46 protein-coding genes, 1 tRNA gene and 1 pseudogene (1 of these 48 running past the window's edge) are annotated in these 57671 nt (G+C 29.3%); 41 read left to right on the top strand and 7 right to left on the bottom strand.

Annotation, left to right across the window (positions count from 1 at the left end; translation table 11 throughout):
- The 6 genes from BD821_RS10685 to BD821_RS10660 all read left to right on the top strand — a co-directional run.
- A protein-coding gene (locus BD821_RS10685; protein WP_104410463.1) for an O-antigen ligase family protein crosses the window boundary here: on the top strand, positions 1–1210 show its 3' portion. It extends 140 nt beyond the left edge of the window; only the last 1210 of its 1350 coding nucleotides appear in the window; its start codon lies beyond the left edge, outside the window; it ends in the stop codon at positions 1208–1210.
- A gap of 5 nt (positions 1211–1215) precedes the next feature.
- Positions 1216–2304 carry a glycosyltransferase family 4 protein gene (locus BD821_RS10680; protein WP_104410462.1) on the top strand — a complete coding sequence of 363 codons (1089 nt, stop codon included), beginning with the start codon at positions 1216–1218 and terminating at the stop codon, positions 2302–2304.
- A gap of 56 nt (positions 2305–2360) precedes the next feature.
- Positions 2361–3353 (top strand): LicD family protein, encoded by a 993-nt coding sequence (locus tag BD821_RS10675; RefSeq protein WP_104410461.1) that lies wholly within the window; start codon positions 2361–2363, stop codon positions 3351–3353.
- 82 nt (positions 3354–3435) lie between these two features.
- The gene (locus BD821_RS10670; RefSeq protein WP_104410460.1) at positions 3436–4287 is read left to right on the top strand and encodes a LicD family protein; all 852 of its coding nucleotides are present in this window, start codon (positions 3436–3438) and stop codon (positions 4285–4287) included.
- Positions 4288–4353: 66 nt separating this feature from the next.
- Positions 4354–5463, top strand: coding sequence for a glycosyltransferase (locus BD821_RS10665; RefSeq protein WP_104410459.1), 1110 nt, complete (start codon positions 4354–4356; stop codon positions 5461–5463).
- 138 nt (positions 5464–5601) lie between these two features.
- Complete coding sequence (locus tag BD821_RS10660) at positions 5602–6489, top strand: LicD family protein (protein WP_104410458.1); 888 nt, start codon at positions 5602–5604, stop codon at positions 6487–6489.
- A gap of 114 nt (positions 6490–6603) precedes the next feature.
- Here BD821_RS10660 and BD821_RS10655 read toward each other — a convergent pair whose 3' ends face one another.
- A complete protein-coding gene (locus tag BD821_RS10655) occupies positions 6604–7950 on the bottom strand; it encodes a [Fe-Fe] hydrogenase large subunit C-terminal domain-containing protein (protein WP_104410457.1) in 1347 nt (448 codons plus the stop codon).
- Between the two features lie 258 nt (positions 7951–8208).
- Positions 8209–8284 (bottom strand) — tRNA-Pro (locus BD821_RS10650).
- Between the two features lie 162 nt (positions 8285–8446).
- Here BD821_RS10650 and BD821_RS10645 point away from each other — a divergent pair.
- On the top strand, positions 8447–8746 hold the full coding sequence (locus BD821_RS10645; RefSeq protein WP_029452115.1) for a hypothetical protein: 300 nt from the start codon (positions 8447–8449) through the stop codon (positions 8744–8746).
- A 64-nt stretch (positions 8747–8810) separates the two neighbouring features.
- Here BD821_RS10645 and BD821_RS10640 read toward each other — a convergent pair whose 3' ends face one another.
- Positions 8811–10145, bottom strand: a complete 1335-nt coding sequence (locus BD821_RS10640; protein ID WP_104410456.1) for a peptidoglycan bridge formation glycyltransferase FemA/FemB family protein — start codon at positions 10143–10145, stop codon at positions 8811–8813.
- Positions 10146–10297: 152 nt separating this feature from the next.
- Here BD821_RS10640 and BD821_RS10635 point away from each other — a divergent pair, with 152 nt between their 5' ends.
- From BD821_RS10635 to rsmI, 5 genes are all read left to right on the top strand, one after another.
- The gene (locus BD821_RS10635) at positions 10298–10510 is read left to right on the top strand and encodes a hypothetical protein (protein ID WP_104410455.1); all 213 of its coding nucleotides are present in this window, start codon (positions 10298–10300) and stop codon (positions 10508–10510) included.
- Between the two features lie 50 nt (positions 10511–10560).
- The gene (locus BD821_RS10630) at positions 10561–10749 is read left to right on the top strand and encodes a hypothetical protein (RefSeq protein ID WP_029452119.1); all 189 of its coding nucleotides are present in this window, start codon (positions 10561–10563) and stop codon (positions 10747–10749) included.
- A 184-nt stretch (positions 10750–10933) separates the two neighbouring features.
- Positions 10934–12157 carry a C40 family peptidase gene (locus BD821_RS10625; RefSeq protein ID WP_104410454.1) on the top strand — a complete coding sequence of 408 codons (1224 nt, stop codon included), beginning with the start codon at positions 10934–10936 and terminating at the stop codon, positions 12155–12157.
- 195 nt (positions 12158–12352) lie between these two features.
- Positions 12353–13123, top strand: coding sequence for a tRNA1(Val) (adenine(37)-N6)-methyltransferase (locus tag BD821_RS10620; protein WP_104410453.1), 771 nt, complete (start codon positions 12353–12355; stop codon positions 13121–13123).
- Positions 13124–13176: 53 nt separating this feature from the next.
- Positions 13177–14013, top strand: a complete 837-nt coding sequence (gene rsmI / locus BD821_RS10615) for a 16S rRNA (cytidine(1402)-2'-O)-methyltransferase (protein ID WP_104410452.1) — start codon at positions 13177–13179, stop codon at positions 14011–14013.
- 319 nt (positions 14014–14332) lie between these two features.
- Here the strand turns inward: rsmI and BD821_RS10610 are convergent, their stop codons facing one another.
- Positions 14333–14572: an AbrB/MazE/SpoVT family DNA-binding domain-containing protein gene (locus tag BD821_RS10610; protein WP_029452123.1), complete on the bottom strand. Its 240-nt coding sequence runs from the start codon at positions 14570–14572 to the stop codon at positions 14333–14335.
- Between the two features lie 638 nt (positions 14573–15210).
- On the opposite strand from BD821_RS10610, the gene fsa reads away from it, so the two are divergent.
- The 3 genes from fsa to BD821_RS10595 all read left to right on the top strand — a co-directional run bounded on the left by fsa (position 15211) and on the right by BD821_RS10595 (position 16997).
- Entirely contained in the window at positions 15211–15852 is a 642-nt protein-coding gene (gene fsa, locus BD821_RS10605; RefSeq protein ID WP_104410451.1) for a fructose-6-phosphate aldolase, read from the top strand.
- Between the two features lie 364 nt (positions 15853–16216).
- A complete protein-coding gene (locus BD821_RS10600) occupies positions 16217–16759 on the top strand; it encodes a DUF1836 domain-containing protein (protein WP_051652540.1) in 543 nt (180 codons plus the stop codon).
- A gap of 85 nt (positions 16760–16844) precedes the next feature.
- Positions 16845–16997 (top strand): YvrJ family protein, encoded by a 153-nt coding sequence (locus BD821_RS10595; RefSeq protein ID WP_084170506.1) that lies wholly within the window; start codon positions 16845–16847, stop codon positions 16995–16997.
- Positions 16998–17766: 769 nt separating this feature from the next.
- Here BD821_RS10595 and BD821_RS10590 read toward each other — a convergent pair.
- Entirely contained in the window at positions 17767–18522 is a 756-nt protein-coding gene (locus tag BD821_RS10590; protein ID WP_104410450.1) for a M15 family metallopeptidase, read from the bottom strand.
- A gap of 224 nt (positions 18523–18746) precedes the next feature.
- On the opposite strand from BD821_RS10590, the gene BD821_RS10585 reads away from it, so the two are divergent.
- The gene (locus tag BD821_RS10585; protein ID WP_242971492.1) at positions 18747–21347 is read left to right on the top strand and encodes an ATP-dependent DNA helicase; all 2601 of its coding nucleotides are present in this window, start codon (positions 18747–18749) and stop codon (positions 21345–21347) included.
- 44 nt (positions 21348–21391) lie between these two features.
- Here BD821_RS10585 and BD821_RS10580 read toward each other — a convergent pair whose 3' ends face one another.
- Entirely contained in the window at positions 21392–22264 is an 873-nt protein-coding gene (locus tag BD821_RS10580) for an aldose 1-epimerase family protein (protein ID WP_104410449.1), read from the bottom strand.
- 454 nt (positions 22265–22718) lie between these two features.
- On the opposite strand from BD821_RS10580, the gene BD821_RS10575 reads away from it, so the two are divergent.
- Positions 22719–25043 (top strand): sensor domain-containing protein, encoded by a 2325-nt coding sequence (locus tag BD821_RS10575; RefSeq protein WP_104410448.1) that lies wholly within the window; start codon positions 22719–22721, stop codon positions 25041–25043.
- A gap of 179 nt (positions 25044–25222) precedes the next feature.
- Here BD821_RS10575 and BD821_RS10570 read toward each other — a convergent pair whose 3' ends face one another.
- The gene (locus BD821_RS10570) at positions 25223–26290 is read right to left on the bottom strand and encodes an LCP family protein (RefSeq protein ID WP_104410447.1); all 1068 of its coding nucleotides are present in this window, start codon (positions 26288–26290) and stop codon (positions 25223–25225) included.
- Positions 26291–26624: 334 nt separating this feature from the next.
- Here BD821_RS10570 and rfbA point away from each other — a divergent pair, with 334 nt between their 5' ends.
- The 24 genes and pseudogenes from rfbA to BD821_RS10450 all read left to right on the top strand — a co-directional run bounded on the left by rfbA (position 26625) and on the right by BD821_RS10450 (position 57425).
- Positions 26625–27503, top strand: coding sequence for a glucose-1-phosphate thymidylyltransferase RfbA (gene rfbA / locus BD821_RS10565; protein ID WP_104410446.1), 879 nt, complete (start codon positions 26625–26627; stop codon positions 27501–27503).
- Between the two features lie 62 nt (positions 27504–27565).
- Entirely contained in the window at positions 27566–28621 is a 1056-nt protein-coding gene (gene rfbB, locus BD821_RS10560; RefSeq protein ID WP_104410445.1) for a dTDP-glucose 4,6-dehydratase, read from the top strand.
- A gap of 9 nt (positions 28622–28630) precedes the next feature.
- Positions 28631–29188, top strand: coding sequence for a dTDP-4-dehydrorhamnose 3,5-epimerase (rfbC, locus tag BD821_RS10555; protein ID WP_104410444.1), 558 nt, complete (start codon positions 28631–28633; stop codon positions 29186–29188).
- A gap of 155 nt (positions 29189–29343) precedes the next feature.
- A complete protein-coding gene (locus BD821_RS10550) occupies positions 29344–33180 on the top strand; it encodes an Ig-like domain-containing protein (RefSeq protein ID WP_242971491.1) in 3837 nt (1278 codons plus the stop codon).
- 187 nt (positions 33181–33367) lie between these two features.
- Positions 33368–34831 carry an oligosaccharide flippase family protein gene (locus BD821_RS10545; protein WP_104410442.1) on the top strand — a complete coding sequence of 488 codons (1464 nt, stop codon included), beginning with the start codon at positions 33368–33370 and terminating at the stop codon, positions 34829–34831.
- 48 nt (positions 34832–34879) lie between these two features.
- Positions 34880–35755, top strand: a complete 876-nt coding sequence (rfbD, locus tag BD821_RS10540; RefSeq protein ID WP_104410441.1) for a dTDP-4-dehydrorhamnose reductase — start codon at positions 34880–34882, stop codon at positions 35753–35755.
- Between the two features lie 297 nt (positions 35756–36052).
- On the top strand, positions 36053–36631 hold the full coding sequence (locus BD821_RS10535) for a sigma-70 family RNA polymerase sigma factor (protein WP_051652438.1): 579 nt from the start codon (positions 36053–36055) through the stop codon (positions 36629–36631).
- A 309-nt stretch (positions 36632–36940) separates the two neighbouring features.
- The gene (locus BD821_RS10530) at positions 36941–37771 is read left to right on the top strand and encodes a YihY/virulence factor BrkB family protein (protein ID WP_104410440.1); all 831 of its coding nucleotides are present in this window, start codon (positions 36941–36943) and stop codon (positions 37769–37771) included.
- A gap of 501 nt (positions 37772–38272) precedes the next feature.
- Positions 38273–40204 carry a polysaccharide biosynthesis protein gene (locus tag BD821_RS10525; protein ID WP_104410439.1) on the top strand — a complete coding sequence of 644 codons (1932 nt, stop codon included), beginning with the start codon at positions 38273–38275 and terminating at the stop codon, positions 40202–40204.
- 32 nt (positions 40205–40236) lie between these two features.
- On the top strand, positions 40237–40878 hold the full coding sequence (locus tag BD821_RS10520; protein WP_104410466.1) for a sugar transferase: 642 nt from the start codon (positions 40237–40239) through the stop codon (positions 40876–40878).
- 73 nt (positions 40879–40951) lie between these two features.
- Positions 40952–41731 (top strand): methionyl-tRNA formyltransferase, encoded by a 780-nt coding sequence (locus BD821_RS10515; RefSeq protein WP_104410438.1) that lies wholly within the window; start codon positions 40952–40954, stop codon positions 41729–41731.
- The gene (locus BD821_RS10510) at positions 41728–42594 is read left to right on the top strand and encodes a polysaccharide deacetylase family protein (RefSeq protein ID WP_104410437.1); all 867 of its coding nucleotides are present in this window, start codon (positions 41728–41730) and stop codon (positions 42592–42594) included. The genes BD821_RS10515 and BD821_RS10510 overlap by 4 nt, the downstream gene beginning before the upstream one ends.
- On the top strand, positions 42591–43526 hold the full coding sequence (locus BD821_RS10505) for an NAD-dependent epimerase/dehydratase family protein (protein WP_104410436.1): 936 nt from the start codon (positions 42591–42593) through the stop codon (positions 43524–43526). Before BD821_RS10510 ends, BD821_RS10505 begins: the two co-directional genes overlap by 4 nt.
- A 14-nt stretch (positions 43527–43540) precedes the next feature.
- Positions 43541–44377, top strand: coding sequence for a glycosyltransferase (locus BD821_RS10500; protein WP_104410435.1), 837 nt, complete (start codon positions 43541–43543; stop codon positions 44375–44377).
- Between the two features lie 389 nt (positions 44378–44766).
- The gene (locus BD821_RS10495) at positions 44767–45933 is read left to right on the top strand and encodes a hypothetical protein (protein ID WP_104410434.1); all 1167 of its coding nucleotides are present in this window, start codon (positions 44767–44769) and stop codon (positions 45931–45933) included.
- 17 nt (positions 45934–45950) lie between these two features.
- On the top strand, positions 45951–47156 hold the full coding sequence (locus tag BD821_RS10490) for a hypothetical protein (RefSeq protein ID WP_104410433.1): 1206 nt from the start codon (positions 45951–45953) through the stop codon (positions 47154–47156).
- A gap of 256 nt (positions 47157–47412) precedes the next feature.
- Positions 47413–49056, top strand: a complete 1644-nt coding sequence (locus BD821_RS10485) for a cytidylyltransferase domain-containing protein (protein WP_104410432.1) — start codon at positions 47413–47415, stop codon at positions 49054–49056.
- 3 nt (positions 49057–49059) lie between these two features.
- A complete protein-coding gene (locus BD821_RS10480) occupies positions 49060–50130 on the top strand; it encodes an N-acetylneuraminate synthase family protein (protein ID WP_104410431.1) in 1071 nt (356 codons plus the stop codon).
- Positions 50131–50275: 145 nt separating this feature from the next.
- Entirely contained in the window at positions 50276–51706 is a 1431-nt protein-coding gene (locus BD821_RS10475) for a lipopolysaccharide biosynthesis protein (RefSeq protein ID WP_104410430.1), read from the top strand.
- A gap of 14 nt (positions 51707–51720) precedes the next feature.
- A pseudogene (locus BD821_RS10470) lies at positions 51721–51990 on the top strand (NAD-dependent epimerase); the annotation flags it as partial.
- A 49-nt stretch (positions 51991–52039) separates the two neighbouring features.
- Positions 52040–53653: a VPA1262 family N-terminal domain-containing protein gene (locus BD821_RS10465; protein ID WP_104410429.1), complete on the top strand. Its 1614-nt coding sequence runs from the start codon at positions 52040–52042 to the stop codon at positions 53651–53653.
- The gene (locus BD821_RS10460) at positions 53638–54762 is read left to right on the top strand and encodes a hypothetical protein (RefSeq protein WP_104410428.1); all 1125 of its coding nucleotides are present in this window, start codon (positions 53638–53640) and stop codon (positions 54760–54762) included. The genes BD821_RS10465 and BD821_RS10460 overlap by 16 nt, the downstream gene beginning before the upstream one ends.
- A 37-nt stretch (positions 54763–54799) precedes the next feature.
- Positions 54800–55795 (top strand): UDP-glucose 4-epimerase GalE, encoded by a 996-nt coding sequence (galE, locus tag BD821_RS10455; RefSeq protein WP_104410427.1) that lies wholly within the window; start codon positions 54800–54802, stop codon positions 55793–55795.
- Between the two features lie 190 nt (positions 55796–55985).
- Positions 55986–57425, top strand: coding sequence for a hypothetical protein (locus BD821_RS10450; protein WP_104410426.1), 1440 nt, complete (start codon positions 55986–55988; stop codon positions 57423–57425).
- Positions 57426–57671: the final 246 nt, after the last annotated feature.

Here is a 57671-nt window from a genome sequence, read left to right as displayed (position 1 = left end):
CTATGCATTTTTAATCCTAAAAGATTTTAGAGGGAATATAGATATAAAAAAGCTAGTAACTAATAAATATAATATACTTCTCATTTTATATTCTGTATGGGTTAGCATAAGTTACTTATATAATTATCAGGGAAGAGGCTCTTTATTATATACATTCAAAATTTGGTTTATGATTATATTTTATATAATTTTAACTGAAATTTACATTGATAATATAACAAAAGAAAATAAAAAGATTTTAATACATAATATATCAAAATTTATATTCATACTAGGTGTATTCCATTCATTGGTAGGACTATATCAATTCATAACTTTATCTAACAAGATTTTTGGAGTAGTTATAAGTGATTGGCCTTCTTATAATCCAGCGGCTATGTATGGAAACGTAAATGGATTTGGAACCTATCTTTTTATATCAATTATATGTGGCTTTAATTTATTCATAGAAGGATTAAATAAAAAGAGCAATAAATATACAGCTTTTTTATTAATATTTCAAATGTACATGATTTATTTAACAGTAGCTAGAACAAGTATTGTAGCTTTAATTGCATATTTTGTATTCATTTTTATTCTCCTTTTGGTTAAAAAGAAAGAATTATTAGTTAAAATATTTTCTAAAAATAATGTTATACTACTTATAGTATGTAACTTAATAATGTTTTCTATTATAAAGCTTCCAGAATATAGAGGATACATAAATAGGTTGCTTAATAAAGATTATGTTTCAGAAGAAAGAACAGCAGATGATATGCTAAAAGAAAAAAACAGCAAGGGATTCAATAATAGAAATATTATATGGAAGGCTGTAGGTGATAATTACACAGAATACATTTATTTTGGAGATGGATTAAAATATAATATTTTGGATAGAATAGATGTAGTTAATGTTATAAGTGAAAGAAGTGAAGGGGTAGATAGAATAAGTTACCATAACACTTTAGTTAGATATTTTGCATCTAATGGGATGCTTGGACTTGTACTATTTTTAGCAATGTATTTTGCTATACCGCTAAAACTTACTATTAATATGATAAAACGTAGAGAAATAGACATGGAATCTTCCATTATAATTATTTTATTAGCTGTAATATTTATGTATATGCAAATGGAAGAGGTATATATTGGGGAAATAGGATTTATGTCTATAATAACTAACTTTGTATTGGGCTATGGAAGCACCCTTTTAACAAAAAGACAGAGGTGAAGTTAATGAATGTATTATTTATAGGGGTAAGATGGGATAATGAAGAAGATATAACCTCAGCGCCTCAAAAAATAGGAAATATTCTTTATAATAGACTTTCTAAAGATAAAGAAAACTTTTATTTTTATGGATTACAGACAAATGAATCACCAGGTGAAAAGGTAGAATTTGAAAATGTAAATGAAAAAGAAGCAAGAGGAGATTTAAAGCACATCTCTTCTTATATAAATGATAAAGATATAAAGATCATCTATATTGCAAGGTATCATTCATCCATTGCACTATACGCTACCTACCTTAAGTTCAAGCACAAGGTTAAGATAGTTTATACAATGCATGGACTGGTTAAAAAAGAAAAAGTTATAAATGGATCCTTTAAGGAAAGGCATGTTTTTATTGAAAGAGTTTTCTTAAAAAGATGTGATAAAATAATAGCTGTTTCCAAAGACTTAAAATTAGAAGTGTTAAAGTATTATCCTTCGCTTTTAGAAGAAAATATTGAAGTTATAAATAATGGGGTAAGCATAATACCCATAAAAGAAAAGATAGATATAAGAAGTCTTTATAATATTGAAGCAGATAAAAACATATTATTTACTGTAGGAGTAAGGAAGATAAAAAACATAGATACAATTTTAGAAAGCTTTATAAATAATAAAGAGCTTTATGAAAACTCTTGTTTGTTAGTAACAGGAGAAAAGGATAGTGAGTATTCTATAAGCATAATGGAAAAATATAAAAATTATGCCCACATAGTGTTTACAGGATATGTAGATACTAATATGATCAATAATATTTATGAGGAAATGGATGTATTTATTCAAATAAGTGAGTTTGAAACTTTTGGTATGTCTATAGTAGAGTCACTACTTCATAAAAAACATGTTATAATATCATCAAGTCTTCCTATTGCAAAATATTTTAACCAGGATGAAGTTGGATTTTATAATAAGAATAAAGATGATTTGTCTTTATTAATATTAGATAGCTTAAGATATGATGATATAAATCAAAAGGGCTACGAAAAGGCCAGAGAGTTATTTCATTGGGATAAGATTAAAGAAGATTATTATAATTTGTTTATGAAATTGTAGTTTATAGGTTATATTATATATAATATTAAACTAATAAATATAAAGAGGGTATATATATGGAATTAGTATATAAGGAAAAACTTAAAGAAAATATTGAAGAAGGTATAAAAACCCAGCATAAGGTTGATTTCGATGAATTGTTTCCAGATAAAAGATTAGAAAATTTAGAGGAGACTGAGCTTAGACAATGTCAGCTAATCCTTCTTAGAATATTAAAAATAGTAGCCTATATTTGTGATGAAAATTCACTGACTTATTGGCTAGATTCAGGCACATTACTTGGAGCATTTAGACATAAGGGTTTTATACCCTGGGATGATGATATAGATATAGCTATGCCAAGGGAAGACTACGAGAAGTTCTTAAAAATTGCAAAAGAGGAACTTCCAGATGATCTATATGTACAAAACCTAGATACTACAGAATTTGCAGGAAATACATGGACTCAAATAAAGGATAGAAAAAGTAAGATAGTTTTATCAGAAGATGCTAAATATCATCAAGGCTTTTATATCGATATTTTCCCAATGGATTCTTATTCAGATAACTTTTTTAAGAGAGTTTTTTATGAGAAGATACACAGGCTTTTATATATAAAAGTACAAGCTATAAATGCCCCCTTAAAAAAGCCATTTTTTAAGGGAATGAATTTTCCTAAAAATATAATTAAGATTCTTTTAAAAATAGTGTTTTTTGTATTTGCTATATTTGATTATAATAAAATATATGAGATGAATTTAAAATCTAAAGATAAAAGAATAGAAAGTATGAAAACTAATCCTAAGACTAATTATGGTTATGGTACCGAGGTTTTAAATTGGGATCCAATGGTTAAAGCAGAAGATATTATGCCGGTTACTAAAAAGTTAAAGTTTGAAGATGGCGAGTTTAGCGTACCTAATAATACAGAAGCTGTGCTTATTGAATCTTATGGAAATACTTATATGCAAATACCAAAGGTAGACAAGCAGGTCTACCACAACCTTAGTTTAAAATCTGTATTAACAAAAGAAGAAGAGGAAGAACTTAATAGAGGATTTCATTATTAAAAGTTCTAAGAAATATAAAACTCTTAAAATAAATATTGGATAGAAGTTTAAATCTATATTTTTAAGATTATGAGGTGTAAAAATGGATAATAAGGCTGATAATACTAAGGACAGTAATTTGCAAAAGGCTCAAAGAAGGATGCTAGAAATATTAAAAGATGTAGATAAAATGTGTAGGGAAAATCATATAAGCTATTGGTTAGATTCGGGAACTCTTTTAGGGGCGGCAAGGCATAAAGGTTTCATACCCTGGGATGATGATATAGATATTGTAATGCCAAGAGCTGACTATGAAAGATTTAAGCTTATAGCTAAGGAAAAGCTACCTAAACACTTATTTTTACAAACTAATTATTCAGATTTAGAATATGACATGCTATGGACTAAGGTTAGGGATAATAATAGTGAAATTGTAGAATATAAGATAGGAAATTATCATAATGGCTTGTTTATTGATATATTCCCAATGGATGATTACACTGACACAGATAAGTATCTAAAGTATAAGAAAAAGTTTAATTCTACTTATAGAACATTAATTTTAGTAAAAGAGCCCTTCGAAAAGGTTAAAAGTAAAAAGATATTTATAAAAAATATTATAAAGTTTTTTGCAAAGGTTGTATTATTCCCATTTACATTCATGGAAAAGAAAAAAGTTTTTGACTATATATATAATAAAAGAGATAAGTATATAGAAAAATCTAAGGGCACAGACAATGATATTATAGGGTATTCAATGGAAGTTGCCTATTGGAATTTTTATACTGAAAAGAAAAATATATTTCCATTAACAGAAATTCAATTTGAAGATGGCATATTTTATGCACCAGGTAATTATGATGCCTATCTTACTAAACTTTTTGGAAATTACATGGAGTTACCTCCTGAAAATGAAAGAATACCGCATAACTTAGAGCTAATAATTAAAGAGTAAGATAAATTAAGGTGCTTATATTATGTAGGCATCTTAAAGTTTATTTAAATAGAAGGTGAGGGTGCTATGGAAAAGTTAAAAGTCATGCATGTAGTTACTACAGATAAATTAAGTGGTGCTGAAAAGGTAGTTTTAGATATTGAAAGTAATTTAGATAAAGAAAGATTTTTGCCCTTTGCTCTTTGCAAAGGCGGAGACCTTAAAGATTTATACGAAAATGCAGGAATTAAAACTTACGTGGCAGATCTTAGTTCGTTAAATCCTAGAGAAATAAAAAAACTTAAAGCTTATTTAAAAGAAAGTTCAATAGATATCTTGCATGCTCATGACGTTAAAGCATCAATAGCAGCTAGGATAGCATCTAAAGGCCTTAATATACCAGTTATATCACATATGCATAGTTCTTATCCTTGGCTTGAAGGCATGTCCCCATTAAAGTATATAGACGCATTTTATAGGGGTAGCTACAAATTGTCCATTGCCTGTTCGGATATGGTAAAAGAACACTACCTAAAATATAATAAAAAGATTTCAAAAGATAAGATTAAGGTATTAAATAATTCTTTTAATTTTAATGAACTTAAGGGCAAATCCATAATTCCAAAGGAAGAAATGAGGCATAAGCTTAATATTAAAAATGATACCTATGTATTTGGTTTTCTTGGAAGACTTTTAGATATAAAAGGGGTAGACCTTTTGATAAATAGTTTTAATGAGATATCTAAAAAGATACCAGAAAGTATGCTTGTAATAGTAGGAGATGGGTCTGAGAGAGAAAGATTAGAGGCAATGGTCAAAGATTATGGACTAGAGAAAAAGGTATTATTTGAAGGATACCAAAAGGATGTATACAGCTATCTTAATATGTTTGATACATTTATATTACCCTCAAAGCTAGAGGGACTACCTATGGCTGTATTAGAAGCTATGGCAATGAAAATACCAGTGATTTCAACCCCGGTTGCAGGTGTGAAAAATCTTATTAAGGATAATTATAATGGCATAATACTAAAAACAAGAGATGAAAAAAGTCTTTATGAAGCAATGACGAAAATGTATTACTTAAAAGATGAAAGAAATATAATGGTGGAAAATGCATATAAATATTTGTTTGAAAACTATAATATAGATATATATATGAACAATCTTCAAAATATTTATAAAAATATAGTATAATAGAATTTAGAGAATATAGTATAATAGAGTTTATAAAAAACAATGTTCAAGAAAAAATAATATTTAAATAATCTAGATTTATATAATATAAATGTTAAACCTAGATTAATTATAATTGTAATGGAGAGAAGATAAATAATGTCGATAAAAGATGAATTAAGTGCCCTAGATGATGTAGATGATCATTTATGCAGTAGAGTTAAAGAAAATAATATTAACACTATAGCTACAGCTTGCTCCTTAAAGGAAGCTCAAGGTATAATGCTAAATATACTAAAAGAAGTACACAAACTATCTGAAAAGTATGGTCTAACATATTTTATTACAGATGGAACACTTTTAGGTGCAGTAAGGCATAAGGGATTCATACCTTGGGATGACGATTTGGATATAGCAATGCCTAGAAATGATTATGAAATATTTAAAGAAGTAGCAAAAGATGAGCTACCAAAGGAGCTTTTTTTACAGACAGTAGATACAGATCCAAATTATGATTTGTACAATATACCTATGAAGATAAGACATAACAGTAGTGTGCTTATCGAAAAAGGTGAGGAAGAAAAAACCTACCATAATGGTATATATATTGACATATTTCCTCTAGATAGGGTTCCAGATACAAGATTAAAGCATGGAATCCAAAAAGGTTTATCCAAGCTTTTAATTAATATGAAAATGGATATTAGCTTTGAAGATGGTATAAATATAAAGTCTATAACAAGGTCCTTTCTTCAACTTATAGGTAAACTTATACCTTATAGGACAGTTAGAAAAATATTGTATTCTACACTAAAGTGGAGCAAGAGATCAAAATCACCTAATTTTTATTATGGAGTAGATCTTACATGGCCAAATGAGTTTAGTGAAGAGGAAATTTTCCCACTAACACTTATGGAATTTGAAGGTGAAAAGTTTTGGGGACCAAAGGATTTCAATTCTTTGCTTACGAGAACTTATGGAGATTACATGAGCCTTCCAAAAGAAGAGGAACGAGAAATGCATTCAACCTTTATAGGATTAAAATAAGAAATTAAAGATGAAACAAAAACAGATATATTTCAGCAAAACAATAAAAAGAGATAATAAAAAGCTTACAGTTTAATTTATAACTGTAAGCCTTTTATATTACTAGATTAAAGGTTAAAAATGTCTTTCAAAGATTTCTATTTTCTTTTCATCTGTGAAGTCTTTTCTAGAGGTTATATTTATTCTACCAAGGATATCATCCATTATTTCGCTATGAGTGGCTACCTTTATGGTGGAAGCTATAGCAAAGTCATCTACAAACCTTTTACCATCTTCCTTAGGTATTAGTGCTTTAGGACCACCAACACAACCTCCAACGCAGCCCATGCCTTCTATAAAGTTAGCTTTAAGAGTTCCGTTTTTAACTTGTTCTAGCACAACCTTACATTCCTTAACACCATTTGCTTGAATTGGGTTTAATAACTTATGTTTTTCAGGATACATATCTTCAAGTGCATCGGATACTGCCTTTGATACCCCACCAGTTCTTGCATATAATCTTCCTCCCTTAGATGCATATTCCATAGAAGGAACACCAGTAAGAGTTGAAGGATTTATATCTAATGCTTCAAATATATCACGAAGCTCATGGAAGGTTAAAACATAATCGATGTCTCCCGCAAGATCCTTTTCTTTAGCCTCAGCTTTTTTAGCTATACAAGGTCCTACAAATACAACCTTGCAATCTTTGTTTAAAGCTTTTAAAACCCTGCCAGAAGCTATCATAGGTGACACAGAAGGGGACACATATTTAACAAGGTCCGAATAAACCCTTTTTAGCATGCCTACCCACATAGGACAACAACAAGAAGTAATCATAAGGTCTTCCTTAGTTTTTACAAGGTGATCAAATTCTACGGCTTCTTTTAAGGTTAGCATATCAGCAAAGAATGCTACCTCTACCATATCTTTAAATCCTAATTTTATAAAGGCAGCTCTTAACTGATCCATGGTAACATCTGCACCAAATTGACCAGAAATTGCAGGAGCTACAGCTGCGATTACAGGTTTATCAGATTTAAGTAAGTCTAGTACAGGTAAAAATTCCACCCTATCTACAAGGTTACCACTATCACAGGCCTCAACACAAAGCCCACAATCAGCGCAAGCTTCCATATCTATGTAAGTTGTTTTTTTAATTGGGTCCACCAATATAGCATTAAAAGGACAGACACTTTGACAGACAGTAGTTTTACCATCTTTAGAACAACTCATATCACAATCCTTTAATTTTTCTACTACTCTATTTTTTGATTGATAAGCAGTAATTGCTTTTCTTAAACTAATTATAAAGTCATCACCATAATCAATGTCCACGCCACATAAGGTGGAAATTACTTTACCCAAGGTTTCTTTATTAGTTGCCTCATCTTTAAGTAGGCTTTCTACCTGCGTATCAAAGGTGTCATTATAATAACTTGAAACCAAGAGCTTAAATATATCATTATACTTTTTATTCATAAAAATCCTCCTTCCATAGTAAAGGCTTACTATAGGTCCTATTATAAGAGTTTGTCATTAACATATGAATATTATACCAATACTTGCGATTATATGACATAATTTTATATGTAACATTTTCATAAATATTCACGAAGAAAAATAGGGAATTTATAATAATTACAACTTTCCATAAGATTTAAAATAAAACCTATATAAACATGGTATCATAAAAAATAACATCAAAAAAAGAGATATAGAAAACTATATCTCTTTTTTTGGTCGGGGTGACAGGGATTGAACCTGCGACCTCATGGTCCCAAACCACGCGCGCTCCCATCTGCGCTACACCCCGCTAACAAAACTTATTATAGTACAATGTCTTTTATAAGTCAATGTATATTAATAACATTGGTGTGTGATATAATTATAAAATAAGTCTTAAGTTTAAATGGAGTTTTCTTATAGAAGAATTTTGGAAATAGTATTAGTATATTATTAGAAATGAGGAATGTTTATGAAAGCCACAACAGTAGTTATGTTTGTAACCAGTATCTTCTTTATAATCTTTGGAATAATTGTTTTATCTAATAAGAAATTTCGAGAAAAGATGATAAGTTCTACAAAAAATATTAGGGATAAAGAAGGATATATAAGATTTAATGCAAAATATAATATTATTATAGGAAGTCTAGGGTTAATAGTTGCTGTAGTTGATAATTTTACATCTGAGGGTAAAATTACATTAGTAATGTTCATAGGAGTTATGCTAGGCGCTTCTTTAATGCAATCCATGAAGGTAAAAAAATATCTATAAACATAGCTTATATTAGGCTCTGTTTATAGATATTTAAGGTTATAGTCTATTTATTATTTCACGGTTACTTTTTATTTCGAAGTTTACTTCTTATTTCTTTAAATCTAGGGAATACATATTTAAAGGCATTATAAATAGGTTTTTTAATTACCAAATCAAATTCACCTATAAACTCTACAAACTTTCCATTAAAGCCTTTTTTAAATTTATATAGTCCATACAAAGGGTTTTCAGGGTTTAAATCTCCAGAAACTCCTCTAAAGTCATATAAATAGCAGCCAAGGTCTATACTGTCATTGATCATGGCGTATTGCATAAGGAAGTTTGGCATAGCATCTCTTAAAACGTCATCAGAGGCACCGTAAAGGTACCAGGCCTTGCCACCATAATATAAGTATAGAGCACCAGAGATATAGAACTCCTGGCCTTCATATGGCTTTATATCTTCCATTCTATTTTTAAAGCCTTCTATTTGTCTTTCGGACTCTTTTAGTTTATTCTCATTATCTTGAAGCTTTTTATTAAGCTTTTCTAGTTTATCTTCAGTAATATCTCCTAAGAGCTCTTTTTTAATTTCTTCAATTTTTATAACAGCTCTAGAATTTGCATCCTGCTGTTTTTTAAGCTTCTCAGTAAGCCTTTCAAGGTCTTTTGCATAACTATACTTAATCATATATAACCTAGAGAAAGGAAATAAGTCATTTATCATTTCTTTAAAATATTCCTTATTTCTAGTTATAAAGTTATCTCTTTTCCCTGTAACCACCATTATTTTATGAAATTCCTCAAGAACTTCATCTGTTATGTTAGATTTATCATAAGTTTCATAAGAGAGTCCACGCTCTTCAGCAACTCTTATATTATATCTAGTTTTACTAGAAAAGTTTTTAAACACCTTCTTTTTTGCAGCTTCCTTGTCTTCAGAAGTAGGAAGGTCTAACCTGAATACAAAGTTAGGCTGAATTCCTTCAAAGTTTACAGAGTCTTTATGATTATATCCAATGCTTTGTAAAAATCCTGAAATCTTCTCACTATTATAATTTAGTTTTTCATCCTCTTTTAAATGTATATCAGGATCTATTGTAATAAAAGCAACTTTGTTAGATTTTGAAAATTCACGAAGATATTCTGTGAATTCTATAAGTAAATCTTTATTGTTATAATCCGCAACGAAGCCCCTAGGAATATAACCTATGTAATAAGTCATTTTAGGTATTTTCCTTAAAATCATCATACAAGATAAAATCATATTATTATTAGAATCATATCCTGCTATATATTTAGGAACCCAATCTTTTTTTACATTACCCCATCCGGAAGTTTGGAATATGTGACCTTTCAAATGTTCTTTGCTAAAGTTGTCAATGTCTTTAGGTTTAACTTCTATAAAATTATACAATCTATATAATCTCCTTTTCATCTATGTTTATCCTTATTGTACTCTTAATTTATATATAACTTGTGAATTACCTTACTATATTTTATATTAAGAGAAGCCTTATTTCAAGACTAGCCAAAGTAAAAAAGACATGTTCAACATAGAGGTAACTTATGAAATTAAATATGGGTAGTGAATATAAAGAAGGAAAATGGCTAATAATTATAATAAAGCACATAAAGTGCAGTATAAAGCATAGAATAAATAAAGATCTAAATATTATAAATTATCATAATAACGAAAGATATATTGGTAAGTTTAAGAAAAATGGGTATAAAAAAGATAAAAGTTACAATGAAGTAACGATGTTCACTAAAAGTTCATAAATGCTTTATTACCGTTTATTGGTAGATGTCATCAAAAAGGGAGGAATTTTATGAAAATGAGTAAATTTTTTTATGACGAAAAGATTTGTGCGTCTTGTAAACATTTTCAAAAAAAGAGAGCTTTAAATCCTAGATATATAGAGGTTTTAAGCGATGGTGGATATTGCAACGAAAAACAGGGGTTCTATAAAATGAACACATTAAATATGTCTACTTGTGATTTATGGAAAGGGTTATAAATACTACAAAAAGAGATAGTCATATAATCATAATAGGTGCAAGACAGGAGCCTTTATGTACAGTCTGTAAAAAAGTAAGTTTGCTATTGTTTGAAGTTTTTATTTAGTATATAATAGTCACAGTGATGTGAAACACTAATGGGGGACTACCCCTGTATAAATAAAATTTTAGTGGGGTGGAATAGTGAATAAAAAATTAATAGCAGTCTTTATGACCATGGGGATTATCATGACTTCTGGTGTACAAGCGTTTGCAGCTCCGATTACGGATGCAGAAAAAGCAGAAATAAAGCAAGAACAACAAGAATTTGAGAAGGCAGAAGATAAGTTAAATGGATTAGAAGCTGAGCTTCAAGAGCTAGATTCACAAATTGGTGGGCTTCAAGACAAGCTAAATGAAAACAAAGCTACTATGAATCAAAAAGAAAAAGACATACAAACAATAAAGAAAGACATCGATAAGGCAACACAAGAGCTTAAAGAAAAGCAAGAAATCTTTGACACAAGAATGAGAGCAATTTATAAAAGTGGATCACCAGGATACCTAGAGCTTATTATTAAAGCTGAAGGTATGTCAGATCTTTTTTCAAAGGTTAAAGCAATAGGCAAATTAATGGATTTCGATAAAAAGATTATAGAAGAGCTTAATGATACAAAATTAGAACTTGATAATAAAAAACAAGCTTTAGATAATGAAGTTAAATCTTTAAATGAATTAAAGATAGAAAATGAAAAGCAATTATCAGAAGTAAATATAAAAAAACAAGACCAAAAAAAATTAGTAGACAAGGCTAAAGAAGAAAGCGACAAGATAAAAGTTAATCTTAAAGAAAAAGAAAGAAAAATTATAGCTTTTCAAAAAAATATAATTACAGATTCATCTAGTTCATCAGATGATATAAAAAGTGCCATAGCAGCACTAAGAGAAACTAGAAAAACCATCGTAGTTATTGACGAAGAAGTTGTTGATTTAATTGAAAAAGGTAAAGAAATAATTAAGAATAAAGAAGCCGCAGCTAAAACTTCAAGCATAGTTCCATCAAGAGGTGGAAGTAATGCAGCACCAGCATCAAGTAACTCCATAGTAAATTATGCTTATAACTTTATGGGAGTACCTTATGTATATGGTGGTACAAAACCATCAGGATTTGACTGCTCAGGATTTACCTCATATGTTTATAATGCTTTTGGATACGGAATAGGAAGAACTACCTATGATCAAATAGGTGGTGGAACTCCTGTATCCTATAATGACCTTCAACCTGGTGATTTAGTATTCACAAATGGTGTGGGACATGTTGGCATATACGTAGGTGGAGGACAGATGATTCATGCTCCACGTACAGGTAGAAATGTAGAAGTAGGCCGAATATACGGATTTAGCAGTGCTAGAAGAATTTTAAAATAGTATGTAGCTTATTATTAATAGATATAGAGACTTTAAAAGTATGATAGTCCAAGGGGGAAAATGGGCTATCATGCTTATTTAGGATATTTTTATAATACATTAAAAAGCTTTCGGGTTTGCCGAGAGCTTTTTTGTTAAGTTTAAAATATTAATACTATAAAATTTAATAGTGATAATAAGGGGTTGATTTAAATCATGATAGAAGATTATAAAAACTACATAAAAGAAGATGAAACTTTAGATGATCTTCAGCTTAAAGGAATACATATAATACAAAAGACAGAGGGGTTTAGATTTGGCGTAGATGCTGTACTTTTAGCAAACTTTGCAAAAACAAAAAGAAGCAGTAATATAATGGATCTTTGCACCGGTACTGGAATAGTTCCACTTTTAATAGCAGGTAAAAAAGAATTTTTCAAAATAACTGCCATGGAAATACAAAATGACATGGTAGATATGGCAAAAAGGTCTGTAATAATAAATGATCTTAAAGAAAAAGTAGATTTTAAATGTGCAGATCTAAAAGATTTAAAGTATTTAAAAACCTTAGATAAGGTAGATGTATTAACAGTAAATCCTCCCTACAAGGTTTATAAATCAGGGATTTTAAATGTAAGTGATAAGGATGCTATTGCAAGGCATGAGATAGCTTGTACATTAGAAGATGTTATAATAGCCTCTAGAATATTATTAAAGGATAATGGTCGTATGTTCATGGTACATAGACCAGAAAGGCTAGCAGACATATTATGTACCATGAGAAAGCATAAAATAGAACCTAAGACTATAAGACTTGTGCATCCTAATAGTAAAAAGGCACCTAACATAGTTTTAGTGGAAGGGCAAAGAGATGGTGGAGCCTTCCTAAAATTTGAGCCACCACTGTATATTTACGAGGAAAATGGAGAGTATAGCGAAGAAATAAAAAATATTTATAACGAAGATATAACGGTTAAAGGTGATTAAAATAATTTGAAGTTATTTAAAGTCATTAGAAGTTGTTGAAATAGGAGGAAAATATGGCAAAACTTTATATAGTACCAACACCTATAGGTAATTTAAAAGATATAACATTAAGGGCCTTAGAAGTTCTTAATATGGTGGATATAATAGCAGCAGAAGATACAAGACAAACCTTAAAGTTACTTAATCATTTTAATATTAAAAAGCCACTTATAAGTTATCATATGCATAATGAGCAATTTAAAAGTGAAGAATTATTAAATAAGATAGTACAAGGTGAAAATATAGCAATCGTAAGTGATGCTGGAACCCCTGGCATCTCTGACCCAGGAAGTATTATAATCAAAAAGTGTATAGAAAGGTCTATAGAAATAGAAGTTCTTCCAGGAGCAACAGCTCTTATTACAGCTATGGTTTATTCTGGACTTGACTCAACTAAGTTTTTATTTAGAGGGTTTTTGCCAAGAGAAAACAAGGATAGGAAAGCCATAATAGAAGACTTAAAAGATAGGACAGAAACTCTTATATTATATGAGGCACCACATAGATTAAAGGATACACTTGGATTTTTAAGAGAAAATTTAGGAAATAGAAATATTGGAATCTGCAGGGAACTTACTAAATTATATGAAGAAATTTTAAGAGGAAGCATTGATGATATAATTTCTCACTATGATACAGTTCAGCCCAGGGGAGAATATGTAATTGTAATCTCAGGTAAAAGTGAGGAAGAGATATCAGAGGAAAAAGAAAGTCTTTGGATAGATATGACTATTGAAGAGCATATAAAAAAATATATAGCTGGTGGTATATCAAAAAAGGAAGCAATTAAAATGGTAGCAAAAGATAGAAAGATGCCAAAGTCAGAGGTTTATAAGCACAGCATTGAGTAAATAGTATTAAGTGAGTGATACTATTATCTATTTTAAGGAAAAGATTAGGATGTAAGCCAAAAGCTATATTTATCATAAGTTTATGTTAGATAAAAAAACCAATAAGTCATGTAGCGGTGAAGTTAGTTTTAGTAAAATTAACTTCACCACTACAATATCTTATTGGTTTTATTAATAACTGTATCCTAAAGATAACAGTTTAATTTTTGTAAGTACCTTAAATTACATTCGCATGTAATTTAAGGTTAGAATAACTCTAAAGTTAAAATATTAAATAAACTTATTTAAAAGTATTTTGAAAGTATTTATCTAAAAGATACTACTTCTTAAATTCTTCCATGCAGCTTTTACAAATATTTTTTCCTTTATAGTTTGTTACATCTCTAGCGTCTCCGCAGAAAATACAAGCTGGCTCATATTTCTTTAATATGATTTGTTCGCCATCTACATATATTTCTAAAGCATCCTTTTCAGCAATATCCAAAGTTCTTCTTAGTTCTATTGGAATTACTATTCTACCAAGTTCATCTACTCTTCTAACAACACCTGTTGATTTCATCATGTTTCCTCCTTCTACATCTTTCGACATTTACATTTAAATAATAACAAAAATCCCACTTAAAGTCAACCTTTTAAGATACTGTTTTTCTAATTGAAATATTAACTAGAAGATTTGTTTCAAATGTTAATATACTACCATATTATTGAAATGTCAAGTATGTTAATAAAAGTATAATAAATATTTTCAATAAGTTTAAGGCCTGGTATACAAGGATGTAATAAGAATACAATGAAAAGGATGAGAATAAAGTTCACAAAAATATTTCAAAAAATTATAATAAAGTTCTTTTTTGCACTGGATATTTTGTCAAATTATTTATTAGAGTACCAGGAGTAGGGAGAAAGTGGTAAAGAAAAATGTTGATAAAATTCCCATTAAAGATTTATTTATGAATAACATATAAAAAACATATTAATTAATTAAATAATATTTAGAAAAAATTTAAATGAGTATTAATTAATAAAGTTTTAAAATTGTAAAGTTATGATGCTATATGATATAATTATATACATTATAGGTAAAGCTTTGCAAGTATATAAAACAAGTAAAACCATTTTAAATTATGAAGGGTAACTTTATAAATATTCAGATGTAAACTATTGCAAAGCAAGTGCAAAATAAAAGGAGGAATTATTATGAAAATATTTATTGATACTGCTAATATAGAAGAGATAAAAAAGGCAGCAGAACTTGGAGTTATAGATGGTGTTACCACTAATCCTAGTTTAATTGCAAAAGAGGGAAGAAATATTAAAGAAGTTATAGAGGAAATTTGCTCTATAGTAGATGGACCTATAAGTGCAGAAGTTATGAGTTTAGAACATACTAAGATGATAGAAGAAGCTGAAGAACTAATAAAACTTCATAAAAACATAGTGATTAAGATCCCAATGTGTGCTGAAGGGCTAAAAGCTGTAAGCGCTTTATCAAAAAAAGGAATCAAGACTAATGTAACTTTAATATTTTCAGCGCAACAAGCACTTTTGGCTGCAAAGGCAGGAGCAAGCTACGTTAGCCCATTCGTTGGAAGACTTGATGATATAGGAAACGGTGGTATTCCAGTGGTGCAAGACATTGCAGAAGTATTTAGTATTTATGGAATAGAAACAGAAATTATAGCAGCTAGTGTAAGAACACCAATGCATGTTTTAGAATGTGCAAAGGCAGGTGCAGATATTGCAACTATACCATATAAAGTGATAGTTCAAATGATAAGTCACCCATTAACAGATGCAGGAATTAAAAAATTCATAGAAGACTATGAATCATCAAAATAAGCTAATATAAATATAGAAATATAGAAATATAAAGATGTATAATAGAATATAGAAATATGCAAATATAGCAGTATAAAAGGATCAGAATTCTAATTAATTAAGCTTTCTGATCCTTTTATTTGTTTTAAATAATCAATTATATTAATACACAATAATACAGATTATTTCAATATAACCAATAATGAAACCTTGTAAAGGGTTTATGAATACCGTATAATGTTATTATACTTTAAAAATACTTATAAAGTTTGGATTATAAAATGTAACTTATATTTTATAATTTCAATTTATTAATTAAAAGGAGGTTTTATTATTGAGTGATGAGAAATTTGATGTAAATTACATATTAGAATTAGCAGAAGAAATGTCCAATAGTAATTTAGTACCCTATGAAGATTTACCTCAATATGATTTGTTTTTATCACAGGTTATTGATTATTTAAATGATAAATTTGTAGAAGAAAAATATACAAATAATATAGTTCAAAACTACATTAAAAGCGAGGCTATATCAAAGCCAGAAGATAGCAAAAAAAGAGGATATACAAAGCTTCATCTAGCACAACTTTTATTACTAAGTTATATGAGACCAGTGCTTACTACAGAAGAAATAAGAAAGGTTTTCAGATTAGCATTTAACGACATAAATGATAGATCAGATGATATAATATCCTTTGAAAAAGCATACAAGATTTTTTCAGATATACAAAAAGAAAGCGTAAATGAATTTTTAACAGAACATAAATTTTTTAATGAAGAAAAACTAAACAGTATAGTAGCTGAACTTAATTTAAAAGACAGTGATGAAGGCAGGATAAAGATCTTCATAATGGTTATGAATCTAGTAGCACAAGCTAGTGTAATAAAAAAAATAGTACAAAGAATAATAGAAGATTACCACGAGTAATTGGAAACTTGTTTTACTGGCATATTATATAATGTAGAACTTCATAAAGAATTGCATATTTAGTCATTGAGGGGAGATGATAAATATGGAAGGCTTTATTTCACTTATAGGCAATGTAGGATTTCCTATAGCGGTATCTTTATACTTACTCATAAGGATCGAAGGAAAGCTAGAAAGCTTAACTACAAGCATAAATGCCTTATCCACAGCTTTAAATACCTTTTTTAAGAGTTCTTGAATGGTAGAATGCTAGTATGTAGGTAGGTAGGTAGTCAGATATGGAGAGATAGTCCCATAGGTAAGTAGCCAGATATATAGAAAGATAGTCAGGTAGGTAAGTAGTTATATAGGTATAGTCAGATAGATAAATAAATAGATAAATATATAAATAGATAGTCAGATAAATAGATAGATAAATAGATAAATAATTAATTAATTAATAAAAAAGTCATGAGATAAATGATCTCATGACTTTTTGTATATTATTATATATTTATGCTTAGTTGCAAGAAGAGCTTCCAGCATCATCAGATGATTTTGTTACTATATTAAAGTTATCTCCAAAGATTCCTTTAGTGTGAACTATTTTAGCATCATCAAATAGGAAGGAAAATTCCTTATCTGCTACAACCTTTATTCCGTTTTCAACATAGATATCATCCTCTGATTGTTGTTCATCCAGAACAACTCCAAAACTAGGGCCACCTCAGCCAAAACCTTTTATAACTACCCTTACTGCATCTTTATTTTTAGTCTCTAAAGATTTTTTTAGAGCAATAGATGTGTTTTCATCAATATTAAATTTCATTATATTGCCTCCTTATAAAATATATATTATTAGTTTCCCTTATATTTATGAATTTATAGTGTATTAATAAATGAAGGTTATCCAAAATATATAAGAATTATTAAATTTGTTTCGCTACCCCTAGGGGGTATAATAAGATTATATATTAATTAATCTTTAATGTCAAATTAATTAATATATAAGTAAAATTATTTAATCATTAATTCACATTTACTAAAAATTTAGAAAGAGGATAGTTTTGTATAGGATAATTATCTGCATTGATATCATCAAAATGCCACCACTCAGTTTCTATAGGAGAGAATCCATTTTTGACCATTACCTCTGTCAACAAATCTACATTTTTTTTAGCGCTATTTGTCATAACGGCGTTTCTGTAGGCTGTTGTATTAAACTCATCAAAACCCGTAGGCATTTCAAGCTCTTTACCTTTGCTATCCACTAAGGTTAAATCCACAGCAGTACCCCTATTATGTCGAGAACCATTATAGTAAGGACTTGCAATATATCTTCTATCTTGAACTATACTCCAAAAGTATTCTTGGACCTGCCCTGGTCTATAAGCATCCCAAATCTTTATTCTATAACCTAAAGCCTTAAAGTCCTCATTAGCACTTATAAGTTTATTTAAAGTATCCTTTTGGAGTACGGCAACGTAAGCATCATATACCTTTTTACCAGTGAAATTATTGTCTGTAGCATATCTAAGATCTAAAACAAAATCATATTCACTTATATTTATAGGAACTAGTCCACTAAGATCTTTTGTGTAATCAATGTCCCCAGTAACAATTTTAATTTCAGGTTCCTTTAAAGTTCTATCTATTTTATTTGTGCTTACTTCACTTTTAATAGGGATAGAATCTATATTTTTATAAGAATATCCTATGGCATAGCCTAAAAAGATTAATATTAAGTACAAAATAATTATAATAAAAGTATTTTTAAGTTTCATTTTAATTTTATAACCTCACATTTATAATATAGTATTAGTATAAGACAATATGCTGCACGAAATTCACAATAAATCCATTATACTATCATATATCATTACTAACAATTTTAATTTTGAATTAGTCATTAAAAGAGATGTAAGATATAATTATAAATAACATTAGAGTTCTGAAGTTAGGTAAGCTTCTAAATTAAAGTTAGAAAGGCGTTGTATAAGGTAGAAATATGATAAAAGAAGAAGAAAAGACCTATTTCCCGGAAAATAATATGTCAAAAATAAGTGTAAGAGAACTAGTTGAGTTTGTATTAAGAAGGGGAAGCATAGATAGCGGCTTTATTAGTAGCAAAAGAGCTCAACAAGGGACAATGATTCATAAAAAACTACAAAAGATAAAAGAAGAAGCTTATAGTAAAAGAGAAGGCTTTGAATATAAAAAAGAAGCCTTTTTAAGTCATAAAACATTTTATAAAGATTTAACCATCCTTGTAGAAGGAAGAGCAGATGGACTTTTAATAAAGGAAAATAAATCTGAAATATGTAGTGAGCAGGAACAAGAACAAGAACAGATAGACATAGATCAGATAGACATAGAACAGAAAGAAATAGATAAGAAAGACATAGAAGAAATAAGTATAACCATTGAAGAAATAAAGAGCACTACCAGGGATTTATCCTTAATTGATATTGATTATAATGAGCTACACTGGGCTCAAGCTAAATGTTATGCCTATATGTTCTTGATGGAAAATGAAAAAGAAAGAGAACTTTCGGGAAAAAAGGCTAGTGTGGAGCTAATATATTACAATGTGGACACTGATGATACTAAGACCTTTTTAAAAAGGTTTAACATAAAAGAACTAGAAGACTTTTTTTTAGAACTTATTAAAGGCTATCATAAGTTCGCCATGTTTACTTTAGAGTGGAAAAGTTTAAGGGACAGTTCAATAGAACTTATAAGTTTTCCATTTAAAGGCTATAGAAAAGGTCAAAGGGAACTTGCTGTAGCAGTTTACGGAACAATAAGAGATGGCAAAAAGATATTTGCAAAGGCTCCAACGGGTATAGGTAAAACTATTTCAACTATTTTTCCAGCGGTTAAAGCTTTAGGAAAGGGGTATTTATCTAAAATATTTTATCTAACAGCTAAAACCCCAACAAGAATTGTAGCAGAGGATACCTTTGGTAAATTAAGAAAAAATGGATTGAAATTAAAAAACATAACAATTACAGCAAAAGATAAGATTTGCTTCACCGAAGAAAAGATCTGCACAAAGTCAGAATGTATTTATGCAGATGGTCATTTTGATAGGGTTAACGAAGCTTTATTTGATATGCTAGAAAATGAAGATAATTTAAATAGAGAAAATATAGAAGGTTATGCTAAAAAACACAGGGTGTGTCCCTTTGAATTTTCATTAGACCTATCCTTGTTTTGTGATGCCATAATATGCGATTATAATTATGTTTTCGATCCAAGTGCCTCTTTAAAACGGTTTTTCGACAAAGACCAAAAGAAAGGTAAAGAGGGTTATCTGTTACTTATAGATGAAGCGCATAATATGGTAGAAAGATCTAGAGAAATGTTTTCGTCAGAAATTATAAAAAGCAAGGTTTTGATTGGAAAGAAGATAATTAAGGGGAAATCTAACGGGATTTACAAAGCCTTAAATAGTATAAATTCCTACTTAATTAATTTAAGGCATGAGCTAGAAGATAAAAAAGGAAGGTTTATAGTAGAAAAGACTCCACCAGAGGAGCTATACCCCCTTCTTAAAAATTTTATGAAAGAATCAGAAGAATACCTAATTAAAAATAAGAATACAGAAGGATTTGCTGAAATATTAGAATTATATTTTAACTTTAATTCCTTTTTAAATATAGGAGAAAATTATAATAAAGATTACGTAACTTATTGGGGTCTTGAAAATGGAGATTTTAAGTTAAAGATATTTTGTGTAGACCCTTCTCGAAGTATAAATAATGTAATGGAAATTATAACTTCCACAGTATTTTTTTCAGCCACATTAGATCCTATGGATTATTTTAAAGACCTTTTAGGAGGAGATCCCAAGGACTATGTTATAAGACTGGACTCACCATTTCCAAAGGAAAATTTAGAAGTTTTGTTAGTGAATAATGTGTCTACTAAATACACCAAAAGAGAAGATAGCTATGAAGTCATTGCAAATTATATTTATACTCTAGGTAATAGTAAAAAGGGAAATTATATGATCTTTTTCCCTTCTTATAAATATATGAATTCAATTTTGGAATGTTATAAAGAATTACATGGGGATAATATAAAGGAAACTGTGGATGAAGATAATGCAACTGTGCATGAAAATAACGAAACCATGGATAAAAACAATAAAATCATTAATATAATAGTTCAGGAAACATCCATGACAGAAGAAAGGCGGGAAGAATTTTTAAATGAGTTCAAAGAAGAAAGGGAGAATACCCTTCTAGCATTTACTGTGCTTGGAGGAGTATTTGGAGAAAGCATAGACCTTGTAGGGAATAAGCTTACAGGGGCCCTTATAGTGGGGGTTGGACTTCCTATGGTTGGCATTGAAAGAGATATAATAAAGGATTATTATGATGCAAATAATAATAAAGGTTTTGAATATGCATATATATATCCTGGCATGAATAAGGTTAAGCAGGCAGCAGGAAGAGTTATAAGAACAGAAAAAGACAAGGGCATATTGATTTTAATAGACGAAAGGTACAACTATAAAAGTTACCAAAGCTTACTACCAAAAGAGTGGCTACCCTACAATAAAATAATGAACCCAAAGGAATTAGAAAATACAATAAAATAATCCTATAAAATTAAAAATAAAACAGGTTAAAAAAGAGGTACCTTTTAGGATACCTCTATAGACATCTTTGCATTAAATTCTTCATTTATATTTAACTTTAAAATTCCTTCTTTATTTTTGAATTCACCAGTGAAATCTTCGAAATCAGCATGTCCATACCAGGGTTCTATGCAAACAAAAGGAGCATCTTCACCTTTTGTCCATATGCCAAGGTAAGGAAAGTCTTTAAAGCTTACTTTAACCTGTCTTTGGTTTTTAGTGCTTTTTAGGGTTACACTTTCAGATTTAAGATTTTTAAATACCAAGGCATCTTCTTTAAAAATATCGTAATTTAAAGAAATCTTGTTTTCATTCATTAAAAAAGGTTTTGACTTATTATTAAAATAGCCATCTGAATTTAGGCACAGCGTATTTAAAGTTTCATTTTTTTCAAGCTCTAAATAATAATCCTCAAAGTTTTCATTAGGATATAAAGGACAATTAAAACCTGGATGAGCTCCAAGAGAAAAATAAATTTCATCATTATCTAAATTTACAACCTTATAATTTATTTCAAGGATATTTTTTATTAATTTATATTCTATTTGAAGCTTAAATTTAAAGGGATATATCTTAAGGGTTTCCTTTGAATATAAAAGCTCAAAACATAAGCTAGTATCTGTTTTTTCTATTAGATCAAAATTGCAATCTCTAGCAAAACCATGTTGAGATAAGGCATAGCTTTTTTTATTTACCTTATAGGTATTGTCTTTTACCTTGCCTACAATAGGAAATAATACAGGAGCATTACGTCCCCAAATAGATTTATCTCCATACCATATATATTCTATGTCATGATGTTTTTCATAAAGACTACAAAGTTCTGCACCTATATCTTTAATTTTTATAGAAACTAAATCATTTTCCAAATTATGCATAAAAAAACCCCTCTTTTTCATCTTATTTCTCAAAATACTAGTATAAATATATTAATACAGTAAATTTAACCATTTTGTAATCAATTTGTAACGGTAATGAAAGGACTTTAAGTAATTTATATTATATAATGATAGCATAAACAACAAAACAATAAAAATAGTAAAAAATAAATTAATTACATTAAACTCACATCACTTGTAGGCAACCGCCCCCACGGTTGTCTATTTTCATTTATAAAAATAAATTATCCTTAATAACTTAATTAGCTATAAAAGTTTGGTGAATTTATACGATATATAATAGATAGATTAAAAAATAACAAAAATCCTTAAAAGGATGATTAGTTTATATAATAGGAATAACATATAAGGCTATTAACAGGTAATAGTTAATTTAGGTAATAGTTAATTTATATAATAGGTAAGCTATTGATAATAAAGGGGAAAAAATATTATGAACATCAATTTAAAAGACATAAGCATTCTTGCTATAACTGGATATATTGTTTTAATTATAATTTTAGTAGGTTTAGTATACTACAATGTAAAATTAAGAAAATATAAAAGATCGGTTAATAAAGAGTTATTAAATTTAAATAAAGAAAATGATGCATTAAAAGAAGCGTTATACGAGGTAGAGACTATAATAACTACATTGGATGATGCTATAATATGTAGCAATTTAGATGGAACCATAACTAGATGGAATGAAGGAGCTAAGGCCATATATGGGTATACAAAAGAAGAAGCAATAGGTAAAGATATATCCATTATAAGTAAAGATGAAAATCATGAAGAAGTAGAATGGCTAGCTCATAATATAAAAAAAGGTGAAGTTATTAAGAGCTATGAAACTGAAAGATATAGGAAGGATGAACAAAAGATTAATGTATCATTAACATTATCACCTATAAAAGACAGTGAAGGGAATATACTTTATATAGCTGGCGTTGATAGAGACATAACTGAAGTAGTAAATCAAAGATTGACACTTAAAAGAAGCTACGATGAGTTATCAGCAGTTTATAATCAATTAGCGGCAACAGAAGAGGAACTAAGGTATCAGATACAAGGGCTAAAAGCCAGCGAAATGGCATTAAAGGTTAGTGAGGAAAGGTATAAGCTAGCATTAGATGGTGTAAATGACGCTATATGGGAGCTAGATTTAATAGAAAATTCACTTTTTATATCTGATAAGTGGGAAAGTATATCAGGGAATAAACTTGAAAATCAAACTAATAATATTAGAAATATGCATAAATACGTGCATCCTGATGATGTGAAAGGTGTTATAAGAGCTTTAAATGATCATATTCTAGGTAAAAAGGATACTTATGAAGGTGAGTTTAGGATAAAGACTGGTGATGGAAGTTATAAATGGGTAAATAATAGAGGAAAAGTATTAAAAGATTCTTTGGGCATACCTTTAAAGGTAGCAGGATCTATTACAGATATAGATGAAAGAAAGAGATACCAAGAAAAAATAAAATTTCTGGCATATTATGATACACTAACGGGATTACCAAATAGAACCTTAATTAAAGAAAAATTAGATAAGATTATAAAAGAGAGCAATGGAGAAAAGAAAAAGTTTGCTCTTGTATCTATAGATATAGATAATTTTAAGATTATAAATGATATATTAAGTCATGATTTTGGGGATGAGGTAATAAAAAATGTAGCCCACACAATAAGAGAAATGGTACCTAAAGATGCTATTGTAGGGAGAATTGGTGGAGACGAATTTATGGTAATCATAAAGGATGTTAGGAGTATAAAGTCAACTATTGATATTTGTGAGGGAATTTTAAAATCTTTTAAAAAGGTAATAAAAATAAATGATACTAATATTTATACAGGAATAAGTATTGGCATATGTATGTATCCATATCATGCATCTACATCTAAAGGATTATTTACAAACGCTGATGCGGCACTTTATGAATCAAAGAGAAATGGTAGAAATCAAATCACTATGTTCAATAAGTTAATGTCAAAAGATACAATAAGAAAAGGAAAAATAGAAAAGGCATTAAGAGGAGCCCTTGATAAAGAGGAGCTTGTAATGTATTATCAGCCGCAAATTAACATTAAAACTAGAAGGGTGGATGGATATGAAGCCTTGCTTAGGTGGCATAGTGAAGAGCTTGGCTTTGTATCGCCAGGGGAGTTCATTCCTATAGCTGAGGAGGCCGGACTTATATCACATATAGGTCAGTGGGTAATTAAAGATGTATGTAGGCAGATAAGATGTTGGAAGGATAAAAACCTAGAAGTTTCAACAGTTGCTGTAAATATATCAGCAATACAATTTCATGATAGCCAGTTGATAGAAGGTATATTATATATATTAGAGCAAGAAGGCTTGTCACCAAAAGATTTGGAAATAGAAATAACAGAAAGCATACTTATGAATTTTTATGAAAAAAACATGTCTTTATTAAACAGATTAAAGGACTTAGGTTTTAGCTTAGCCTTAGACGATTTTGGAACAGGATATTCTTCTTTAAATTATTTAAGCGTTATGCCTATAAATAAATTAAAAATAGATAAATCATTTATAGACTTCATAGATAAAAATAAAAAGGATAGGTCCATAGTAGAAGGTATAATAAATCTTTCTCACAATATGGGGATTAAAGTTGTAGCAGAAGGAGTAGAAGAATATAACCAATTAAAATTACTAGAAGATATGAACTGTGATAATATCCAAGGATATATATTTAGTAAACCACTACCTGCAAAAGATGTAGAAAAGTTTATGACAACATACATATAAAGTCATAGGAATTAAAAATACATAGTAATCAGAAAATTAGGTAGTTAAAAGATATAAATAATTTCAAAACATATATCAGTAAAAAAAGGTCAAAAGTATTTCGAAAAATACTTTTAACCTTTTTTTATTATTATCTATTATAAGATCTTCATAGGAAGATCAATCTACAAAGACTTTAATTAGTTCTTTTTAGGTTCGGGCTTCTTATCATTAAATATATAATCCTGCATTTGTTTTATGGTAGCCTCGCTATCAAAAGGTAGGTACCAAACACCTTTTATCATCTCGCCACCATCTTTATAATAGCCATCTACAGGGAACCTTTCTTGTTCTATAGTCATCTTTCCATCCATTATAACGTCAGTACCAAGTTTGATTATATCGGTTTTAGACAAACTAGTTTCAACTAAAGGTAGTAATTTTGAGACAATAGAAGGGTATTGGGATGCACCTGAAGACTTTATTGTTTCAAACATAGAATTTAAAACAACTCTTTGTCTATCAGTTCTCTCAAAGTCACCATTGCCAACATGACGAATTCTACTATAGGATAAAGCTTGTATACCATTTAACTTTTGAAGACCAGGGTGTGAAATAGAAGTAGGTGAACCTACAGAAGTAGTGTTTATTTCATTAATTTCTTCCTTTTTAACATCTACATTTACTCCACCTATAGCATCTATAAGCTTTTCCATGTTAGAAAAGTTTATAGAAACGTAATCTTTAATATCAAGTTTATAATTTTTGTTTATAGTTTTAATTGCAAGCTCTGGACCACCAAAAGCATGGGCATGATTAAGCTTATCTTTTCCGTGACCATCGATATTTACGTAACTATCTCGCATTATAGAGCTCATTTTTAACTTATCATTTTTTTTGTCAATGGTTATTACCATAGTAGCATCAGAACGACCAGGCTCATCATCTGAAAGTTTATCAAGTCCAAATAAGGCAATATTAACAATATCTGTGTTGCTAAAAGAGCTACTTACATTAGCCTCTATACCTAAGTCGTCAGAGTCTTTAGAAATTACATTAGTCTTTACCTTATCTAATAAGTTAAAAACATAAAATCCACCTAGCCCTACTAAAAATAGCAATATAAATACCAAACTATAAATTACAACATTTCTCTTTTTTTTACCAGATTTATTTTTCTTTGAGTGATTTTTGTTAGCCCTTTTCTTTATTTCGGATCTAGAGATTGGAGCAGTTTGTCCATTTTCATTGTTACTCTTACCAGACATAATTAAATACCTCTTTTCATTTTAATTGCTCATAAACAGAAGTTTTGATTTACAGTCTTTTTAAATTCCTTTGTTAAAGATAAATGTATATACTTTTACATTATACTACATATTATCTGAAAAATAAAAATAAAAGATATTAATTTTATACAAGTAAGAGAGAAAAATAAGTTTAAAGCATCGTTAATAATGCCCTGAATTTGATTTTATAATAGATCCAACTAAGATATATCATTTGCCTTGTAAAACACTTCTACAAATAGACAATGTTTGATATGTAAGTTATAATATTTAAAGTTACAATTACTTTAAATATTTAGGAGGATTCTTAATTATGAAGGGAATAATATTAGCTGGGGGATCAGGAACTAGACTATATCCTGTAACAAAATCAGTATCAAAACAAATAATACCTATATATGATAAACCTATGGTGTATTATCCATTATCAGTGCTTATGTTAGCAGGTATAAAAGAAATTTTGATTATATCAACACCTAGAGATATAGGCTGCTTTAGAGAGCTTTTAGAAGACGGAAGTGAGCTTGGGTTAAACATACAGTATGCTGTCCAAGATGAGCCAAGAGGGTTAGCTGAGGCATTTATAATTGGCGAAAAGTTTATAGGAAATGATAAGGTAGCTTTAGTTTTAGGAGATAACATTTTCTATGGATATGGCTTTACAGAAAGATTAGAACGAGCTTCTAAAAGAGAAAGCGGAGCCACAATATTTGGATATCATGTAAGTAATCCAAGAGACTTTGGGGTGGTAGACTTTGATTCAGACAATAAAGTAGTATCTATAGAAGAAAAGCCTGAAAACCCTAAATCAAACTATGCTGTACCAGGACTTTATTTTTATGATAACGATGTTATAGATATAGCTAAAAACATAAAGCCATCTTCAAGGGGCGAGCTTGAAATAACTGCAGTAAATAATGAATATTTAAAACGTGGAAACTTAAAAGTAGAGTTATTCGGAAGAGGAATGGCTTGGCTTGATACAGGAACGCATAGAGGACTATTAGATGCTGCAAATTTTGTAGAAGCTATTCAAACAAGACAAGGGCTTTATGTAGCTTGCATAGAGGAAATAGCTTATAGAAAAGGATTTATTACACGGGCACAATTATTAGAATTATCTAAGCCACTACAAAAGACAGAGTATGGCAAGTATCTTATTAATATTGCTGAAGAAGGATTAGAAGTATAAAATACATTTATGTATAGATTTTTATGATAATTGATAATAAAATTATGCAAGGGGGATTATTAATGAAAACTTATTTAGTTACGGGTGGAGCAGGATTCATAGGATCAAATTTTGTTATATATATGTTAAATAAGTATAAAGACATAAAAATAGTAAATTTAGACAAATTAACTTATGCAGGAAACTTAGAAAATCTTAAAAGTTTAGAACATAATGAAAACCATATATTTGTCCAAGGAGATATATGTGATAAAGAAGTTGTTGAAGGATTATTCGAAAGATATGAAATAGATTATGTAATAAACTTCGCCGCAGAATCACATGTAGATAGAAGTATAAAGATGCCAGAAATATTTGCTAAGACAAACTTTATGGGAACTGTTAATCTATTAAACACTACAAAAAACGCATGGCTTACAGAAGATGGATGGAAAGAAGGCGTAAGATATCTTCAAGTTTCAACAGATGAAGTTTATGGTTCACTTGGGGAAGATGGATTCTTCGTAGAAACAACCCCATTAGATCCACATAGCCCATATTCATCTAGTAAAACTGGCGCAGATTTAATGGTTAAGGCTTATTTCGATACATATAAGATGCCAATAAATATAACTAGATGCTCTAATAATTATGGACCATATCAATTTCCAGAAAAGCTTATACCGCTTTTAATAAATAATTGTTCACATAAAAAGGACATGCCAGTATATGGTGATGGACTTAATGTAAGAGATTGGCTTTATGTTGAAGATCATTGTAAAGCTATAGATATGGTTATAAGAAACGGTGAAATAGGAGAAGTATACAATGTTGGAGGTCATAATGAAAGAACTAACATCCAAATTGTAAAGACTGTTATAGAATACATAAATGAGAATGTAGACAAAGAGGTTACAGAAAAGTTAATTAAGTATGTGGAAGATAGAAAAGGTCATGACCTAAGATATGGTATAGATCCAACTAAGATTAAAGAAGAACTTGGATGGTATCCTGAAACTACTTTTGAAGTAGGAATAAAAAAGACTATAAAGTGGTATTTAGATAATGAGGATTGGATGAAGAACGTAACATCTGGAGAGTATCAAAAGTATTATGATAAAATGTATGAAGGGAAGTAAGAAAAATTTATGGGAAAATTTAATTTTATTAAAACACGCATTGATGATGTGTGGGTTATAGAGCCTACGTTATTTGGAGATGATAGGGGTTACTTTATGGAAACCTATAACTATGAAGAATTTAAAAATGCAGGCTTAAATATGGTATTTGTTCAAGACAACCAATCTAAGTCCAAAAAGGGAGTTTTAAGAGGTCTACATTTTCAAACTAAGTATCAACAAGGAAAATTAGTCAGGGTAATAAAAGGAGAAGTTTTTGATGTAGCGGTAGATTTAAGAAAGTCATCAAAAACTTATGGAAAATGGCACGGGGTTACACTTACAGAAGAAAACAAGAAACAGTTTTATGTGCCAGAAGGATTTGCACATGGCTTTTTAGTGTTATCAGAAGAGGCTGAGTTTGTTTATAAGTGTACTGACTTTTATCATCCAGAATTCGAGGGTGGACTTGCTTTTGATGACAAAGATATAAATATAAAGTGGCCCATAGAGGACATAAAAGAAGTTATTTTATCACAAAAGGATAAAAATGCTAGAACATTAAAAGAAAATAAAATACAACTTTAAAAAAATTAAGAGATGCTATGAAAATTTAGAGAAAGTTAACTTATTATAGACAATAAAAAAGGAAAAGCTTATAATTTTATTAAAAGGGGGGGGATAATATCAAGCATAAAAGATTTAAAACAAAACTCGTATCAATAACTATGGTCATATTTTTCATGCAAGGTATGATTGTAAAGCCTGTAGAGATTAAAAGTACACCTATAATAGGCGCACCATCTGCTACCTTATCTCAAATGCAGACTTGGGCAAAAGCAGCTAAGGCTACTCCGACATTTGTTGATTTAGCTAAAGTTTATTGGGATTTAGCAAGTAGTCATGGTGGCGTTGATCCTGTTATAGCCTATGCCCAGGCGGCAAAAGAGACAGCATATGGACGTTTTGGCGGTGTTCTTGATGATAGCTACCACAATCCATGTGGATTGAAAACAGCAAAAGGTGTAGATGACAAGCCGGAGGATCATCAAGTATTTGACACTTGGGAAAAAGGTGTACAAGCACATCTAGATCATCTTGCTTTATATGCTGGTGCTGAGGGTTATCCAAGAAAAGATACTACAGATCCAAGACATTTTCCATATTTAATAGGGAAAGTAGAAAATTCAGTAGAAAAACTAAGTGGAAACTGGGCTCCAAGTAAATCCTATGGTGATGAGATTGTAAAAATGGCAGAAAAAATAAAAATCACTGATTCAGAAAGAGTATTATTACCTAAACTATCAATTAATTCACCTAAAGATGCATCTAAGTATTTAAATGAAAAAAGTATTTTAATTACTGGATGGTCAATAAATGAAAATGAAATAAAAAGTATAAATGTGTATATAGATAATAAGTTTATAGAAAAAGCAGAATATGGTATAGAAACTCCAGAATTAAAAAAACTTTATCCAGAGTATAGTAATGTTGAAAAAAGTGGATATAAAGCTGATGTTGATATAAGTAACCTAGATTATGGGAATCATTCTATTAAGGTAGAAAGCATCGATAGTAACGGAAATAAAATATCAGAAGTAAAGAATTTTCAAAAGGTAGATTTGAAACTGCGTCTTTGGGTAGATTATCCGAGTGAGAAAGAAGTTATGTCTAAAAATAAACTTAGTTTATCAGGATGGGCAGTATCAGGGAAAAATATAAAGAACATAAATGTTTATTTAGATAATAAACATATGGGAAACGCTGAATATGGGACATATAGACCAGATGTAAATAAGGTTTTTCCTGGATATCCAAGTGAAGATAAATCAGGATACAAATTTGATTTAGATACTAAACTTATAGAACCAGGTAACTATACTATAAAAGTAGAGGCTATAGATACTTTTGGGAATAGTATCTACGAAGAAAAAGTTATTTCAATTAAAAAATTAGAACATATAGTAACATTAGAAACTAATCTAGATGATAACGTTTATGGATTTGACCCATTAGAAATAAAAGGTATAGCTTTAGATTCATCAGATATTAAAGAAGTTGAAGTGTTTTTAAATAATTCCTTACTGGGAAATGCTAAGCTTGGATTAGAAAGTAGGGAAGCTCTAAAGGATTATCCCGAATATACAAATGCAGGAAATTCAGGCTATGAATATTCGATAGATAACTTAAAGCTTAACACTGGAAAAAATGTAATAAAGGTAGTTTCAAAGGCTAATGATGGAACAAAGAAAGAAATAAGTAAAGAAATTAACATAGCAAAAGCAAACCATATGATGGATATAAATAGTCCAGAAGGTATATTTGGAAATTCAAAGATATTAGTAAACGGATGGGCTTTAAATAAAAGTGGTATTAAAAATGTAGAAGTTTATTTAGATGGAAAGCTCTTAGGTAATGCTAATATGAATTTACCTAGACCAGATGTTACTAAGGTATTTAAGGGGTATGCAGGTTCAGATAATTCAGGGTATGCACTGGAGATAAATGAGAATATACCTCCAGGAACACATATAATTTTAGTTAAGTCTATTGCGAATAATGGTGAAAGTTTAACCATGATAAGAAAGATTGAAGTAGTTAGACTTAGTAACAAGATGTATATAGATGATCCATCAGAGGGTGAAGAGATCTTTGAGCAAATGATTGTTAGAGGATGGGCTCTAAATCCTTCAGGGGTTAAACAAGTTAAAGTTTTTATAGATGATATTTACGCTGGAGATGCAGAATATGGGTTAAGTAGGCCAGATGTTAATGAAGTATTTCCTTTATACTCAAAAGGTGCTTCAAGTGGATACCAAATAAAGTTATTTACAAATAACGTTAAGCGTGGAGAGCATAAAGTAACAGTTGAGGCTGTAGGGCAAGATGGTAGCTCTACAAAGGTTAGTAAAAAAATAAGTATGAAAAAACTTGAACCGCTAAGCTACATTGATTCTCCAGAAATAAGAGTTATGAAAAAAGAAAAATTAAATATATATGGATGGTCACTAAATGATTCTGGTATCCAAAAGGTGAAGGTCTTTATAGATGGTAAGTATATTGGAAATGCTAAGTATGGGTTGAATAGACCTGATGTTAAAGCAGTTTTTCCTAAATATAAGTATACAGAGGAGTCAGGATATACACTAGATTATGATGTGTCTAACCTTAGCATAGGAAACCACGAAGTTAAAATTGAGTGTATAGGAAATGATGGAAGTACAGATATTAAAACCAAATCTTTTGAAATCTTTTCAGATGAATTGAGAGGCTGGTTGGATAATCCTTTAGGAGATATAAAGGGTAGAACAATTGATGTAAATGGTTGGGCTCTTTCGCAAAATGATATAAAATCTGTTGAGGTATATATAGATAAAGTTAAGGTGGGTAATTCTAAATATGGGAGTAAAAGATCAGATGCAGATAATTTATTTCCAGGATATCCTGTGGGAGAAAATTGTGGATTTAGTTATAAGTTCAATACTGACAATCTAAAGGCTGGTAATCATGAAGTAAAGGTTGTAGTTACTGATAATAAAAATAACAAGATTGAAAAAGTTAATTCTTTTAATTTAATTAAATTAGATGCAAAGATGTATTTAGAGGCACCCTTTCAAAATAATGATAACCTCTATGGTGAAACTAATATAATGTTTAGAGGTTGGGCTATAAGTGATTCAGGAATTAAAGAATTAAAAATTGAGTTAGATGGTGTACCTCAAAGTAACGTATCCATAGGCAAAATAAGACCAGATGTTCAAAATGCCTTTAAAGAATATGAAAATACTTTGTTTTCTGGATATGAGTACGAGTTAAGGGACATAGATAAATTGTCACAGGGCTATCATAAAATCGAAGTAAAAGCATTATCCAATGATGGAACTGTAGACTCGAGAACAATTAATTTTACAATAAAGCAAAATAGAGTAATAGTAGTAGATCCAGGTCATAATCATGGTGGCGACTATGGAGCGGTTTCCAATATAGGTGGGATAAGATATTCAGAAACTGATCTTAATATGCAAGTATCAATGAAACTTAAAGAAAGCTTAGAAAACGAAGGATATACAGTTTATTTGACTAGGGGACCTTTAGACTTCCTTTATGATAACTTAAATACAAGCATAGCAAATAGATATACCATAGCAAACAATTTAAATGCAGAAGCGTTTATAAGTATTCATCACGATAGCAGTTCAGATTCTAATGCTAAAGGAGTATCAACTTTTTATAGTTCCTTTAAGCCAGGCCTTGATAATGTGGATATAGTAAAGGGTGTAGATCCAAATGGATATGGTTGGTATGACTTCCAAATGGATTTAACCCCTACACAAGAAGCAATAAAAGGAAGAGAACTTGCTAGAAATATTGTGAATGGCGTTTCAAGCAACATGGGATACTACAATAGAAGAGAACATGATAGAGGACTTGGAGTTACAAGAGAAACAAATATGCCAGCAGTTCTTGTTGAATGTGGGTTTATATCAAACCTAGAAGATGCAAGAAGGGCATCAAATCCTAATAATCAAAAAGAACTTGCAAATAATATTGCAAGAGAAGTAAAAAGAACATTAAAATAAATAACCAATAAAAGGGAGCACCTCAGAGGTGATCCCTTTTATTGGGATTACCTCTGAAAATGTGACAATGAATCCCAATACGATATATATATTATGTATTAATTGAGATGGTTGATAAAGATGAAACTATAATATATAATAAGTAAGACTTAAATTTATAAAATAAAGAAAAGAGAAGTAAAAATTTATGAGTAAATCAATAGCTAAAAATGCTTTATACAAAGTGTTACTTAATATATTTAATATAATAATGCCAATTATTATAGCAACCTATACCTATAGAGTAATGACAAAAGAGCTAATAGGTAGATATACTGCGGCCTACACTATATTTAACTATTTCTTTATATTTGCAGGTTTTGGTATATACAATTATGCCATTAGAGAGCTTAGTAAGGTAAGAGATAACAAGAAAAAGATGTCTCAACTTTTCACAAGCTTTTTTGTAATAGGATTAATTTCAAATATAGTAACTATTATAGCTTACATAGTATTTAATTATACTTTATATAGGGGTACACCAGTATTTCCAGTGCATCTTATACTAGCACTTAACATGATTTCTAATATATTTTATATTGAGTGGGCAAATGAGGCTTTAGAGAATTATGGTTTTATAACCTTGAAGACCATAATAGTAAGGCTTGTTTATGCAGCACTTTTATTTCTTACAGTAAAGTCTTCAGAAGACTTCTTAATTTATGTGTTTTTAACTACTTTTTCAACATTTTTAAACAATATAATAAGTTATATTTATATAAAAAAGGGTATCGGATTCGACTTTAGTAATATAAAGATAAAAAGACATATTAAATTTTTACTTCTAGTTATAGTAATGTCTAATGGAAATGTTTTATACACTCAGTTAGATAAGGTAATGTTAGCTCACTATGTAGGTGAAGTTTCTGTTGCATATTATGGGGTGGCTCACAATGTTATGAGTATAATAAATGCTTTGGTGCTTTCCGTAGTATTTGTTACAATACCAAGACTTTCAAATATTATAGCAAGCAAAGATCATGAAAAGTACATAAACCTTTTAAACAAAATAACCCAGACACTATTTGCATTTTTGTTTCCTGTGGCCTTAGGAATGTTTGTCCTTGCAGAGGAGATATTTGTATTATTTGGTGGAGGTGAATATGCAGGAGGGGGACCAGTACTTAAGATTTTTTGCGTGTACATGGTATCTCTAGGCATGGAAGCTATATTAACAAATCAAGTTATGTACGTAAATAGAAGAGAAAAACAATTAGTACCTATGATATTTATGGCAGGATTTATAAACCTTATATTAAACTATTTACTCTTAAAGTTTAATGTGTTTAATGAAGTCACAGCAATAGCAACCACTACTGTAAGTAGCTATATATTAGTCATGACCCAGTATATTTACACAAGGAAAGTTTTAAATATAAAGTTTAATTTATTTAAGTTTAAAAACTTTAGATATTTTTTATACGCCTTAACATTTTTACCAATATCCTTTATATATAAATCTTTAATATCGAATATGTACATTTATATTGTAGCCATAATATTCACTTCAGGGATTGTTTATACATTCTGCCTATTTATTACAAAGGATGAGATTTGGAATACAGCAATTAATAGATTCTTACCTAAAATTAAAGGAAAGTTTAAAAGATAGACTAAAACTTAATATTATAACTAAAGATATAAGGGGGAAGTACACTATATGAAAATTTTAATAACAGGAGCAAAAGGTCAACTAGGAAGCCAAATTATTAATGTGCTTAATAAAGGCACATCGGATATTGGGAAGATAGATAGTATATATGATAAAGCTGAAATCTTTGCTTTTGATGTAGAAGACCTTGATATAACTAATTTAAATCAGTGTAAAACTGTTATAAAAGGGATAAAACCAAATTTAATAATTAACTGTGCAGCTTATACTAATGTAGATAGCTGCGAAAAACAGAAGGATTTAGCCTTTAAGATAAATTCAATTGGAGCGAGAAATCTTGCTATTGTATCAGAAATAATAGACTCTAAACTAGTACATATATCTACAGACTATGTATTTGAAGGAAATGGTACTAGCCCCTACAGAGAATACGATATAACAAACCCTGTTAGTGTATATGGTAAGTCTAAATTATTAGGTGAAAGTTATGTAAGAGAATTTTCTTCTAAATACTTTATACTAAGGACTTCTTGGTTATATGGATTTAATGGTAATAACTTTGTTAAAACCATAATAAAGGCAGCTAAAGAAAAAGGTCAACTAAAAGTAGTTAATGATCAAAGAGGGAATCCTACCTATGCAGAGGATTTGGTCCATCATATACTAGCCATAGCAGTGACAGAAGAATACGGAATATACCATTGCACCGGAAGTGGAGAGTGTAGTTGGTACGACTTTGCAAAAGCCATTGTAAAATATTCAAATATAAATTGTACAGTAGACCCTATAACCTCAGAAAACTTAGACCGAGCAGCCAAAAGACCAGCCTACTCCGCTCTTGATAATATGATGTTAAGAAACACCATAGGAGACAATATGCGAGATTGGAAAGAGGCTTTACAAAAGTTTATAAAAGAAATATAAACAGGAACAGTACTAGTTTCAGGAATAAGCAAATCAAAAGAATAATTTGGGTAACTTTAAGAGGGTAAGCATATATTATGTATGTTTACCTTTTTTGTTTTTTTTACTAGAGTTAAGAGGCGAACACACTGTCGAAATATAAGAGAAAAAGTCTATGGAAATATATTGCAAATAAACTTTAATACTTATATACTATATTTACAGAAAGAACTTAAGTTCAAAAACATCTTAGTAACCAAATCTTTTAATTCCACAAAAACCAAAGTAAAAAATCTAAAATATGAGGAGGAAAAGTAAATGGAAAAGGAAATGGAAGAAATAATTAAAAGAGCTAAAGACGGAGATGAAGAGGCTAAAACATCTTTATTAGAGAAGTATACACCCCTAGTGTATAGCTTATCTAGAAACATCTATATTAAAGGTTACGATGCTGAGGACCTAGTTCAAGAAGGATTTAACTCCATACTTAAAGCTATCACAAAGTATGATCCAGAAAAAGGCGTAGAATTCGGATATTATTTAAAACAATCTATTAAGTTTAATTATTATTACATTATAAGGCAAAAGTCAAGGGCCAATTTTGAGACAAGCCTAAATAAAAAATCAAAAGAAGGCGTGGAGTATATAAATACCATAGAAGATGAGTTTAACTTAGAAGATAATATAATAGGAAAAGAAGAGATGGAGAACCTTTTTCAGGCTTTAGAGATATTAAAGAAAGAAGAAAGAGAACTTATAGACATGGTATTTTCAAAAGGTTACGGCGGAATAAAAAGTTATGCAAAGCTTAAAGGACTTAATTATTCACTAGTTTCTAAAAGAAAAGATAGGATAATAGAAAAACTAAGACAAGAAATGCTAAAATGCATAGACTAATAAACTAACCTAAATCACAATATATAAAAAAGGCAGCATTTATATTTAAAATATATAGTGGAAAGAAATTATGTAAACTAATTAAATTATATAAATAGGCAAGAAAAATTAAAAACCTTGTGGAACCTCATAGGCCACAAGGTTTTTAATTTTAAACAGTAGTAAGCTTGTCTAATAAAAGCCATTAATTAAGAAACCATCCACTTCTATAATAGGTTATATTTGAAATATACTTAAATAGAATATATAATAAAGAAAGGTTATAAAAGAAAGGGGTGGAATGAACTGAAAAAAGTTTTAGGATATCATGTGGACGCTAGAATATTATTTTTTGGACTTATAAAAAAATTTAAGGAAGATGAGATAGTAGCCCTATCATCTCAACTTGCATATAGTCTTGTTTTATCATTCTTTCCTTTCCTTATATTTTTACTTACTATGATTGGATTTTTGTCTTTAGACAGTGTTCAAGTATTAAAGGCTCTAGAAGCATTTTTACCTTTAAGCGTTTATGATTTAGTTTCAAGCATAGTGCTAGACATTGTAGAATCACAAAATGGTAGCCTACTATCTTTAAGTTTGATCTTAAGTATTTGGAGTGCCTCAGCAGGATTTAGTGCTGTAATAAAAGGTCTAAACAAAGCCTACGACGAAAATGAAACAAGAGGGTTCATTAAAGTGAAATTAATATCCATATTATTTACCATAACCATTGTAGCAATAATTATAATTAATCTTATTCTTTTAGTATTTGGTGGTGTAATAAGAGGCTTTTTATTAAAATATGATTACTTTAGTCCAAGTTTTATAACTTGGGTCTGGGGAGTGCTTAAGTATATAATAATAATATTTACAACTAACTTTCTATTTGCTGTTCTTTATAGATATACTCCAGCTAGAAGGCTTACATGGAAAGAGGTAATTCCAGGAGCTATATTTACAACTATAAGCTGGATTGGAGTATCATTAGGATTTTCCTACTATGTTAATAATTTCAATAATTTTTCTAGATTTTATGGAAGTATAGGGGCAGTTATAGTTCTAATGACCTGGGTATTTTTAAGTTCTATCATAATCCTCATTGGAGGAGAAATAAATGCCTTAATTGCATTAATGGAAGAGAAAAGTAAAATCAATTAAGAGTTAATAACTAGCACTTAAAATGGATCGGAATTATTTCCGATCTTTTTTTATGTGATAAAATGTAAATGTAACAAAATTGTTCACCGAAAGTTAACATTATATAAGCATATAATAAAAACATAGATTCGCCAAACAAAGGTAGCTTTTATGAAGGAAATTATGTAATTCTTATAAAATAGGAAATTTGAAAAATCAAAATGTTAATAGATTATTAAAGAAAATTCAAATAAAAAAACAAAATAAAGGAGAAATTATACTATTCATTAGGTTAAGGTGACTATGGTGTTAAGAAAAATGTAGAAAACAAAATTAAATTATAATAAAAGAAAAACGAAGTGAAAAAGCATCTAAAAAAATCAATCATAAATGAATTATAACAGATGAATATAATTCACATTTTATAATAATATGATATGTTTACTAATTCGACATAACTTTTGAAAAATGCTATAATTAAACCTGAAAAGGATAAAAACATATCATGGTGGGGGAGAGAGCATGCGCAATTTAAAAAAGATTGCCTTAGTTATAACGGATGTATTTTCTGTAAATGTAGCCTATATAATAGCATTTAGTTTAATTTACTATGGCATTCCAAGACTTTATTTTGACTCATTTAAAAAAGATGCAATAATAATATCTTTAATTTATATAGTTGTATTTTATATAATGAAGCTGTATGAAAGTTTATGGAACTACGCTAGTATAGATGAGCTTATGCTAGTAGTAACAGCTAATATTATATCTGGATGTTTAGTTATGGGATATGGCCGAAGTATAGGACATTATTTCCCTATAAATATTCATATTATAGCTATAGTTCTTGCTATGGCGCTTACACTATCCTTTAGGCTTTCCTTTAGGATATATAGAAGAGGGATACTATCTGTTTATATAAGGCACAACAGAAATAGAAACAGGGTAATGGTTATAGGGGCAGGATCCGCAGGAAATATGATCATGAAAGAAATGCTTACAAAAAGAGAAAAAAGATATAATCCAATAGCTATTATAGATGACAGCCCATATAAGATAGGCAAAAGAATATGTGGTGTGAAAGTTATGGGTAATAGGCAGGATATAGAAAGAATTGCAAAAGAAGAAAGAATAGATACAATACTAATTGCAATACCTTCCATTAATCAAAAAGACAAATCAGAAATTATTAATATATGTAAAAAAACAGAATGTAAACTTCAAATAATACCAGGACTTTACGAAATACTTAATGGACAGGCTAAATTAAATACCATGAGAGATGTTAGCGTTGAAGACCTACTTGGTAGAGATCAAGTAAAACTTGATGATAAAGGAATATCAGAATACATACATAATAAAGTTGTAATGGTTACCGGCGGTGGAGGCTCTATAGGCTCAGAGCTTTGCAGGCAGATAGCAATTTTTAATCCAAAAGAACTTATAATATTCGATATATATGAAAATAATGCCTACGATATACAAAATGAATTAAAATATAACTATCCTAGTCTAAATCTAAAGGTTTTAATAGGATCTATCAGAGATAAAAAAAGGTTAGAAACAATATTTTGCAAATACAGACCAGAGATAGTATTTAATGCAGCAGCCCATAAGCACGTACCTTTAATGGAAGAAAGCCCAGGAGAAGCTATAAAAAACAATGTTTTTGGCACATTAAACTTAGCAGAAACAGCAGATAAATATGGTGTAAAAAGATTCGTTATGATATCTACAGATAAAGCTGTAAACCCTACTAATGTAATGGGAGCATCTAAAAGAATTTGTGAAATGATAATACAAGCCATGAATAAAGTAAGTAAAACAGAATTCGTAGCAGTAAGATTTGGAAATGTTTTAGGTAGCAACGGCTCAGTAATACCATTATTTAAAAAGCAAATAGCTAAAGGTGGACCAATTACATTAACTCATAAAGACATAACAAGATTCTTTATGCTAATACCAGAGGCAGCACAGCTAGTAATTCAAGCAGGAGCCTATGCAAAAGGCGGAGAAATCTTTGTACTAGATATGGGAAGTCCTATTAAGATATACGACTTAGCCACAGACCTTATAAAACTATCAGGACTTGTGCCAAATGAAGATATAGAAATAAAAGTAACAGGCCTAAGACCCGGCGAAAAGCTATATGAAGAGCTACTAATGTCAGAAGAAGGGCTAGAAGAAACACGCCACGATAAAATCTTCATAGGAAGACCAACCTACACAAACATAGAAGAGCTAAAGAGAAATCTTAACTCATTAAAGTTTATATTAGACAATGACAATATAGAAGAAATAAAAAATGGCATAAAACAAATGGTACCAACTTATAGGGAAGCTAGCTTAAAAGAAGGACAAAGCGAAAGTAAAAGTGTAGGGTATAAAGATGAGATAGAAAATGAGAAACATGGAAAAGGAATTGTGGAAAAAGAAGTGGCAGCTAGTGTGTGAAGGGAACTATAAAGTATGAGAGGAAGAGGCTTATGTATCCTTATATTAAAAGAATAATTGATTTTAGTATGGCTTTAATAGGGCTCATTATATTAAGTCCAATATTTATACTACTAGCTATAATCATAAAACTAGACTCAAAAGGGCCAGTGTTCTTTAAACAAAAAAGGCTTAGCATGGATAAAAGATATTTTAATATATTAAAGTTTAGAACCATGAGAACAGATACCCCAAAAGATATGCCGACTCATATGCTTAATAATCCAGATGCATTTATAACCAGGTTAGGACGGTTCTTACGTAAAACTAGCCTTGACGAGCTACCACAGATAATTAATATTTTAAAAGGTGAAATGAGCATTGTGGGACCAAGGCCCTGCCTATGGAATCAATATGATCTAATAGCAGAAAGAGATAAATATGGAGCAAATAACATACACCCAGGCCTAACAGGCTGGGCACAAGTCAATGGAAGAGATGAACTACCCATAGATGTAAAGGCAAAACTTGATGGGGAATACGTTAAAAGAATGAATTTCACCTTTGATGTAAAAATATTCTTTATGACTATATTTAGAGTGATAAAAAGTGATGGAGTTAAAGAAGGGGGAATAGGAAGTATAGAAATAAAGACAATTCAAGAAGTGGATGTAAGGGAGAAGGTTGTTAAGTGATGTGGGGTGGGAATTGGAGAAGAGGTAGGGTATAATTTGAGATGATTATGTGTACAGGAGAGGAGGGGATGTTGTGATAAAAGTAATAATTATGACACAACAAGATAGATTTTACATCCCAAAAAATATACAAAAGATAATTGATAATTCAGAAGTACTTCAAGTTGTTAATGTTGAATGTAAAAGTTCACTTCAAAATAAGTTATCTGATTTTATAAAATGGTTTGGTATTTTCCAAGTAGGAAAGATGGGCATAGTTACAGTTCTACGAACACTCGCAGGTAAGTTAGACAAGCTATTTGGTTATAAACTTTATCAAGGTTTATGTGGAGTAGAGCATGTAGCTAGAAAGAACAATGTACTATATAAAGTGATTAACAATTCAAATAGTGAAGATTTCTATAAAGAGGTAAAAGAGTTAGAACCAGATGTAATTCTTTCTTTTTCAGCTCCTCAAGTTATTAAGGAGCCATTACTTTCATGTCCAAAGTATGGCATTTTAAATGTTCATGGTAGTTTACTTCCAGATTATAGAGGTTGTATGCCAAGCTTCTGGTACGTATTTAATGAGGAAGAGTATGGCGGTGCTACAGTACATTATATGGCTGAAAAGATTGATGATGGCGATATAGTAGCTCAAGATAAAGTTTATATTGGTGATTGTAAATCAATGTTTGAACTTATGGAAAGAACTAAAAGAGTAGGTGGCGATATGATGGTTAAGGCCATCAAAGCTATGGAAAATGGCACATTAGAAAGAAAACCTAACATTGCATCTGAGGGTAGATACTTTACATGGCCAACAGCAGAGCAAGGTAAGGAATTTAGAGCTAAAAGGAAGCGTTTAATATGAGAAAGTATTTTTTAACACTGGATCTTGAAGAATGGTATCATCTTGAATACCTAAAAGAATATAAAGATGTAATTGCTTCAAAGCAAAGATTTGCACCAAGAGTTATACCTTTTTTAAAGGAAATGGCAGATCATGAAGTATATTTGACAGTATTTGTACTTGAGGATGTAGCCAAAGATAACCCAGAAGTAGTTAGAAAAATTGCTAAAATGGGACATGAGATAGCATGTCATGGAAAGCATCATGAGTTAGTTTATGACATGACTGTAGATGAATTTAGAAAAAGAATAGGTGAAACAAAGAAAACTCTTGAAGAAATTACAGGGCAACCTGTTAAAGGCTATAGAGCACCTTGTTTTTCAATGGAAAATGAAAAGCTTGATGTACTATGGGATTTAGGCTTTAACTATGATGCAAGTCTTATAAGATTTAAAGAGCATAAGCTTTATAATGTTATGGACATGTCATCATTTAAAAATATAGATAGTATGGTTTATAAAAAAGAAGATAAGTATGAGTTTGAAACTCCTACATTAGATATAATGGGTAAATCCATTCCAATCTCAGGTGGTGGATATTTTAGATTATTCCCACTGTGGCTTATGAAATACTTCATGAAAAAGCATTGGGAGAAGGAAGATAATTTCATATTCTACATACATCCTTTTGAGGTTGTTGGAGAAACACTTGAGAACGGAAAGAAAATGGGTAAAAAGAACTACTTTAGATTTCAAGTGGGAAGACCTACATTGCAGGAAAAGTTGATTAAGTATATAAAGTGGCTTAAGAAGCAGAATGTTGAGTTTGTGAAGTTTGAGGATTATATAGGAAAAGAAGTTGGTAAAGAAGGTATGGCAATATGAAAAAAGTATTGATTACCGGAGCAAATGGCATGATAGGAAGTGCCATAGTGAATGAATTTATAGATAAATATGATTTGGTTTTAGTTGATCCCTATACAAATAAAATCGATAAATTTAAAGATAAAGCAATTATTTTAAAGAATAGCTTAAATGATATAACTGAATGGGAAAACAATCTTGATGGGGTTAATACTGTTGTGCATTTAGCAGCAGCAGTTCATTGGCAACCTAAAAACAAAGAAGAAGAGCAACAATTCATAGATACTAACGCTGAAGGCACTAGAAAATTATATGCTGCATGTACAAAGCATGGGGTTGAGAGATTTTTGATTTTCAGTACTAATGATGTTTATGAAGCTACAGATAAATTAATTACAGAAGACACACCAGTAAATCCACAAAGTATTTACGGTAAAAGTAAGCTTTTAGCTGAAAAGTATTTATTAGAGGATTCTAAGAAAAGCGATACAGCAGTATGCATATTTAGACCAGCATCAGTTTATGGAGAAAATGATAAAGGAAGTATGAAATCATTAATAGGATTATGTAAAAAAGGTATAGTTCCTATGATAGGTAATGGTTCTAATAAAAAGGCTTTACTTTATAGAAAAGATATTGTACAAGCAGTTAAGAGATATGTAGATTGTGAAAATAATCTTAATGGTGAAGTGTTTAATATTTCATCAGGGGATTTTGGATATAAAGAAATGATAGATGCTATTTGTAGCATTTTTGAAGTTAAACCATTCAGATTATATATTCCAGGATGGTTTTGTAAAAATATCGCATCAAAACTTGGTCCAATTAAGAAGCTTGCAGTGGCAGGTGAAACAAAGATAGTTTCTAATGAAAAGGCAGAGAAACTGCTTGGGTATAAGAGAAAGTATTCTTTGGTTGAGGGGCTTAGGGATGCGAAGAATTATTATTTTTAGTCAGGAGTGTATATATGGATAAGTTTAAATATTCAGTTTTGATGTCTGTCTATTATAAAGAAAGACCTGAATATCTTAGAGAGAGTATAGTAAGTATGTTACAACAAAGCATTATGCCTGATGAAATTGTTATTGTTAAAGATGGAAAACTTACTGAACAACTAGATAATGTGCTTGATGAATTTAAGGATAATAAAATCATAAAAATTATTCCATTAGAACAAAATGTAGGTTTAGGAAAAGCTTTAAACATAGGACTTCAGAAGTGTAAGAATGAATTAATTGTACGTATGGATACGGATGATATTTCTTTAAATAATAGGTGTGAAAAACAACTAAAAAAATTTGAAGAAAATAATAAACTAAGCTTAGTTGGAACAGCTGTTAATGAATTTATAGATGATCCAAGTAATGTGATAGCATATAAAGAAGTTAAAATTAAGGATGAAGATATTAAGAAACAAATGAAATATAGAAATCCTGTGATTCATCCCACAGTTATGTTCAAAAAAACAGAAGCGCTTAAGGCAGGCAATTATCAACACTGGTTTTTGAATGAGGATTATTATTTATGGATAAGAATGGCTCAAAATAATTCAGTGTTTGAAAACATAAATGAACCATTAGTTAATATGAGAATTAACGATGAAACATATTTAAGAAGAGGTGGCTGGAAATATTTCATTACTCAGAGAAATTTATTTCAATACATGTTAAAAAATAAATCAATAAATATATTTCAATATATCTATAACAATGCCATTAGATTTATTGTAAGATTAATGGTTCCTAATAATGTAAGAAAGTTTTTGTATTTAAATGTAATGAGAAAAAAAGTAGTGCATGATTGATAAAATTTACTATAGTAAGATGGCTAAAGAAAAAATCTAATTAATTGTGTTTTGGGGATGTTTAAAAAATTCTATGTTGTTATTGTAAATAATTATAAACATATGAGTTTTAAAATATTATTATTTATGGGTAAGAATGATTTTTAAAGATTTGGAGTTGTTAAATATTGATGTGGTTCAAATTAATCTTACACTTTTAAAATGGTAAAATATGTAAGGTTAAATCTACTTATAATGAACTATATCTAAATATTGATGGGATTTTTTAGTTTATGCAAGAATAGGGAATGCTTTATTTAATAAGAGATTACATGTACAAGTTATTTTTAAGGAACTATAGTAGTTAGAAATATGTTCGTTAGTAAAAATAGATTATTGGAGGTATTAGATTGAAGGATAAGGTAATTAGTTATTTTAGACACTTTATTAATATGGCATCTAAATGTTTGATAAAGAATGAAATTAGAAGAAAAAAAATAATTGTATACTATAATAACTTTCTATACTATATACATTTTTTAAAAAATAAGAGTGTTAATGATGTATTTGACTATAAACTTATACTAAATAATAAGTATCATAAATGTAGTGAATGTTATAATGGAAATTTTTTTTATGGAAATTCATGCAACTTAAAAAATTATGCCAGTTATAGAAAATCAATTAAAGCTTGTATTGAACATGGTGTTTATTTTGGAAACTATGTAAATGAAAAAGAATCAAGTGACAGTGGATTGCCAGCTATCATAACATATAGCAATAATAGGAAAAGCCACTTAAGAAAGGTAACCAATAAACCGATTTTTGTAATAGGTCCCTACATTTATTATGCTAATAGCTTATATACCAATGAAGAAATAAATAAAATAAAATCTAAATTTGGAAAAACATTATTAGTGTTTCCTTCACATTCTATTGATAGAGTAAAGGCGGAATTTGACATAGAATCCTTTGTTAAAAAAATTATAAATTTTAAAGATGATAAAGAATTTAAAACAGTACTTATATGTTTATATTGGAAAGATATAGAACTTGGAAGGGATAAAATATATAAAGATTATGGGTTTACAGTTGTTACTGCTGGATACAGAGAAGATCCTGATTTTTTAAGTCGTTTAAAAACTTTTATAAACATTTCAGATTATACGATATCAAATAATGTTGGAACACATATAGGTTATTGTATTGCTTTGGACAAGCCACATACTATAATTGAACAAAAAACGGAATATTGTGGAGTTACATCAAGGGATTTTGAAGCAGCGATAAATAGCTCAGTGATAAAGAGTAGTCTTGTAGAGAAGAATGAGGTTAAAAATGCTTTCAATATATATAATGATTTTATAACAGATGAACAAAGAGTTATATGTAATAAGTATTGGGGATTAGATAAAGTAAAAAACAATCAGCAATTGAATTTTATTTTAAACTTCTGTGATGATATATATATAAATTCAAACAAAAATGAAAAAGAATTTTATTCTTCAATTCTGAAATTTAAAAATGACCATAAGAAAATCAAAAATATTGAAATATTGAATGAAGCAATATTATAAACGGATAGGGGAAACTTATGAACCAATGTATAAAACGGATAAATAATTTTAATATTTTTAATATATATATATATATATTGTTGGTGTTTTTTGTATTACCAGTTGAACAACAGAAAATAGCAGATATTATATTGGTTATAATTTCTATGATTTCTGTAATTTTAACATGGTACTGTAAGGAAAGACATGGATATAAGATAAAATTTAGTTTTTTAGATTTTGCTATATTTATTTTCCTAGCATTAGTATATATTATGATTCTACTTATTAGTCAATATTCAAAAATGTATATAACTCAAAATCTAGCATTTCTTATGGTAATCATCTATTATTTCTATCGAGATAATTTAAAACTAGATGAAAGTAAAAAAACTATAATTTCTGATTCTGTTTACTGGGGAATGTGTTTAAGTCTATTATTTCAATTCTATATATGCATAAGAAATGGTGAAGATTTGCATTTGATTACAACTTGGGATGATAATTATTCAGGAATAATCATTTTCTTATTTTTTTTATTTAATTATAAGAATAACAAGAAATTTGGTAAATTAATAACTATATTATATATTGTATATTTGAAAAGCAGAGGATTTGTTCTAATGATAGTATTGTTTTATATAATAAAGATTTTTAAAAGCTTTATAGATAAGGCGAAAAATATGTTTTTCTTAAATAAGATATTTAAAATTTTTATCATTATGATTGTTTTTATTTATTTTTTTAGTATCTTATGGGTATATAATATATCAACGTCTAATTTGAAGCCATATAAGCAAGGTATCAATGACACATCGAATAGAATTAGATTTTTAGCAAATGTTAGAGTTTTTGATTTAATTAAAGAGAATAAGAGTTTGATTATGTATGGATATGATAATGATTTGAAAAAAGTTCTTGGGATAAATTCAGAGGATACAGCAGAGCACCAACATTTTAATGATATGAGATTAGTACAGACTCATAATACGATATTAAGTATAATTATTAAAACCGGGATATTGTTTTCAGTATTGTATTTGCTAATAGTCTCAAAAATTATTGATAAGTATTATGTAAAAGAAAATATTGAGTATATATTTCCATACTTAATAAATAGTATGTATATGCATTCTTTATTAAATACTAGTTTTTTAGTATTTTGGGTTTTAATACTTCATATTCCACAAAAGGGTGTAAAACAACAAAAAAGTAATTCAGTCGATAGATTTTGTAATTTATAAGATTTATATAGCTTTTTATGAAAAGAATATTTAAACCATAACTTGATATTTATATTCAAAATAACTCTTGATAAATATATATTAATTTAAGTGATTTTTAGAATGTTTATTTCTATATAAAATTGTATTCAGAATATGTTATTAGATATTTTAATTTATAACCATATAAAAATGGATGCAACATCAGTATATTTAAAAAAATTATTGATTGAATTATAATATAAAATTTGGTAGTGGTGAAAGGATGGAAAGCTAAGTGAAAAAAGATAGTAATATTTTAGCAGTCATACCGGCAAGGGGTGGTTCAAAAGGTATTCCACGAAAAAATGTAAGGTTGATGAATGGTAAGCCTTTAATTTCATATTCAATAGAAAATGCTAAATCATGTAATTTGATAACTGATATTGTTGTAACAACAGATGATGAAGAAATTATAGGTATTGCTAAATTAAATAAAATAGATTTTATCCAAAGAGAGGCAGAATTAGCAGGAGATAAAGTTACATTAGATCCAGTTGTTTATGATGCGGTTATCAAAATGGAACAGCTTAAAAATAAAAAGTATGATATTGTGGTTACTCTTCAAGCCACCTCTCCTTTACTCAAAGGAGAGACTTTAAAAACAGCTATTGAAAGTTTTTTAAATAGTAGGAAGGATACATATATTAGTGCAGTGAATAAGCCTCATCTCTCATGGTCTAAGGATGAAAGTGGATATATACCAAATTATGAAAAAAGGTTAAATAGACAGCAGCTACCTCCAAACTACGTAGAAGCTGGTGCATTTTTTATTACCAAAAGAGAATTTGTAACACCTAACAGCAGAATGGGAAAAGAAATATCAGTATTTGAAGTACCTGAAAATGAATCAGTGGATATTGATAGTACAAGTGATTGGATTATATGTGAAAATGCCCTTAGGAAGAAAAGAATAGTATTCCGTGCTGATGGATATAAAGAGCTTGGTATGGGACATATCTATCATTGTTTGACATTGGCATATAATATGACAGGACACGAAGTTATGTTCGCTTCTAAGGGACAATATGCTGAAGGGGTAGATAAGATTAAAGGTAGTTTTATGCCATTTACATTAATAAGAGATGATAATGACTTCTTTGACTTTTTGAAAGTCTGGAAACCAGATATTGTGGTTAATGACTGCTTAGACACAAGTAAAGAGTATATACAAAAATTAAAAAGCCTTGTTAAAAGAGTTGTTACCATTGAAGATTTAGGTGAGGGTGCTGAGTATGCTGATGCAGTTATTAATGCATTATATGACAAGAAAATAAAATCATATAATCAATATAGTGGAGAAAAATATATTTGTCTTAGGGATGAGTTTTTAGTTAATACACCTAAAGAATTTTCAAAAGAAGTGAACAATGTATTAGTTATGTTTGGTGGGACAGACCCTTCTAATCTAACAAAGAAAATTTATAATTTAGCATTAAAGTTAAGTGAAATATACCCTAATATTACCTTTAATTTTATAACTGGAAGCGGTTATGACAGTGAAAAAAATGGTATTTACACTCAGAAAAACAGGAATATATATGTTCATAACGATGTAAAGCACGTGAGCGATTACATGAGAAATGCAGATTTAGCATTTACTTCACAGGGGAGGACTGTTTTTGAGCTAGCTTCATTAGGAGTTCCATCTATTGTATTAGCTCAAAATGAAAGAGAACAGCTTCATAAATTTGCCCAAATGCAGAATGGATTTTTAAATTTAGGCTTGGGTAAAGACATATCAGCTGAAACAATCGAGTCTACGTTTAAATGGCTGGTTGAAACTGAACAGATTAGATATGAGTTGAGGGAACTAATGTTAAGACATAACTTGAAAAAAGGTATTAAACATGTAATAGATATTATTTTAGAGGAGAATTAAGAAATGAAAAATACAATTATTAAAAGAGCTAAAGAAGGAGAATTTGTGCTTATAGCAGAAATCGGTGTCAATTACTATGATATAGCTAAAAAAATGAATATTCCTATAATTGATGCAGCTAAGCTAATGGTAAGGGAAGCAAAGGATGCGGGAATTCACGCAGTTAAGTTTCAAACATACAAAGCAGAAACATTAGCAGCTAAAAAATCACCATCATACTGGGATACAAGTGAAGAAACAACAACATCTCAATTTGAACTTTTCAAGAAGTTTGACAGTTTTTCTTATAATGAGTATAAGGAGCTAGCTGAGTACTGTAATGAATTAGGTATAGAATTTCTATCAACTGCATTTGATATTGAATCAGCAGATTATTTGAATGAATTAATGAATGTATACAAAATATCCTCATCTGATTTAAATAATTTGCCTTTCGTTGAATATCAAGCTAAGAAAGGTAAGCCTATTTTGTTATCAGTTGGAGCATCTAATGAAGAAGAAATTGATAAAACTATTCATACTATTCGTAAATACAACAACGAACCAATAGTACTGTTACACTGTGTACTAGAATATCCGACACCGTATGAACATGCAAATCTTAATAAAATCGTAAGCCTAAAGAATAAGTATCAAGATCTGTTAATTGGATACTCTGATCATACTAAACCTGATGAAGATGCAGATATTATTAAAACTGCTTATAATTTAGGTGCAGTTGTTGTAGAAAAACATTTTACATTGGATAAAACATTACCAGGTAATGATCACTACCATGCGATGTCACCTGAGGACGCTAAAAAAATTATTAAAGGCATTGAGTTTATTGAGAAAATTAGGGGTTCATATGAAATTAAGTGCCTTGAAACAGAATTAGCTGCAAGAAAAAATGCAAGAAGATCTCTGGTTACAGCTTGTGATATTAAAAAAGGAGAGAAGATTACAAAAGATAAGCTTACTTTTAAAAGACCTGGAACTGGAATATCTCCTACTGACATAATGAGTGTTATAGGTAAAGTAGCATTAAGTGATATTTCTGACGATACTATATTAAAATATGACATGATTGAGTAGAAGTTATTACTGATTATATAAGTCGTCCAAGTTTATTTATACATATGGAGAACTAATGAAATGTTGGTTCTCCGCGTGTTAATAAAGTTACAGGTTTGTTAAATTGATTTGATATAAGATATGAGTTCTATTGGAGTAGACGTTTATGAATATAAAAAAATTTTTTAAAAATGAAAAAGTAAATAATTTGATTAAATATTCTTCAATTAAATACGTAGCTTTGATTATTGGGTTTGTTAAGGGAATAGTAAATGCTAGGGCACTTGGTCCTGAACTTTTGGGGGTTGTAGGAAACTTGCTATTGGTTTTAAGTTATTTAAGCTATTCTAATTTTGGAATTTTATATTCCATGAATAGAGAGTATGTTATTTATGAATCAAAGGGCGATATGACAGGGGCTAAGAAAGTTATAAAAACATCTTTCACAGCTTTATTTATATTATCTATTTTACTACTTATAACCGGTGTTTCTACTAAGTTTATTTATAAAAGAGAATTAGGTAGTTACATTTTACTGACTTTTATTATAGGTATTTTAGAGCAATATAGAGCTTTTTATATTAATTATTTTAGATTAGTAGATAATTTTAGAAAGATAAATTATATAGAATTAATTAATAATGTATTGTCATTTGTGTTGATAATTATATCTATTAGATATTTTAAAATATATTCTGTATTAATATCCATGCTTATTGCAGATTGTATAGTATTTATATATGGGTACAAGAAGAGTGAAAAAATAACTTTAAGTGTAGATATAAAGGTATTAAAAAATCTAATAATAGTTGGATTACCATTACTTGTATATAATTTAGGGTTTTATATTTTAACAACTGTAGATAGAGTTATGACTATTAAGTTTTTAGGATATGAAGATTTAGGATATTACACATTTTCAAATCAAATTGTTGGAGGAACTTTAGTATTTATAACCTCAGTATTATTTTTATATTATCCTAAAGCTATTAAAAATTTAAATATTAATAGTAATAATGATATAAGAGAAGTTTTAAGTAGAACAGAAGAATATACTAAATATGTAGAAGTTTTTGGTGTGATTTTATGTATTACTGGAGCTATATTAATAAAACCATTTGTTAATATAGTTGTTCCTCAGTATAGTGTAAGTATTGATATTTATAGGATATTGGTATTTGGTACAATTGTAAATCAGATATCATATTTTTCCAATGTTTTTATAGTATCAAATAAAAAACAAATATATTTAATATATCTTCAGGTTATAACGGTGATTTTAGCTATTATTTTGAATTTTATTTTTATTAAACTAGGTATAGGGATAATTGGAGTTTCATTAGCAACTTTAATTACTAATGCTATATACTCTATAATGCAACATGTAATATATTTAAAGTTATTAAATATAAAAGGTAGCTACATAAGGAATATCCTAAAAGTTTATTCGAAATTTATAATATATATGATTATAAGTATAATCCTTAGTTTGATAAATATAAATTTTGTTTTATATAGTGTATTTAATATTGTAATAACAGTAATTCTATATTTCAAGGATATAAAAAAGACAATAATAAATATAGGGAAGATTTGATAATTTAAAAGGGGATATCTCATAGGGTGTTTAATATAGGAAATAACAATCCTGAAAAGCTTATGGTGTTTATAATAACCTTAGAGAAAGCTTTGAGTAAGGCATTAGGCAGAGAAGTAGTCTTTGAGAAAATATTCGAGCCTTTAAAAGCAGGAGACGCACTGGCAACTTATGCTTCTAAGGATAAGCTTCAGGAAGCAGTAGGGTTTAAACCTTCAACTAGTATAGAGGAAGGTTTACAGAGATTTGCTGATTGGTATGTTAAGTATTATGGAGTAGAGTAGTAATGGAAATCATCTTTACTAATTATAATAGGATGGAGTTTTATATTTTATGATGAGTCAAATTGATAATTTTAAAAACAAAATAAGTTCAGAATATAAACTACTATCAGAGCGTGGCAATTTAGGATTTTATGAATCATGTGAAGTTACAACCATATTTTTATTGGATAAGTTATGTAAAAATGTTTATAATTATTTTTCCTTATTTGTGTTTGAAGAAAGAGAAATCGAAACAAACAAGGTTAAATATTTAACTGATAAGTTACTTACTGTTTCTGATGAATATAGAATGGGTATTTGCAAGTATCAGCTATCAATGGATGATGTATATAATAATTTTACACAGATTACAAATTCTGAAGTTTTATCAAATATCAGTGGAGTATTACAAATAGGTCAATTGGATTTAGTAAATAAACAATTTGTACCACCAGATGGAACTGAAGAAGTTAATTTAAATAAATGCCTAAAAAATAATTTTATAAACGGTAGCTATATCTATGAGTTTTTTGATATAGGAAAAAAGCTATTATCAAAATTAACAAAAATTCAGAGAGAAAGAATATCAGAACATATAATGAAATTTGCTCCTATTAATTTACATGTATTGCAGGATAGGATTGGAAATGTAATCTTTCAATTTCCATCAAACTTAATTTCTATAAATTCTGCTTCAAATAAAGACGATACAAGTCTTAATATTACCATTTCTACAGATAAGCGTATTGATGGGGAAGATAGATATAGTATACTCGTTATGAATGAATTTGATAATTGTATAACTGGTATCAAATATCATGATAGTAAAAATAATAAAAATGTAAAATTAGATATTGGAGATACAGGTAACTTGATTAAGACTGTAGTTTATGATAAAAAAACAGATCTAGTTGTATATGAGTCAAAGTATAGTCTTATGAAGCAAATGCATTTTAGATTTAATATTGGCAGTCAATTCCCACAAAAAAGAACTATTATTACTTCAAAAGAAGAAAATGAAGTTGTAGTAGAAAGCACAGAGTTTATGGAAACTCCTCGTAATATGATAGAAAAGAAAAAGTATTGGAAAGAATTTGTACAGGAGAGACAATATAAAGAGAGATTAGAGGAATTAGAACGCCGTATGAAATTTATGCAATATGGTGCGTCACAGGATTTTGAAAAGAATAAAGCTTTAGAGGATATTAGAAAGCTAATTGTATTAAATTCAGAAAAACAGATTATGTTATGGGACCCATACTTGTCTGCGGAGGATATTTTAAACACTTTGTATTATAGTAAACAGATGGGAATACCGATGAGAGCAATAACTTCTTCAAGTAGTGAAACTAGAAAAATAAATGGAGAAAATGAGCAAGATGCTATTACATGGATAAATGAGCAGAAGAATATACTAAAAAATAATAGTAATAACTATGGGATAAACCTTGAAGTTAGATGTCAATATGGACAATTTGGTTGGAAATTTCATGACAGATTTTTATTATTCATTATGAGAGATGGAACTGCACGAGTTTGGTCATTAGGAACATCAATAAATAGTTTAGGAAAAAATCACCATATAATCCAGGAAGTAAGTCATCCTCAATATATAGTAGATGCTTTCGATGAACTTTGGAATAAGCTGAATGATAAGAGGTGTATCCTTTGGAAGAGCAGATAATGATTAGTGATGATATAAATGAAGTTTTACAAATGCTAAGAAAGATTAAAATTGATATAAATGTCCCTTCTGATGCTTCAAGAAGTGATAAAGGGTTATATAATCTGTTGATTGAAGGCACTAAGGAGAATGATTTTAAAAAAGTATATAGTTTTGTACAAAGTGTAGAAATGGGTTGTGGTTTTTATTCAAGTGAAACAACTAAAGTTAAACAAATATATGATAAAGCCATTGAAGCAAATCAAGATGAAGTTATTGAAATTCTTAACGGTAGAAGTGAAATAATAGATATTGTATATAATTGTTATTGTATACAAAAGGAATTGAAGATTAAGCTTTTGCAGTCACCACAATTAACTAATGGATATGTGATTTTTGAGTTAATTAGACAATTACTTAATAATATCCAGCTACCGGAATTAAATGATAGTACATTAGGATATAAAAAAATCATAGCAGACGGGATTATAAAATTAGCTTTAATAGATGCTCGTATTTTTAGGTATTTTGTTAAAAAATTTGAATATAAGGAGCAGTTTTATCATGTTATGGGCATTGCTTTGAGTGGTATGCCTACTATTGGAAGGCAAACATATGTTAAGACTATTACTCTAACTAAACAAGACAATACTTATTATAATTATGTAAGAACTTTACTTCAAGGCATTGAGGAAAGTAGTTATGACTCATTTATTACAGATATCAAAGAAATTATTTATCAAAGGTGGAACGAGTATCTTTCCTTATTATTAGAAAATAAGGAGTTTGTATCAAAGATTATTATTAACTCTTATGCCGATTTAATACTGAATTGTTTTTGCAGAATGTATCAAGATGAAAAACTATTTTTCTTGGATTTGGATAATGTAATTATTCAATTTAACAGGGATATTTATGGATGGCATGGAAAAGGTACAGAATTTAGCTCAATGTATTATATCTATGCAACAAAGTTATTTTTCTTTAAGAAGATACAAGAAGTTAATAAAATTTCATTAGCTAATAGAAAAGATATATATGATAAGGTGAAAAGCTTATTTGATAATAATTACATGATGCATAATAAATATAAAAAGGTTGATGATATAATTTTAAATTATGATATTTAAGGTTATAAGTAATTGTCTTAATGGGGGGATATCTAAAATGACCATACTAGTAACCGGCGGTGCAGGCTATATAGGCTCACACACTTGTGTGGAATTATTAAATAATAACCACACAGTCATTGTTGCCGATAATCTTTGCAACAGCAATATAAATACAATAGATAAAATAAAGCAAATAACCAATAAGGATCTCACCTTCTATCAAATAGATGTAACTGATGAACAAGCTCTAGAATCTATCTTCTCATCTCATAAAATAGATGGTGTTATTCATTTTGCAGGGCTTAAGGCAGTAGGTGAATCAGTAGAAAAGCCTATTGAATATTATTATAATAATTTGTTATCTACTATGGTTCTTTGCAAGATGTGCAAGAAGTATAATGTTAACAAATTTGTATTCTCTTCATCAGCAACGGTATATTGGGATAATGAAGTGCCATTTACAGAAACTATGGATCTTAGTCCAACTACAAATCCTTATGGTGAAACTAAAGCTATGATTGAAAGAATATTAACAGATATAGCCAAGGCAAATCCAGACTTTTCGGTAGCACTACTTAGGTATTTTAATCCTGTAGGGGCTCATGAGAGTGGATTAATTGGGGAAGCTCCTAATGGTATACCGAATAATCTAATGCCTTATATTACAAAAGTAGCAAAAGGAGAACTAGAAAAGTTAAGGGTTTTCGGAAATGATTATCCAACTGTAGATGGTACAGGTGTTAGAGATTATATTCATGTAGTGGATTTAGCTGAAGGTCATGTGGCAGCCCTAAACAAGCTTCAACCAGGTGTACATATTTACAATCTAGGTACAGGCCAAGGAACTTCAGTTTTAGAATTAGTAAAAGCCTTTGAAGAGGTAAGTGATACCAAAGTACCTTATGAAATAGTAGATAGAAGACCAGGAGATATAGCTTCCTGCTATGCCGATGTTTCTAAGGCTGAAAGGGAACTAGGCTGGACAGCTAAAAGAGGTATATTAGAAATGTGTAGGGATGCTTGGAGATTTGAGAAGAATTATAAAGAGTAAGAACAAAGTCATTACCTTTGCAAGCTTATAAAGCTGCGAGGTGATGACTTTTTTTCTGCTTATTGTGAAAATTATGACGAATTTATGCAGTGAACATATTTACTGAAATATGGTAATGATATATAATTAAATTATATTTTTAGTATATAGATTTTTGACTAGAATAGTGGTTATAGGGGGGACAGAAAACATGGAGATGAATGAGGAACGTAATGAACTTATAGTTAGAAGTAATAATGATTTTGCACCAACAATGATGGATTTTGAACACAAAATGATGGGAGTATATCAAGCGGTAGGACTTCCTATAGATGATATATTAGTGCCAGTACAAGAGAGAAAGAAAGTGTTTAAAAACTTTATGGATGTTCTTGAGTATGTTCCAGAGTATCAACTTGAATGTGCACATTTCATAACAAAATTTATGACAGCTGCAAGTGTGGGATTATTTGATTCAGCACTTAATCATCTATGGGTAGAAACTATGAAGCAGTTAAAACTGCGTATTCAGCAATATGATATTGATTACTTCTATGATGTAGCAATACAAGCAGAACGCAGAGAAGAATTTTCTACTCTTGAAGATTTGGATAAGGTGTTAGAAGCTGAGCTACTTGAAGGAGCAAGAAAAATTGAGCTGCTATCTGAAAAAGGATATAAGCAGTTAGATCATATAAGATATATGCTTGGATATATGGAAAGGAATCCATCAAATCAATCAGAAATAAGTGGAACTATATTGATTTCTTGGTTAGAGGTTTGTATCCGTGAAGTTATAACAGTACAAATACCAAGTGATACAATACAGACTCAACTTTTACTTAGAACTATGCGTGATGGGTTATTTACAGAGTCAGATGTAATAAATGCATTGGCCTTTATTAGTGGAATGCCTGTTAAGCTTGCTAATGTTCTTGCTAAAGGGGTTTATGGTATTTATTTAAGAGAAGAAACAAGTCCACATATCATTATGAATATTAAGCAAATAATGCCAGAACTATGGAAAAGAATAGACGCATCAACAAAAAATGAATTAGCAACTTCTTATGCTATTTATAGGGTAAATGGAAATGAAGAAAAAGCAAAATTAGCAAGGAACTTTATTTCTATTGTTGGTGGGGAAGAGTATTTGCCAGACAATATTAAAGCCTATGAGTTAAAGATAGCTCTTAACCAACTTCTTTCTATGCATAGAGGTACAAATAATTTTTATAATGAACCACAATTTGCAAGACAAGTAGAGCGATTGGTAGGAAACCAAAAGATACCTTCTCAATTGGATAGAGACTATGTAATTACTATTGTGGATGTATTTTTAACTAATGGATATGGTGTCTGCTGGGCTGCCGATGAAATATATATAAAGTTAATTAAACTTTTTAGCGAACGCCATGCATATATCGCTGTTACTTCTTTTAATGAAGAACGTATTTCAAATAAACTTGGACAAAATGTAAGTTCAGGAAAATATGTAGAAATGCTAAATATCTTAAAAGCAAATGCATCTAGTCCTTCTTTATTAGAATTTATAGATTTTGTTTTAAAGTATAAAGGTGGCTATAATCATTTAGCTTCTGAAACTAATGTAAAGCGCAAAGTGGATGCTTTAAGATTAATGTATAAAATATAAAAAATATAGAGCTAACCTATTAATAATAATATAGGTTGGCTCTTTTTCTTACATAGCTTGATTTCTATAAAAATGATTGTATATAGCCACATCAACTTCAGGAAGTCCAAAATTAATATGGTTAGCAAGTGAGTCCAGCAAAGCATGTCCCCACAAGGAACCCAGGTACGCCAAGCAAGGGCGTAAACAATAAAGAGAGCGAAGCTTTCTTTATTACTATATAGCAGGTGTGAATCCTGCATGACA

Source organism: Clostridium algidicarnis DSM 15099 (assembly GCF_002934235.1).
GTDB lineage: Bacteria > Bacillota > Clostridia > Clostridiales > Clostridiaceae > Clostridium_L > Clostridium_L algidicarnis.
This window is presented reverse-complemented; position numbering and strand designations above follow the sequence as displayed.

Excerpts from the sequence above, each read along its gene's own strand:
- BD821_RS10670 (WP_104410460.1), top strand. The coding sequence starts at position 3,436 with ATGGATAATAAGGCTGATAATACTAAGGACAGTAATTTGCAAAAGGCT.
- BD821_RS10520 (WP_104410466.1), top strand. The coding sequence starts at position 40,237 with ATGTATCCTTATATTAAAAGAATAATTGATTTTAGTATGGCTTTAATA.
- BD821_RS10545 (WP_104410442.1), top strand. The coding sequence starts at position 33,368 with ATGAGTAAATCAATAGCTAAAAATGCTTTATACAAAGTGTTACTTAAT.
- BD821_RS10525 (WP_104410439.1), top strand. The coding sequence starts at position 38,273 with ATGCGCAATTTAAAAAAGATTGCCTTAGTTATAACGGATGTATTTTCT.
- galE (WP_104410427.1), top strand. The coding sequence starts at position 54,800 with ATGACCATACTAGTAACCGGCGGTGCAGGCTATATAGGCTCACACACT.
- BD821_RS10630 (WP_029452119.1), top strand. The coding sequence starts at position 10,561 with ATGAAAATGAGTAAATTTTTTTATGACGAAAAGATTTGTGCGTCTTGT.
- BD821_RS10595 (WP_084170506.1), top strand. The coding sequence starts at position 16,845 with ATGGAAGGCTTTATTTCACTTATAGGCAATGTAGGATTTCCTATAGCG.
- rfbC (WP_104410444.1), top strand. The coding sequence starts at position 28,631 with ATGGGAAAATTTAATTTTATTAAAACACGCATTGATGATGTGTGGGTT.
- BD821_RS10600 (WP_051652540.1), top strand. The coding sequence starts at position 16,217 with ATGTCCAATAGTAATTTAGTACCCTATGAAGATTTACCTCAATATGAT.
- BD821_RS10675 (WP_104410461.1), top strand. The coding sequence starts at position 2,361 with ATGGAATTAGTATATAAGGAAAAACTTAAAGAAAATATTGAAGAAGGT.
- BD821_RS10590 (WP_104410450.1), bottom strand. The coding sequence starts at position 18,522 with ATGAAACTTAAAAATACTTTTATTATAATTATTTTGTACTTAATATTA.
- BD821_RS10550 (WP_242971491.1), top strand. The coding sequence starts at position 29,344 with ATGCAAGGTATGATTGTAAAGCCTGTAGAGATTAAAAGTACACCTATA.
- rsmI (WP_104410452.1), top strand. The coding sequence starts at position 13,177 with ATGGCAAAACTTTATATAGTACCAACACCTATAGGTAATTTAAAAGAT.
- BD821_RS10535 (WP_051652438.1), top strand. The coding sequence starts at position 36,053 with ATGGAAAAGGAAATGGAAGAAATAATTAAAAGAGCTAAAGACGGAGAT.
- rfbA (WP_104410446.1), top strand. The coding sequence starts at position 26,625 with ATGAAGGGAATAATATTAGCTGGGGGATCAGGAACTAGACTATATCCT.
- BD821_RS10680 (WP_104410462.1), top strand. The coding sequence starts at position 1,216 with ATGAATGTATTATTTATAGGGGTAAGATGGGATAATGAAGAAGATATA.
- BD821_RS10585 (WP_242971492.1), top strand. The coding sequence starts at position 18,747 with ATGATAAAAGAAGAAGAAAAGACCTATTTCCCGGAAAATAATATGTCA.
- BD821_RS10665 (WP_104410459.1), top strand. The coding sequence starts at position 4,354 with ATGGAAAAGTTAAAAGTCATGCATGTAGTTACTACAGATAAATTAAGT.
- fsa (WP_104410451.1), top strand. The coding sequence starts at position 15,211 with ATGAAAATATTTATTGATACTGCTAATATAGAAGAGATAAAAAAGGCA.
- BD821_RS10510 (WP_104410437.1), top strand. The coding sequence starts at position 41,728 with ATGAGAAAGTATTTTTTAACACTGGATCTTGAAGAATGGTATCATCTT.
- BD821_RS10635 (WP_104410455.1), top strand. The coding sequence starts at position 10,298 with ATGAAATTAAATATGGGTAGTGAATATAAAGAAGGAAAATGGCTAATA.
- BD821_RS10580 (WP_104410449.1), bottom strand. The coding sequence starts at position 22,264 with ATGCATAATTTGGAAAATGATTTAGTTTCTATAAAAATTAAAGATATA.
- BD821_RS10465 (WP_104410429.1), top strand. The coding sequence starts at position 52,040 with ATGATGAGTCAAATTGATAATTTTAAAAACAAAATAAGTTCAGAATAT.
- BD821_RS10480 (WP_104410431.1), top strand. The coding sequence starts at position 49,060 with ATGAAAAATACAATTATTAAAAGAGCTAAAGAAGGAGAATTTGTGCTT.
- BD821_RS10655 (WP_104410457.1), bottom strand. The coding sequence starts at position 7,950 with ATGAATAAAAAGTATAATGATATATTTAAGCTCTTGGTTTCAAGTTAT.
- BD821_RS10610 (WP_029452123.1), bottom strand. The coding sequence starts at position 14,572 with ATGAAATCAACAGGTGTTGTTAGAAGAGTAGATGAACTTGGTAGAATA.
- BD821_RS10490 (WP_104410433.1), top strand. The coding sequence starts at position 45,951 with ATGAACCAATGTATAAAACGGATAAATAATTTTAATATTTTTAATATA.
- BD821_RS10645 (WP_029452115.1), top strand. The coding sequence starts at position 8,447 with ATGAAAGCCACAACAGTAGTTATGTTTGTAACCAGTATCTTCTTTATA.
- BD821_RS10505 (WP_104410436.1), top strand. The coding sequence starts at position 42,591 with ATGAAAAAAGTATTGATTACCGGAGCAAATGGCATGATAGGAAGTGCC.
- rfbB (WP_104410445.1), top strand. The coding sequence starts at position 27,566 with ATGAAAACTTATTTAGTTACGGGTGGAGCAGGATTCATAGGATCAAAT.
- BD821_RS10500 (WP_104410435.1), top strand. The coding sequence starts at position 43,541 with ATGGATAAGTTTAAATATTCAGTTTTGATGTCTGTCTATTATAAAGAA.
- BD821_RS10660 (WP_104410458.1), top strand. The coding sequence starts at position 5,602 with ATGTCGATAAAAGATGAATTAAGTGCCCTAGATGATGTAGATGATCAT.
- BD821_RS10475 (WP_104410430.1), top strand. The coding sequence starts at position 50,276 with ATGAATATAAAAAAATTTTTTAAAAATGAAAAAGTAAATAATTTGATT.
- BD821_RS10450 (WP_104410426.1), top strand. The coding sequence starts at position 55,986 with ATGGAGATGAATGAGGAACGTAATGAACTTATAGTTAGAAGTAATAAT.
- BD821_RS10570 (WP_104410447.1), bottom strand. The coding sequence starts at position 26,290 with ATGTCTGGTAAGAGTAACAATGAAAATGGACAAACTGCTCCAATCTCT.
- rfbD (WP_104410441.1), top strand. The coding sequence starts at position 34,880 with ATGAAAATTTTAATAACAGGAGCAAAAGGTCAACTAGGAAGCCAAATT.
- BD821_RS10575 (WP_104410448.1), top strand. The coding sequence starts at position 22,719 with ATGAACATCAATTTAAAAGACATAAGCATTCTTGCTATAACTGGATAT.
- BD821_RS10620 (WP_104410453.1), top strand. The coding sequence starts at position 12,353 with ATGATAGAAGATTATAAAAACTACATAAAAGAAGATGAAACTTTAGAT.